The 57671-nt window shown below is 50.9% G+C and carries 57 protein-coding genes and 1 riboswitch (1 of these 58 running past the window's edge); of the genes, 51 read left to right on the forward strand and 6 right to left on the reverse strand.

The window, feature by feature from the left end:
• Positions 1-95 precede the first annotated feature (95 nt).
• From FGS84_RS27430 to FGS84_RS27535, 22 genes are all read left to right on the forward strand, one after another.
• A complete protein-coding gene (locus tag FGS84_RS27430) occupies positions 96-467 on the forward strand; it encodes a hypothetical protein (protein WP_138311372.1) in 372 nt (123 codons plus the stop codon).
• 571 nt (positions 468-1038) lie between these two features.
• Positions 1039-2082 (forward strand): polysaccharide biosynthesis protein, encoded by a 1044-nt coding sequence (locus FGS84_RS27440; protein ID WP_138311373.1) that lies wholly within the window; start codon positions 1039-1041, stop codon positions 2080-2082.
• Positions 2083-2095: 13 nt separating this feature from the next.
• Positions 2096-3292: an NAD-dependent epimerase/dehydratase family protein gene (locus tag FGS84_RS27445; protein WP_138311374.1), complete on the forward strand. Its 1197-nt coding sequence runs from the start codon at positions 2096-2098 to the stop codon at positions 3290-3292.
• Positions 3293-3307: 15 nt separating this feature from the next.
• A complete protein-coding gene (locus FGS84_RS27450; protein ID WP_138311375.1) occupies positions 3308-4507 on the forward strand; it encodes a UDP-N-acetyl glucosamine 2-epimerase in 1200 nt (399 codons plus the stop codon).
• 26 nt (positions 4508-4533) lie between these two features.
• On the forward strand, positions 4534-5064 hold the full coding sequence (locus FGS84_RS27455) for a VanZ family protein (RefSeq protein WP_138311422.1): 531 nt from the start codon (positions 4534-4536) through the stop codon (positions 5062-5064).
• A gap of 475 nt (positions 5065-5539) precedes the next feature.
• Entirely contained in the window at positions 5540-8179 is a 2640-nt protein-coding gene (locus FGS84_RS27460) for a valine--tRNA ligase (protein ID WP_138311376.1), read from the forward strand.
• A gap of 109 nt (positions 8180-8288) precedes the next feature.
• On the forward strand, positions 8289-9512 hold the full coding sequence (locus FGS84_RS27465) for a BTAD domain-containing putative transcriptional regulator (protein ID WP_138311377.1): 1224 nt from the start codon (positions 8289-8291) through the stop codon (positions 9510-9512).
• Between the two features lie 96 nt (positions 9513-9608).
• Complete coding sequence (locus FGS84_RS27470) at positions 9609-10526, forward strand: DMT family transporter (protein WP_138311378.1); 918 nt, start codon at positions 9609-9611, stop codon at positions 10524-10526.
• Between the two features lie 125 nt (positions 10527-10651).
• A complete protein-coding gene (locus FGS84_RS27475) occupies positions 10652-12016 on the forward strand; it encodes a folylpolyglutamate synthase/dihydrofolate synthase family protein (RefSeq protein WP_138311379.1) in 1365 nt (454 codons plus the stop codon).
• Positions 12017-12035: 19 nt separating this feature from the next.
• Positions 12036-12182, forward strand: coding sequence for a hypothetical protein (locus tag FGS84_RS31095; protein ID WP_002567353.1), 147 nt, complete (start codon positions 12036-12038; stop codon positions 12180-12182).
• Positions 12179-13489, forward strand: coding sequence for a tetratricopeptide repeat protein (locus FGS84_RS27480; protein ID WP_138311380.1), 1311 nt, complete (start codon positions 12179-12181; stop codon positions 13487-13489). Before FGS84_RS31095 ends, FGS84_RS27480 begins: the two co-directional genes overlap by 4 nt.
• Positions 13490-13591: 102 nt before the next feature.
• Positions 13592-13933 carry an anti-sigma factor antagonist gene (locus tag FGS84_RS27485; protein WP_002567355.1) on the forward strand — a complete coding sequence of 114 codons (342 nt, stop codon included), beginning with the start codon at positions 13592-13594 and terminating at the stop codon, positions 13931-13933.
• A 5-nt stretch (positions 13934-13938) separates the two neighbouring features.
• Positions 13939-14388, forward strand: coding sequence for an anti-sigma F factor (gene spoIIAB, locus FGS84_RS27490; RefSeq protein ID WP_330640907.1), 450 nt, complete (start codon positions 13939-13941; stop codon positions 14386-14388).
• Between the two features lie 5 nt (positions 14389-14393).
• Positions 14394-15107, forward strand: coding sequence for an RNA polymerase sporulation sigma factor SigF (gene sigF / locus FGS84_RS27495; RefSeq protein WP_207740028.1), 714 nt, complete (start codon positions 14394-14396; stop codon positions 15105-15107).
• An 87-nt stretch (positions 15108-15194) separates the two neighbouring features.
• Positions 15195-15440 carry a hypothetical protein gene (locus tag FGS84_RS27500; protein WP_138311383.1) on the forward strand — a complete coding sequence of 82 codons (246 nt, stop codon included), beginning with the start codon at positions 15195-15197 and terminating at the stop codon, positions 15438-15440.
• Positions 15437-16063, forward strand: coding sequence for a stage V sporulation protein AA (locus FGS84_RS27505; RefSeq protein WP_138311384.1), 627 nt, complete (start codon positions 15437-15439; stop codon positions 16061-16063). Before FGS84_RS27500 ends, FGS84_RS27505 begins: the two co-directional genes overlap by 4 nt.
• Positions 16053-16493, forward strand: a complete 441-nt coding sequence (locus tag FGS84_RS27510) for a stage V sporulation protein AB (protein WP_347563899.1) — start codon at positions 16053-16055, stop codon at positions 16491-16493. The genes FGS84_RS27505 and FGS84_RS27510 overlap by 11 nt, the downstream gene beginning before the upstream one ends.
• Positions 16494-16591: 98 nt before the next feature.
• Entirely contained in the window at positions 16592-17047 is a 456-nt protein-coding gene (locus FGS84_RS27515; RefSeq protein ID WP_138311386.1) for a SpoVA/SpoVAEb family sporulation membrane protein, read from the forward strand.
• Between the two features lie 259 nt (positions 17048-17306).
• A complete protein-coding gene (locus FGS84_RS27520; RefSeq protein ID WP_138311387.1) occupies positions 17307-18005 on the forward strand; it encodes a hypothetical protein in 699 nt (232 codons plus the stop codon).
• Complete coding sequence (locus tag FGS84_RS27525) at positions 17995-18765, forward strand: ABC transporter permease (protein ID WP_138311388.1); 771 nt, start codon at positions 17995-17997, stop codon at positions 18763-18765. Before FGS84_RS27520 ends, FGS84_RS27525 begins: the two co-directional genes overlap by 11 nt.
• Positions 18752-19504, forward strand: a complete 753-nt coding sequence (locus FGS84_RS27530; protein WP_138311389.1) for an ABC transporter ATP-binding protein — start codon at positions 18752-18754, stop codon at positions 19502-19504. Before FGS84_RS27525 ends, FGS84_RS27530 begins: the two co-directional genes overlap by 14 nt.
• Before the next feature lie 24 nt (positions 19505-19528).
• A complete protein-coding gene (locus tag FGS84_RS27535; RefSeq protein ID WP_138311390.1) occupies positions 19529-20539 on the forward strand; it encodes an NrtA/SsuA/CpmA family ABC transporter substrate-binding protein in 1011 nt (336 codons plus the stop codon).
• Positions 20540-20753: 214 nt separating this feature from the next.
• On the opposite strand, the gene spoVAE is transcribed toward FGS84_RS27535, so the two are convergent.
• The 3 genes from spoVAE to FGS84_RS27550 form a co-directional block, all read right to left on the reverse strand.
• Positions 20754-21107 (reverse strand): stage V sporulation protein AE, encoded by a 354-nt coding sequence (gene spoVAE, locus FGS84_RS27540; RefSeq protein ID WP_138311391.1) that lies wholly within the window; start codon positions 21105-21107, stop codon positions 20754-20756.
• 12 nt (positions 21108-21119) lie between these two features.
• Positions 21120-22142: a stage V sporulation protein AD gene (gene spoVAD / locus FGS84_RS27545; protein WP_138311392.1), complete on the reverse strand. Its 1023-nt coding sequence runs from the start codon at positions 22140-22142 to the stop codon at positions 21120-21122.
• A 155-nt stretch (positions 22143-22297) separates the two neighbouring features.
• The gene (locus FGS84_RS27550) at positions 22298-24991 is read right to left on the reverse strand and encodes a transglycosylase domain-containing protein (protein ID WP_138311393.1); all 2694 of its coding nucleotides are present in this window, start codon (positions 24989-24991) and stop codon (positions 22298-22300) included.
• Positions 24992-25202: 211 nt separating this feature from the next.
• Here FGS84_RS27550 and FGS84_RS27555 point away from each other — a divergent pair, with 211 nt between their 5' ends.
• The 16 genes from FGS84_RS27555 (at position 25203) to FGS84_RS27630 (ending at position 40542) form a co-directional block, all read left to right on the forward strand.
• On the forward strand, positions 25203-25853 hold the full coding sequence (locus FGS84_RS27555; protein WP_138311394.1) for a YigZ family protein: 651 nt from the start codon (positions 25203-25205) through the stop codon (positions 25851-25853).
• 71 nt (positions 25854-25924) lie between these two features.
• Positions 25925-27046 carry an aldo/keto reductase gene (locus FGS84_RS27560; protein ID WP_138311423.1) on the forward strand — a complete coding sequence of 374 codons (1122 nt, stop codon included), beginning with the start codon at positions 25925-25927 and terminating at the stop codon, positions 27044-27046.
• Positions 27047-27174: 128 nt separating this feature from the next.
• A complete protein-coding gene (typA, locus tag FGS84_RS27565; protein WP_138311395.1) occupies positions 27175-29007 on the forward strand; it encodes a translational GTPase TypA in 1833 nt (610 codons plus the stop codon).
• 195 nt (positions 29008-29202) lie between these two features.
• Entirely contained in the window at positions 29203-29832 is a 630-nt protein-coding gene (locus tag FGS84_RS27570; protein ID WP_138311396.1) for a single-stranded DNA-binding protein, read from the forward strand.
• A 150-nt stretch (positions 29833-29982) separates the two neighbouring features.
• Entirely contained in the window at positions 29983-30480 is a 498-nt protein-coding gene (locus FGS84_RS27575; RefSeq protein ID WP_138311397.1) for a cob(I)yrinic acid a,c-diamide adenosyltransferase, read from the forward strand.
• Between the two features lie 47 nt (positions 30481-30527).
• Positions 30528-30705: riboswitch (Lysine riboswitch) on the forward strand.
• Positions 30683-30853 (forward strand): hypothetical protein, encoded by a 171-nt coding sequence (locus tag FGS84_RS31695; protein ID WP_243130097.1) that lies wholly within the window; start codon positions 30683-30685, stop codon positions 30851-30853. (Overlaps the previous riboswitch by 23 nt.)
• Position 30854: 1 nt before the next feature.
• Entirely contained in the window at positions 30855-31739 is an 885-nt protein-coding gene (gene dapA, locus FGS84_RS27585) for a 4-hydroxy-tetrahydrodipicolinate synthase (RefSeq protein ID WP_138311399.1), read from the forward strand.
• 32 nt (positions 31740-31771) lie between these two features.
• Positions 31772-32530 carry a 4-hydroxy-tetrahydrodipicolinate reductase gene (gene dapB / locus FGS84_RS27590; protein ID WP_138311400.1) on the forward strand — a complete coding sequence of 253 codons (759 nt, stop codon included), beginning with the start codon at positions 31772-31774 and terminating at the stop codon, positions 32528-32530.
• A gap of 90 nt (positions 32531-32620) precedes the next feature.
• The gene (locus FGS84_RS27595; RefSeq protein WP_138311401.1) at positions 32621-32953 is read left to right on the forward strand and encodes a hypothetical protein; all 333 of its coding nucleotides are present in this window, start codon (positions 32621-32623) and stop codon (positions 32951-32953) included.
• A gap of 198 nt (positions 32954-33151) precedes the next feature.
• Complete coding sequence (locus FGS84_RS27600) at positions 33152-33481, forward strand: hypothetical protein (RefSeq protein ID WP_243130098.1); 330 nt, start codon at positions 33152-33154, stop codon at positions 33479-33481.
• 160 nt (positions 33482-33641) lie between these two features.
• Positions 33642-34349, forward strand: a complete 708-nt coding sequence (gene purC, locus FGS84_RS27605; protein WP_138311403.1) for a phosphoribosylaminoimidazolesuccinocarboxamide synthase — start codon at positions 33642-33644, stop codon at positions 34347-34349.
• 157 nt (positions 34350-34506) lie between these two features.
• Complete coding sequence (gene purF, locus FGS84_RS27610) at positions 34507-35955, forward strand: amidophosphoribosyltransferase (RefSeq protein WP_138311404.1); 1449 nt, start codon at positions 34507-34509, stop codon at positions 35953-35955.
• Between the two features lie 75 nt (positions 35956-36030).
• The gene (gene purB, locus FGS84_RS27615; RefSeq protein ID WP_138311405.1) at positions 36031-37467 is read left to right on the forward strand and encodes an adenylosuccinate lyase; all 1437 of its coding nucleotides are present in this window, start codon (positions 36031-36033) and stop codon (positions 37465-37467) included.
• 83 nt (positions 37468-37550) lie between these two features.
• On the forward strand, positions 37551-37862 hold the full coding sequence (locus tag FGS84_RS27620; RefSeq protein WP_243130099.1) for a DUF11 domain-containing protein: 312 nt from the start codon (positions 37551-37553) through the stop codon (positions 37860-37862).
• Between the two features lie 265 nt (positions 37863-38127).
• Complete coding sequence (locus FGS84_RS27625; protein WP_138311406.1) at positions 38128-39057, forward strand: LysR family transcriptional regulator; 930 nt, start codon at positions 38128-38130, stop codon at positions 39055-39057.
• A 207-nt stretch (positions 39058-39264) separates the two neighbouring features.
• Complete coding sequence (locus FGS84_RS27630; protein ID WP_138311407.1) at positions 39265-40542, forward strand: adenylosuccinate synthase; 1278 nt, start codon at positions 39265-39267, stop codon at positions 40540-40542.
• A gap of 79 nt (positions 40543-40621) precedes the next feature.
• Here the strand turns inward: FGS84_RS27630 and FGS84_RS27635 are convergent, their stop codons facing one another.
• On the reverse strand, positions 40622-41074 hold the full coding sequence (locus FGS84_RS27635; protein ID WP_138311408.1) for a MarR family transcriptional regulator: 453 nt from the start codon (positions 41072-41074) through the stop codon (positions 40622-40624).
• A 381-nt stretch (positions 41075-41455) separates the two neighbouring features.
• Here FGS84_RS27635 and FGS84_RS27640 point away from each other — a divergent pair, with 381 nt between their 5' ends.
• From FGS84_RS27640 to FGS84_RS27655, 4 genes are all read left to right on the forward strand, one after another.
• Complete coding sequence (locus tag FGS84_RS27640; RefSeq protein ID WP_138311409.1) at positions 41456-42631, forward strand: DUF819 family protein; 1176 nt, start codon at positions 41456-41458, stop codon at positions 42629-42631.
• 106 nt (positions 42632-42737) lie between these two features.
• A complete protein-coding gene (locus tag FGS84_RS27645) occupies positions 42738-43895 on the forward strand; it encodes a MalY/PatB family protein (RefSeq protein WP_138311410.1) in 1158 nt (385 codons plus the stop codon).
• Between the two features lie 38 nt (positions 43896-43933).
• Positions 43934-45130 (forward strand): amidohydrolase, encoded by a 1197-nt coding sequence (locus tag FGS84_RS27650; RefSeq protein WP_138311411.1) that lies wholly within the window; start codon positions 43934-43936, stop codon positions 45128-45130.
• Complete coding sequence (locus FGS84_RS27655; protein ID WP_138311412.1) at positions 45127-46341, forward strand: MFS transporter; 1215 nt, start codon at positions 45127-45129, stop codon at positions 46339-46341. Before FGS84_RS27650 ends, FGS84_RS27655 begins: the two co-directional genes overlap by 4 nt.
• A 57-nt stretch (positions 46342-46398) precedes the next feature.
• Here FGS84_RS27655 and FGS84_RS27660 read toward each other — a convergent pair whose 3' ends face one another.
• Both FGS84_RS27660 and FGS84_RS27665 read right to left on the reverse strand, forming a co-directional pair.
• Complete coding sequence (locus FGS84_RS27660; RefSeq protein WP_138311413.1) at positions 46399-46689, reverse strand: hypothetical protein; 291 nt, start codon at positions 46687-46689, stop codon at positions 46399-46401.
• Between the two features lie 22 nt (positions 46690-46711).
• Complete coding sequence (locus FGS84_RS27665; protein ID WP_138311424.1) at positions 46712-48664, reverse strand: ABC-F family ATP-binding cassette domain-containing protein; 1953 nt, start codon at positions 48662-48664, stop codon at positions 46712-46714.
• 164 nt (positions 48665-48828) lie between these two features.
• Here FGS84_RS27665 and FGS84_RS27670 point away from each other — a divergent pair, with 164 nt between their 5' ends.
• From FGS84_RS27670 to FGS84_RS27710, 9 genes are all read left to right on the forward strand, one after another.
• Positions 48829-49491: a redox-sensing transcriptional repressor Rex gene (locus FGS84_RS27670; protein ID WP_138311414.1), complete on the forward strand. Its 663-nt coding sequence runs from the start codon at positions 48829-48831 to the stop codon at positions 49489-49491.
• Between the two features lie 20 nt (positions 49492-49511).
• The gene (gene acpS, locus FGS84_RS27675; RefSeq protein ID WP_138311415.1) at positions 49512-49931 is read left to right on the forward strand and encodes a holo-ACP synthase; all 420 of its coding nucleotides are present in this window, start codon (positions 49512-49514) and stop codon (positions 49929-49931) included.
• The gene (locus FGS84_RS27680) at positions 49891-51438 is read left to right on the forward strand and encodes an NAD(P)H-hydrate dehydratase (RefSeq protein ID WP_138311416.1); all 1548 of its coding nucleotides are present in this window, start codon (positions 49891-49893) and stop codon (positions 51436-51438) included. The genes acpS and FGS84_RS27680 overlap by 41 nt, the downstream gene beginning before the upstream one ends.
• A gap of 56 nt (positions 51439-51494) precedes the next feature.
• Positions 51495-52685 carry an alanine racemase gene (alr, locus tag FGS84_RS27685; protein WP_138311417.1) on the forward strand — a complete coding sequence of 397 codons (1191 nt, stop codon included), beginning with the start codon at positions 51495-51497 and terminating at the stop codon, positions 52683-52685.
• A 148-nt stretch (positions 52686-52833) separates the two neighbouring features.
• A complete protein-coding gene (locus tag FGS84_RS27690; protein WP_138311418.1) occupies positions 52834-53181 on the forward strand; it encodes a type II toxin-antitoxin system PemK/MazF family toxin in 348 nt (115 codons plus the stop codon).
• A gap of 168 nt (positions 53182-53349) precedes the next feature.
• The gene (locus FGS84_RS27695) at positions 53350-54825 is read left to right on the forward strand and encodes a hemolysin family protein (protein WP_138311419.1); all 1476 of its coding nucleotides are present in this window, start codon (positions 53350-53352) and stop codon (positions 54823-54825) included.
• The gene (locus tag FGS84_RS27700; RefSeq protein WP_138311420.1) at positions 54785-56167 is read left to right on the forward strand and encodes an MATE family efflux transporter; all 1383 of its coding nucleotides are present in this window, start codon (positions 54785-54787) and stop codon (positions 56165-56167) included. The genes FGS84_RS27695 and FGS84_RS27700 overlap by 41 nt, the downstream gene beginning before the upstream one ends.
• A gap of 165 nt (positions 56168-56332) precedes the next feature.
• A complete protein-coding gene (locus FGS84_RS27705; protein ID WP_138311421.1) occupies positions 56333-57061 on the forward strand; it encodes a YebC/PmpR family DNA-binding transcriptional regulator in 729 nt (242 codons plus the stop codon).
• Between the two features lie 405 nt (positions 57062-57466).
• Positions 57467-57671: the 5' portion of a DUF3846 domain-containing protein gene (locus FGS84_RS27710; protein WP_002567401.1), read on the forward strand. It continues 167 nt past the right edge of the window; the window shows 205 of its 372 coding nt (coding positions 1-205); its start codon is at positions 57467-57469; its stop codon lies beyond the right edge, outside the window.

The raw sequence follows: 57671 nt of genomic DNA on the forward strand, positions 1-57671 counted from the left end.
TTTACTAAATTAAAAAGAAAAATAATTTACACATCGGAGTGATGTGAAAGATAAAACAAGTATTTTCAAGCATTCCGGGGCAGGTACTGGATTTTATGGTTGGTGTTGTGGCTGGTCTTGTATTTGACGTTTTACCTGTCTATAACCATCGTATTATAGTTCCAGCAGTTGCGTCTATTAGTTTTGTGGTATTTTACAAGCTTTCAAAGTACATGGTCTCTATAGAGGAGCAAGAAATACATAGGATTTGCATTAAAAGGTTACGTGGAGTCCCCACAATGATTATATATGGGCTACACCCATTAATAGGGCTTATTGTTGGAAAGATGTTAGATGTAGTTGGAATCAAAAAATTGCCGTCATATTTTATTATGTTTTTTCTTGTGACTTGCATTACTGTCTGTGGGGCATTCATAATGAAGAAAATCTCGATTATAAATTTTATCTTTAATGGTAATAGAAAGTAAAATGAAACTATAAACTTATTGGTCAAGATATACAAAAATTATTAAGTGTTTATGATAATCAATCGATATTGGTATGCAGACCGCTATACCAAGTAGCTTACTCGGTGACCTGGTTCAAGTAATAAGTTAGCTGTATTTTTAACCGGGTATGTTGCTTAACGGCCTTTTGGCGAAATTTTCCGAGATTAGTCCTTGTTTATAAGGAAACGCACAAAGGTTCGATGAGTATCTCGCCATAGGAAGAAATCGCAGCGTCGAAATGGTTGAGTTTAGCAATATCAATGCCTACATTAATCATGAGGTTGTCTCTCCCTTTCATAAAGTCTGATACCGTGATATCTACCAAAGATTATCATCGTAGATTTAATCGAAATAAGTACTCAGAGTGAACACACCGGCAACATCCAGCAAAAAAACAGTTCAGATAAAATAGCGGCAACACGCTCCTGTTATATAGTCAAACTACAGGATATTTTCAAAAGTCCACTGTATCTGAATGTATTAAACCACAGATTAAAAAAAGAAAGGAAATATGTTGTTTTTGCTTCTATAAACATCATACAAGAAAGAAATGAGTGTATTTACAGGAAAAACATTATTAATTACAGGGGGTACAGGTTCCTTTGGCAATGCAGTATTGAACCGTTTCCTTCAAACAGACATCGGAGAGATTCGAATATTTTCCCGTGACGAGAAAAAACAGGATGATATGCGCCATGAGTTTCAAGCGAAGATGCCGGAAGCAGCAGACAAAATTTCTTTTTATATCGGCGATGTCCGTGATTTGGCTTCTGTAAAAAATGCTATACACGGTGTTGATTACATATTTCATGCTGCTGCATTAAAGCAGGTTCCGTCATGTGAATTCTTTCCGATTGAAGCTGTAAAGACAAATGTTTTTGGAACGGAAAATGTTTTGACAGCAGCCATTGAAGAGGGGGTAGAATCTGTCATCTGTCTTTCCACCGATAAAGCCGCATATCCTGTTAATGCTATGGGAACTTCCAAAGCTATGATGGAAAAAGTTATCGTTGCAAAGAGCCGTACTAGCCAAAAAACCAAAATATGCTGCACGCGTTATGGTAATGTTATGTGCAGCCGTGGATCTGTTATTCCGCTTTGGATAGAGCAAATTCGTAATAGTAACCCCATCACATTAACTGAACCGGCTATGACACGTTTCATCATGTCCCTGGAAGAAGCAGTTGACCTTGTTCTATTTGCATTTGAACATGGAGAAGCGGGTGATATTCTGGTACAGAAAGCTCCGGCATGCACTATTCAAACGCAGGCAGAAGCAATCTGCCAGCTGTTTAACGGCAAGAAAGAAGATATCAAGGTTATCGGTATCCGGCATGGTGAAAAAATGTATGAAACCCTTCTGACCAATGAAGAATGTGCCCATGCTATTGACCTTGGACGCTTTTATCGTGTACCATGTGATAAGAGAGGTTTAAATTATGATAAATTCTTTACAGAGGGAAACAGAGAGAGGGTAAAATTAAACGAGTTCAATTCCAATAATACAAGACTGCTGTCTGTAGAGGAAACCAAAGCAAAGCTAGCCGCTCTTACTTATATTCAGGAAGAACTTGCAAAGGATAAATTGCAGTAAAAGGAGGTGTTGTATGAACTTATTAATAACGGGCGCAAAGGGTATGATGGGAACGGCTCTGGTTGCTAATTTGAAAAATATTAAAGATAAGAAAAACTGTACCCGTCCAGAATTGCATATAAATGAAATTTATGAATATGACATAGAATCAACGATGGAGGAACTGGAAAAGTATTGCCAGAAGGCAGATTGTATTTTTAATCTTGCAGGTGTAAACCGTCCGGAACATCCGGAAGATTTTATGAAAGGCAACTTCGGTTTTGCTTCTGAGCTTTTGGGGCTTTTAAAAAAATATAACAACAAGGCACCAATCATGCTGAGTTCTTCTATCCAGGCTGCTTTAGCCGGAAGATTTAAAGATTCTGAGTATGGCCATTCCAAAAGGGCCGGAGAGGAGCTGTTCTTTTCTTATGCTGAAGAGACGGGAGCCAAAGTAGCGGTGTACCGTTTTCCGAACCTGATGGGTCATAGCCGTCCGAAATATAATTCCGCAGTATCTACTTTTTGTTGGGCAGTCGCAAATGATGAGGAATTTACCGTCAATGACCGCAGCACAGAGTTGGAACTGCTTTACATTGATGATTTTGTGGAAGGAATGCTTGACCTTCTTGAGGGAAAAGAACAGCACTGTGAGTTTGACGGTGTAGACACGGTGCTGAGGGCAGACGGACGCTATTGTTGTGTTCCTGGGACGCATAAGGTCACATTGGGCGAGATTGTAGATTTATTGCAGCAGTTTAAGAAACAGCCAAGGACATTGATGATGCCGAAAATGCCGGAAGGTTCTTTTGCAAAAAAGTTGTATAGTTTATATTTGACATATCTTCCGGTGGAGAAGTTTAAGTATGAGTTAAAAATGAATTGCGATAATCGTGGGAGTTTTACGGAACTGGTACATACTGCTGATTGCGGGCAGGTAAGTATTAATATCAGCCGGCCTGGTGTTACAAAAGGCCAGCACTGGCATAATTCCAAATGGGAACTGTTTATTGTGGCTGCCGGGCACGGATTAATTCGGGAACGGAATATTCATACAGGAGAAACAGTGGAGTTTGAGGTTAGCGGCGATAAGATTGAAGCAGTCCACATGATTCCGGGATGGACGCATAATATTATCAATTTGTCCGATACGGACAATCTGGTAACCGTGATGACCTGTAATGAAATATTTAATCCAGAAAAACCGGACACATTTTATGAACCAGTGTAGAGGGGAAAGAAAACGATGAGTGAGAAATTTGCCGTAAAAACTGATTATTCGGATATTCATTTTAAAGATAATGGAAAGCTAAAACTTCTTATTATTGTAGGCACTCGTCCGGAAATCATCCGTCTTTCCGCGGTAATTGATAAGTGCCGTAAGTATTTTGATGTAATACTGGCCCACACAGGGCAGAATTACGATTATAACCTCAATGGGATTTTTTTCGAGAATCTGAAGATAGAGAGTCCTGAAGTTTATATGGATGCTGTCGGTGATGACCTGGGTGCAACCATCGGAAATATAATCAACGGTTCATATAAGCTGATGAATCAGATTAATCCTGAGGCGCTGCTGATTTTAGGAGATACGAATTCATGTCTGTCAGCCATAGCAGCAAAGCGCCTGCATATCCCAATTTTCCATATGGAGGCAGGGAACCGCTGTAAGGATGAGTGTCTTCCGGAGGAGACCAACCGCCGGATTGTGGACATCATATCCGATGTAAATCTTGCGTATTCCGAACATGCTAGGAAGTATCTCCATGAGTGCGGTTTTCCAAAAGAGCGTGTTTATGTGACCGGTTCCCCTATGTCTGAAGTCCTGCATCAGAATCTTGCTGAAATTGAAAGTTCAGACATTCTTGAAAAGCTTGGACTGAAGCCTTATCAATATATCCTTCTTTCTGCACACCGTGAGGAAAACATTGATACGGAAAAGAATTTTTTGTCTTTATTCACAGCGATAAATGGGTTGGCGGAAAAGTATGATATGCCGATACTATATTCCTGTCATCCCCGTTCAAGAAACCGTATTGACGCTGCGGGGTTCAAATTGGACAAACGCGTGATGCAGCATGAACCCCTTGGATTTCATGACTATAACCATCTGCAGATGAATGCCTTTGCTGTTGTTTCAGACTCAGGTACACTGCCGGAGGAGAGCAGCTTCTTTACAAGTATAGGACACCCGATACCGGCTGTATGCATCCGAACCTCAACAGAGCGTCCTGAAGCTTTAGATAAGGCGTGCTTTGTGTTGGCTGGTATTGATAAAAAATCGTTACTTCAGGCAGTGGATACTGCTGTGCAGATGCATTTGGACTGTGATTATGGTATTCCAGTGCCGGATTATACGGAGGAAAATGTCAGCACAAAAGTGGTTAAAATTATCCAAAGTTACACAGGAGTGGTAAATAAGATGGTTTGGAGAGTTGTGGACTAGATATGAAAATTTCCAAAGGAGGTACCATGTACCGCTTCCGCAAATATTTATACGTTTTTCTATTCCTTCTTTCCATAGCTGTTATCCTGTATGCCACATTGTACCGTGAATCAGGGCAGGGAGACATAAGGCTCCAGCTTTTTTGGACCATTAAACGTGCCTGGAGAGACCATTCCGGCTATTATTGGTACTTGATTTTGGGTAATATCGCTCTGTTTATGCCGTTTGGTTTCTTTTTAACTGCGGTTCTTCGTAAACCGGACTGGAAGAAAACAGCTCTTACGGGCTTTGCCTTTTCGGCTGCAATAGAGGTCACTCAGGTCCTGCTGGATAAAGGCTTAGGAGAGCTGGATGATGTGCTGCACAATACATGGGGGAGCCTGATGGGATATTGTGCTGCAGTGATACTGGGATTTCTGTTTGGACGGAAGAAAAAACGGTATGAAGGAAATGTGAAGGGGGCAAGCCTGTTCTTTGGAATGACGATTTTAACCTTTGCCATATTAATATTGTACAACAGGCCTGACTGGAACTTACATCTGCGCAGGCGGGTATAGAAGGGCTTACACTCTAAAAAACACTTGACAAATCCCACAATAATTATTATGCTTGATAATTATAAATCAAAGCAAACAAAACGGTAATGAGGAAGAGGAGTACATCATAAGAACCATCAGAGAGGGTAGCTCACTGGCTGAAAGGCGGCCCGGGCAGAGTATGGTGGAAGGTAGCTTCTGAACTGGAGCAGTGAAGGATGAAACAGAAGGTTTGGCAGGCGGATATTTATGTGCTGTCACCACCCAAAGATACATTCTGCGTAGCTGTTTCCGACCGGCCTGCGTTAAAGGCCCAATGAGACTGCCGGACATCCGGCAAAACAAAGGTGGTACCGCGGATACTCCGCCCTTTGCCTTCCCTCAACGGGATTGGCAGAGGGCTTTTTATTTTTCCGGCATGCAGGACCCTGATGCCATGGATTGCGCACCACCAGCTCAATCACAAAAACCATCTACCCAAAAAGGAGAACAAACCATGAAGGAACTGGAGAAAACCTACAACCCGGCGGACATCGAAGACCGCCTGTACCAGAAGTGGCTGGACGGAAAGTATTTCCACGCAGAGGTAAACCGCAGCAAGAAACCATTCACCATTGTGATGCCGCCGCCAAACATTACGGGACAGCTGCACATGGGCCATGCCCTGGACAATACCATGCAGGATATTCTGATTCGCTATAAGAGGATGCAGGGCTATGAGGCGCTGTGGCAGCCGGGTACGGACCATGCCGCCATTGCCACCGAGGTCAAGGTGATTGACAAGCTTAAGAAGGAAGGCGTTGACAAGGCAGACCTGGGACGGGACGGTTTCCTTAAGGAGTGCTGGAAGTGGAGAGATGAGTACGGAACCAGAATCGTGAATCAGCTTCATAAGCTGGGCTCCTCCGCTGACTGGGACAGGGAGCGTTTCACCATGGATAAGGGATGCTCTGACGCGGTACTGGAGGTTTTTGTCAAGCTGTATGAAAAAGGCTACATCTATAAGGGCTCCAGAATCATCAACTGGTGTCCTGTTTGCCAGACCTCTATCTCTGATGCAGAGGTGGAGCATGTGGAGCAGAACGGCTTCTTCTGGCACATCAATTACCCTGTGGTGGGAGAGCCTGGACGTTTCGTGGAGATAGCCACCACCAGGCCGGAAACCATGCTGGGAGACACCGCAGTGGCAGTGAACCCGGAGGACGAGCGCTATCAGGACATTGTGGGCAAGATGCTGAAGCTGCCCCTGACAGACCGCGAGATTCCTGTTATTGCAGACCCGTATGTGGACAAGGAATTTGGAACAGGCTGCGTTAAAATCACACCGGCCCATGACCCCAATGACTTTGAGGTGGGCAAGCGCCACAACCTGGAAGAAATCATTATCTTAAATGACGATGCAACGGTAAATGTTCCGGGCCCGTATTTTGGTATGGACCGCTATGAGGCCAGGAAGGCCATTGTGGCTGATTTGGAGGCTCAGGGCCTGCTGGTCAAGGTGGTTCCCCACTCCCACAACGTGGGTACCCATGACCGCTGCAAGACCACGGTAGAGCCCATGGTAAAGCAGCAGTGGTTTGTAAAGATGGAGGAGATGGCAAAGCCGGCCATTGAGGCCCTTAAGAACGGCAGCCTTACCTTTGTTCCTGAGAGCTTTGGAAAGACATATCTCCACTGGCTGGAAGGAATCCGCGACTGGTGTATTTCCAGACAGCTGTGGTGGGGCCACAGGATTCCTGCCTATTACTGCCAGGACTGCGGAGAAATCATTGTATCCAAGGAAACGCCATGCGCCTGCCCCAAGTGCGGCTGCACCTCATTAAATCAGGATGAGGATACCCTGGATACCTGGTTCTCATCCGCCCTCTGGCCCTTCTCCACCCTGGGCTGGCCTGAGAAGACAGAGGACCTGGATTATTTCTATCCCACGGATGTGCTGGTGACCGGATACGACATCATTTTCTTCTGGGTTATCCGTATGGTGTTCTCCGGCCTGGAGCAGACCGGAAGGCTTCCCTTCCACACTGTGCTGATTCACGGCCTGGTAAGGGATTCCGAGGGACGGAAGATGAGCAAGTCCCTGGGCAATGGCATTGACCCCCTGGAAGTCATCGACAAGTACGGCGCTGACGCCCTGCGCATGACCCTGATTACAGGCAATGCACCCGGCAATGACATGCGCTTCTACTGGGAGCGCGTGGAAAACAGCCGCAACTTTGCAAATAAGGTATGGAATGCTTCACGCTTTATTATGATGAACATTGAGAAGGCGGGTGAATCGGGCGACGTGGCGCCGGAACGCCTTACCATGGCTGACAAATGGATTGTGTCCAAGGTAAATACCCTTACAAGGGAAGTGACTGAAAATCTGGACAAATATGAGCTGGGAATCGCCCTTCAGAAGGTTTATGATTTTATTTGGGAAGAATTTTGCGATTGGTATATTGAAATGGTGAAGCCAAGGCTGTACAATGAAGATGACGATACTAAGGCAGCCGCTATCTGGACGCTTAAGCAGGTGCTGATTCAGGCTCTGAAGCTGCTTCATCCGTTCATGCCCTTTATCTCAGAGGAGATTTTCTGCAACCTTCAGGAAGAGGAGGAGACTATCATGGTTTCCCAGTGGCCGGTTTACAGGGATGACTGGAAGTTTGCAGGGGAAGAACAGTCCACGGAAACCATCAAGGAGGCTGTGAGAGCCATCAGAGGCGTGCGTTCAGCCATGAACGTTCCGCCCAGCAAGAAGGCTACTGTTTATGTGGTGTCGGAGGATGAAACACTGCTGCAGATATTTGAGTACAGCAGAAGCTTCTTTGCCTCCCTGGGATACGCAGGCGAGGTAATCCTCCAGAAGGATAAGGAAGGAATTGCCGACGATGCTGTCTCTGCAGTCATTCACAAGGCAGTGATTTATATGCCCTTTGCCGACCTGGTGGACATTGATAAGGAGATAGAGCGTTTAAAGGGCGAAGAGAAACGTCTGGCAGGAGAACTGGCCCGTTCCAGAGGTATGCTGGGCAATGAGAAGTTTGTAAGCAGAGCGCCGGAGGCAAAGATTGCCGAGGAGCGCGCAAAGCTTGAAAAATATGAACAGATGATGGAGCAGGTGAAGATGCGTCTGGCACAGCTTCAGTGATGAACCAGGAGAAGGCTCAGGATAATGGGACAGGCGGCAGAAACTGCCTGTCCGCAGGAAAATGAAAACAGAGCAAGTCAGACACAGGGATAGAGAGGGAGAGCATAGCATGAATCAATCATCAGGAAATAAGCCGGTTATCCATGTCAGGATGTTCGGCGGTTTCACCATTACAATGGATGAAAAGGCCATGAGCGACAGCGATAACCGGTCCAGGAAAGCCTGGAGCCTGCTGAGCTATCTGATTATTAAGCGCAGGGGGGATGTGAGCATCAATGAGCTGTTCCATGCCATCTGGCAGGACGGTGTTCAGGATAATCCCTACGGCGCCCTTAAAACCCTGGTTTTCCGGGTGAGGAAGATGCTGGAGGCAGCCGGCTTCCCGTCCCAGGATTTGATTCTGAGCCAGAAGGGGGCCTATATGTGGAACCCGGCCTGGGAAACGGAAGTGGACACAGACCGGTTTGAAATCCTGTGCCGCAGAATCCTGGACCCGGAAGGGGACGGGGAGAGGGATGGGGAGAACCGGTGGGACGCCTGCCTGGAGGCACTTGGGCTGTACAGGGGCATTTTCCTGCCAAAGTCAGCCGAAGAGAGCTGGGTAGGCCCCATGGCCGCCTATTACCATACATTATATCAGAAGCTGGTCATTCATATGGCGGAAAAACTGATTCAGGATGAGGATTATGTCCAGGTGGAGGAAATCTGCCGGAAGGCCATTGACATTGACCGGTTTGTGGAGGATTTCCACTATTACTGGATATATGCTGCTTATGGCCAGGGTGAACAGGAGACTGCGCTGTCACGGTATAAGGCCACCACGGATATGTTTTACCGGGAACGTCTGATGACGCCTTCAGAGCATTTTAAGGAGTTATACAAGGTTATCAGCAGCAGCGAGCAGGAGGTTGTGACTGACCTGGATGCGATTCAGGAGACCCTGGGCACTGGCGGCGCCGGAGAGGGACATGGTGCGTACCAGTGTGAATACGCTGTGTTCAAGCGCCTGGTTCAGCTGGAGCGCAGGGGTGTGGAGCGCAGCGGTGATTCCGTGTACCTGTGCCTTTTGACCGTGGGAGACAGGAGGGGACGCACCCTTAAGCCGGAAATCCAGGCAAGGGCCATGGAACGCCTGCGGGCGTCCATCCAGAAATCCCTTCGCTCCAGCGACGTATATGCGCGTTACAGTGTCAGCCAGTTTATCCTGCTTCTGTCCTCAGCTACCTTTGAGAACAGTGAGATGGTCATGAACCGGATTTTGTCCGCCTTCAATAAATCCTACGTGCGCAAGGACGTGGCGGTGAACTACAGCCTTGACGTGCTGAAACCCTGAATATCCGGGGCTATTACCGGAATATATGAAATATCACGGCAGTAATACAGCTGTTCGGAACAGCTGCACATTCATTACATACAGCGAGGTCAGACTATGAAGATAAAAAATGCGCTTTTGCTGCTGCTTACAGCCTCCATATGGGGCGTTGCCTTTGTGGCGCAGAGCGTTGGAATGGATTATGTGGGGCCATTTACATTTAACTGCGTCAGATGCCTTATGGGCGGTGTTGTCCTTCTTCCCTGCATATGGTTCTTTGACAGGAAGAATAAGAGGAAGGAACAGGTCCCGGCCATACCCGGGGCCAGGAAGACACTGATTACGGGAGGCATACTCTGCGGCGTGGCCCTTTGCCTGGCCAGCAACTTCCAGCAGTTTGGAATCCAGTACACCACAGTGGGTAAGGCCGGATTTATAACCGCCTGCTACATTGTCATTGTCCCTGTACTGGGGCTTTTATTGGGTAAGAAATGCAGCCCCGTGGTTGCCGGGGCAGTGGTCCTGTCCCTGGCCGGCCTGTACATGCTGTGCATGAACGGGGGAGAATTGTCAGTGAACAAAGGGGACCTTCTCATGCTGGTATGCGCCTTTCTCTTTGCCCTGCATATTATGGTTATCGATTTCTTTTCCCCTGTTGTGGACGGGGTAAAGATGTCCTGCATCCAGTTTTTTGTCAGCGGCATTCTCTCAGGCGCAGCCATGCTGGTCTGTGAGACGCCTGACATGAGCCAGATTATAGCCGCATGGGCGCCCCTTCTCTACGCAGGCATCATGTCCTGCGGCGTGGCCTACACCCTGCAGATTGTGGGACAGAAGGGCATGAACCCCACGGTTGCTTCCCTGATTCTGAGTCTGGAATCCAGTATTTCTGTCCTGGCGGGATGGGTGATTTTAGGGCAGAAGCTGTCTTCCAGGGAGATACTGGGATGCGCCCTTATGTTTGGCGCTATCATACTGGCCCAGATTCCGGTGGGACGCCGCAGGGAGGCATCCCTGAATACAGAGGGCAGCTGACGGGAATTCTGTCGCATCCTGGCGAAGGGCGGCGAGAATATCCGGTTGCCAATTGAATCAAATTAGGTTAAGATTATAAAAGCCTGTCCGGCAGACAGGCTTTTAAGAAAGAATGGACTTTAGTTATGGGACAAGCAGAGGAGTATTTGGACCGCATTCCCATGTGGACCAGGAAAAAGAATTCATTGGAGGATGTCAGGCAGTTTTTGGATTACCTGGGAAACCCCGACCGGGACAGACCTGCGATTCATGTGGCTGGAACCAATGGCAAGGGGTCTGTGTGCGCATTCCTTACATCTATACTGAGGGAAGCCGGTTACAGCACCGGTACCTTTATCTCGCCTCATCTGGTGGAGGTGCGTGAACGTTTCCTGATTAATGGAAGGATGGTGGACCAGGAAAGCTTTGAAGCGGCTTTTGAGACGGTCCTTGAGGCCAGCAAAAAGCTTGCAGGCCAGGGACTCTGCCATCCCACTTTTTTTGAATTCCTGTTTTATATGGCCATGGTCCTGTTCCGGATGCACGATGTGGATGTGATGATTCTGGAAACAGGAATGGGCGGCAGGCTGGATACCACCAATGTGCTGGAACACCCTGCGGCCTGTGTGATTACCTCCATCAGCATGGACCATACCAAGTATCTGGGGGACACCCTGGCCAAGATTGCAGGGGAAAAGGCCGGCATTATCAAAACCGGGGTCCCTCTTATATTTGATAACGGACAGCCGGAGGTATCCACCATACTGGAGGGCTTTGCCTTCCGCAAGGGTGCAGCCCGATATCCGGTGGGCCGGGAGGATTTCCATGTGGAGGAGATAGGCGAAAAGGGCTTGTCCATCAGTGCAAGAATGAAGGACGGCAGATGCCTGGAACTGGAGATTCCCTTTGAAGCGTTTTATCAGGCGGAAAATGCTATGCTGGCCGTCCGCACCCTGGATGTACTGCGCCATCCCGGAGAATGTCCCAGGACAGGCTGCAGGATGCCGGGCCATGGTCCCTGCATCTGCCCGGACGGTATGGAATGGGGAATAACGGACCGGCATATTGCTGCTGGTCTGAAGAATACGTTCTGGCCCGGACGGATGGAACAGGTGCGGCCGGGAATCTATCTGGACGGCGCCCATAATCCTGGAGGGATTGAGGCCTTCATACAGACGGCCTGGGAGATATCAGACAGACAGGGAAAGAAGCCGTGGCTGCTGTTTGCCGCTGTTTCGGACAAGGATTATGAGCGTATGGCGGAACAGCTGTGCAAAGAGATGATTTGGGAAGCAGTCGGCGTGGTCCACATGAACAGCGACAGAGGACTGGCTGCCAAAGAACTGGCCAGGGTATTCCGCACATATACGTCCAGGCCTGTGTACTCATACGGGGACACCGGGAGCGCTGTTAAGGATATGACGGAGAAAAGCCGGGAAGGACTATTGTTCTGTGCCGGTTCCCTGTATCTCATCGGTGAGATTAAGGCAGTGCTGGAGCAGCAGTCCTGACAAGATAGGAGTGAAATACATGATTGATTTTGAAGAGGAGATTGAGCGTTTTAAACCAAGCCTGGATGTGGAAGAGGTGGAGGACGCCATTGTTAAAAGCGATTTGACAGATATGACGGACATCATGATGGAACTGATAAAAGAAAGAGGCGAGCGGGACCTGTGAATACAGACTATGCAAGAAAGAACCAGCAGATAGCCAACAGCTTCTACAACCTGGGCCTGGAAAAGGCCAGGATACGGGATTTGTCCGGCGCGGCCCAGTGCCTGAAGAAAAGCCTGCATTTTAATAAGTATCAGACAGATGCCAGGAATCTGCTGGGATTGATATACTATGAGAACGGGGAAGTGGCCGATGCACTGGTACAGTGGGTCATCAGCCTGAACCTGCAGCCGGAGGATAATCTGGCGGACCATTATCTGGATGAGATTCAGAGAAAGCCGGGGCAGCTGGAGATGGAGAGCCAGAATGTAAAGACATTCAACCAGGCGCTCTGGCATGCACAAAACGGCAGCGATGATTTGGCCATACTCCAGCTGGCCAGGGTGGTGGAGTCCAATCCCCACTTTGTGAAGGCCCATCTCCTTCTGGCCCTGTTATACATGGCCAGGGAGGATTACAATAAGGCCGGCCGTTCCCTGTATAAAATTCTTCAGATTGACAAGAGCAACCAGAAGGCCCTGTACTACATGTCCATTGTAAAGCAGAACACAGGCAGGGCGGATGCAGAGAAGCGCAAGATGGTGAAAGCATTTTCCCATCGTAAGATGGAGGATGACGATGTCATCATCCCTAATACTTATAAGGAAACCACAGGCATTTCCACTGTGTTCCACATCATCATTGGACTGGTTCTCGGCATTATGGCTTTTTATTTCCTCATTCTGCCTGCCAGAACAAGGGACCTTAACAGCATCCACGACAACAACCTGAAATCCTATATGCAGAAGCTCAACAATGCAAATCAGCAGTACGATATCCTGAAGGCGGATTACGATGAGCTGGATGCCCACACAAAGGAGATTCAGGCCCGTCTGGACGAGCTGACCACAGGCAACACCAGCGTCATAGCCCAGTACCAGGGATTGATTTGGATTCTCCAGGACTACAGGAGCGGTGATTTGGTGGCGGCGGCCAAGGCATATGCCGGAGCCAGCTTTGATTTGATTGAGGACGAAAATATTCAGGCCATTGTGGAAAATATCCGTCAGGATATGACGGCAAATATTTACCAGAGCCTGGTGGACAGGGGACTTCAGCTGTGGAATGCAGGCAATAAGACAGAGGCCATGGACTATTTCCAGGCCAGCCTGACCATAAGGCCGGATAATCCGGAAGCCCTGTTCTATGTGGGGCGTCTGTACCAGGATGCCGGCGACACGGATAATGCCAATTCCATGTTTGACAAAGTGGTCAATGAATTCCCGGATTCCGACTATGTGGACCGGGCAAGGAATGCCAGGGGTTATTAATTTAAACGGTTTTTCAGGAAAGATACTACAGAAGATAAGATATAAGTCTTTTGTGGTATCTTTTTTTGTATTTTATAAGCGCTGAGAAAGGAGTATGGAGGGATGGAACAGACAACGTTTACGTATGAGGCCAGGGAGCAGATGCTGGTGATTCACCTTCCGGGGGAGCTGGACCACCATAACTGCAGGAATTTGAAACGGGATACGGACCTGCTTCTGGCAGAGAACTACATCAACAGGATTGTATTTGATTTTACACACACATCATTTATGGATTCATCCGGCATCGGGGTGCTTTTAAACCGTTATAAGCAGATGGCAGCCAGCCGGGGAACCGTGGCCTATTACGGGGCAGGGCCTCAGGTCAGGCGGATACTGGAGATGGGCGGGGTAAGCCGCCTAATCAAGGGCTATGAAGACAGGGAATCAGCAATAAAGGGATGAAAAAGATGGAGGATAAGAAAATGGAGACAAACAGAGAACATATGAGGCTGGAGATGGAGAGCCTTTCCCGGAATGAGGAATTTGCCAGGGTGGTGACAGCCGTGTTCATGAGCAGGCTGGACCCCACCCTGGAGGAGGTGGATGATGTGAAGACAGCTGTATCCGAGGCAGTGACCAATGCAGTCATACATGGCTACAAGGGCGGGCAGGGTACCATATATCTGGACCTGACTGCAGATATGGAGGAACACACCCTGACCGTGGCAGTGAAGGACTGCGGTGTGGGCATAGCGGATGTGAAACAGGCCATGGAGCCCATGTTTACCACGGACCCGGAGGGAGAGCGCTCCGGCATGGGATTTTCCTTTATGGAGGCGTTCATGGACCAGGTAGAGGTGGAGTCTGAACCAAATCATGGCACATTGGTGACAATGAAGAAATTCATCGGCAGGTGACGGCGATGGATGAGACCATGAAATTAATCAATATGGCTCACGAAGGGGATAAAGCGGCAAGGGACCGGCTGGTCATGGACAATGTGGGGCTTATATGGAGCATTGTCAGGCGGTTCTCCGGCCGGGGGTATGAGATGGAGGACCTGTTCCAGATTGGAAGCATCGGACTGATTAAGGCCATCGACAAATTTGACACTGGATTTGATGTGAAATTTTCCACCTATGCAGTGCCCATGATTACAGGGGAAATCAAGCGTTTCCTCAGGGACGACGGCATGATTAAGGTCAGCCGCTCCATCAAGGAACTGGGGGTTAAGGTCAGGGCTGCCAGGGAGGAAATGACGTACAGTCTGGGAAGAGAGCCCACCATTGAGGAAATTGCAGGCAGGCTGGGGACCAGCCGTGAGGAGGTGGCCGCATCCCTGGAGGCTGCTGCGGAGGTGGAGTCGCTGTACCGCCCTGCGGACAGCGGGGATGAGAATTCCACCTATCTCATGGACCGTCTGGCCCAGGACAACAATGACCATGAGGATTTGTTAAACCGAATGGTTTTAAAGGATTTGATGGAGGGACTTGAGGAAGAGCAGAGGGAAATTATACTGCGCAGATATTTTTACAATGAGACCCAGACCCAGATTGCGGGGGAGCTTGGCATTTCCCAGGTACAGGTGTCCCGGCTGGAAAAACGTATATTGAAAGAAATGAGGAAAAAACTGTAAACAAAAGCCGCAAGGTATAAAAAGTTCCATGGAAGTTATACTAGATACCAGAAACCAATTAACATTTTTGAAAAGGATGTGATTCTTATGGGTTTTGGTAAACGAGTATGTGAACTGCTTGCAGTCATAGCCTCCCTTCTCCTGATAGGGGTCCTGATATGGTATCTGTCCTCAGGTTTCGGAGACAGGGGATATGAAAAGGAAGGGACGCTGGTGTGGGAGGAGATGGATGAGCCTTCCATGGAAGAGGAAGTTTGTCCGGCCTTTGTGACTGACCCTGTGTCCATGATGTACGGACAGCAGGAAATCCAAAGGAGCGGAAAAGGTCTATGAACCATACAGTCTATTTAAAACTAAGTCAAATCACGGAGCTGACCCACAAGGACGTTGTCCTGAAGGACGTTGCCCAGGTTTACTGCGACGACCAGAATGTGATGAACAAATGCAATGCCATGAAGGTCATGACCGTGAAGGTGGATGCCAAGCGCCGCTATATAGTAAGCGCCCTGGACGTAATCAACAAGCTGAAACAGCTGGACTCCACCATTGATGTAAACAACGTGGGGGAGGCGGATTTCATCATTGCCTACAAGCCGCCTTCCCCGCCTGCTTACGTCTGGCAGTGGACCAAGACCGTATTTGTCTGCCTGGTGTGTTTTTTCGGCGCCGCATTTGCCATCATGACCTTTAACAATGATGTCAGTGTTACCGATGTGTTCAGCGAGGTGTACAGGCTGGTTATGGGTTATGAATCCGGCGGTTTCACCGTGCTTGAGGTAAGCTATTCCGTGGGTCTGGCTGTGGGCATCATCGGTTTTTTCAATCACTTTGCAGCCATAAAACTGAATACGGACCCCACGCCGTTAGAGGTGGAAATGCGCCTTTATGAGGACAATATCAGTAAGACCCTGATTGCCAATGACGGCAGAAAGGAGTCAAAAATTGATATTACTTAAAAAATGTCTGCTGGCGTTCTTCGGTCTGTGCGCCGGCGGCATCATTGCAGCCGGCGTATATGCGTTCCTGGCCATCATAGGCGTGTTTGTGCGCCTCATGGGAAAGACAGGCACCAGGAAGCATATTTTTCTGTATGAGACAGTTATTATTCTGGGCGGTGTCCTGGGAAATATACTGGATATTTATGAGTTTCCCATTTATATGGGGCCTTATCTGGGCACCCTTTTCATATGTGTATTCGGACTGTCCGTAGGGATTTTCGTGGGCTGTCTGGTCATGTCCCTGGCGGAAACCCTGAAAGCCCTTCCGGTTATCAGCAGGAGGATTCATCTGGCTGTGGGACTGCAGTATATTATATTTGCCCTGGCAGCAGGGAAGATGGCAGGAGCCCTGGTCTATTTCTGGAACCGTATGGCTTCCCTTGGATGACGAGGCCAAAGAGGGCGAGGCCAAAGAGGATGAACCTAAGAGGATGAGCCAAAAAGGTTTAGGGCTGTCCGCAGCCGGATTTTGAGAGGAGTAAACAAATGGAGATTGATAAGAAAAAGTATGAGGAGTACGTGAAACAGGTGACTCCCACCCACAGCCTGGCAAAAAACATGGCAGCGGCCTTCCTGGTAGGCGGAATCATCTGTGTGCTGGGGCAGTTTGCCCTGAATTTCATGATGAACAACATGGGCATGGACCAGGAGACAGCGGCGGCCTGGACTCTGCTGGTATTGATTCTGCTGAGCATCCTGCTGACCGGATTCAATATATATCCAAAGATTGTGAAATTCGGGGGTGCAGGAGCCCTGGTGCCCATTACCGGGTTTGCCAATTCCGTGGTGGCTCCGGCCATAGAGTTCCATGCGGAGGGCGAGGTGTTCGGCGTGGGCTGTAAGATATTTACCATTGCAGGGCCGGTTATTTTGTATGGGGTTTTGACCAGCTGGGTGCTGGGGCTGATTTACTGGGTTGGGATTGCAGCGGGGATTTTTTAAATCTAAAAGAAGGTGTGGAAAGAGCAGAGTAATAAGAGGAGGTATCCGCTTATTATTCTGTTTTTTCGTAATATAAAGTTGGGGCAGCCTTTTTGTGTAAATAGAGAATGAATCATCAGATATAACCCCAGAAAATGGACTGGAAAAAATTCCCTGGTCCATTTTCCATTTTATGGGGACAGACAGTTGACTTTTTACAGGTTCTCTGATATCCTATACGGGTTAGCGTAGGCTAACATTAAACGGAGGAGGGTTCGCATTGAAGTACATATGGATTAACCCAGTGGCAGAGAACATGTATCACAGAGAGGCATTGGCGTGTTTCCTGAAAAAGCACGGATTTGTGCAGGTACGGTGCAATACAGACTGGGGAGCTGTTGTTAAGGGAAAGTACAAGTCCCAGATAGAAGCGGGCAGGGGGACGGTGGCGGATATGCGGTGCCCCATGGCAGGCAGGATGGCGGCGGATTACCGGCAGAGGCGGGGAGCCGGGCAGCGGGGAGACAGCCTTGTGATACCGGATATTGAACCAATCCTGATTCACTGTGCCAGGGAAATCAGCGGGAGAAGGGACCTGGAAGACGGCCTGAAAATCATAACCACGCCCTGCCGGGCGCTGGCGGATGCAGGCAATGCCTTAAAGCTTAAAGACACAAGATTCCTGACCTGGAACGGGCTTTTGCGGGAACTGGGTGAAACCGTGGCAGATGCCTGGGCGGAATGCGCTGCTTATGGGAAGGCGGCTGTACCGGGAGGCGCTACACGATGCCTGAAGTCCAGCCCTATTCCGCCTGGTTTTTTTGAGGATTTGGAGACAGATACAATCAGTTTGACCGGAGAAGAAACCATAAGACTATACCTTGAAAAGGAATCCTGGAAGCAGGTCAGGCTGGTGGAGATGCTCTACTGTGATATGGGATGCCACAATGGTGATGGAGTGATGGCAGATGAAGAATAGGTGGAACAGGTCAATGGCCCCCCTGATTGGAATAGGGGCAATTCTGCTTATATGGTACGGGGTCTGCCGGGCGGATATGTTCAGCGCCTATGTACTGCCGCCTCCCTCCAGGGTGTTCCGGAGTTTTTATAAGATGGCTGTGAACGGTGAGCTGTGGAAGGATATTTTTATCAGCTTTGTCAGAGTCGCAAAGGGATTTTCCATTGCTTTTGTGCTGGCCTTTGGTCTGGGGATGGTACGGATTCTGCTGCCGGGAACCAGCGGATATTATGAGTATGTGGTGCAGTTTTTCAGGAATGTACCGCCTCTGGCCATGATTCCGCTGCTGATTCTGTGGTGCGGGATTGGGGAGACAACCAAGACAGTTATCATTGTCCTGGCATCCTTTTTCCCCATGTATCTGAATATTGTGAAGGGATTTACGGGGTGTGATAAAAAGCTTTTGGAAGTGGGGGAAATGTTCGGATATTCATCAGGAAGGAAGTTCCTGAGGATTGTACTGCCGTACGCTGCATCCGATATACTGGTGGGAATGCGTATCGGCCTTGGATACAGCTGGCGGGCCATCATCGGAGCTGAGATGGTGGCTGCTTCCACGGGCCTGGGACATATGATTCTGTTTGCCCAGCAGATGTCCAGGACAGACAAGGTCATTGTGGGAATTCTGACCATTGGCGCGGTGGGATACGTGACGGACCGTCTGTTCGGTTTTGCAATCAGTAAAATGTTGAAAGGAACCTGTGACAATGGCTGGGATTAAGCTGAAGTACATTTATAAGGAGTATAGGGTGGAGGACAGGCCTGTCCAGGTGCTGAGAGGTATCAGCCTGGATATACCGGAGGACCACATTACAGTTATTCTGGGCAGGAGCGGGTGCGGAAAAACCACCCTTCTGCGGCTTACAGGAGGACTGGAGAAGGCTGACAGCGGGGAGATACAGTATGAGGGCTGCCACAGGACCGCCTATGTATTTCAGGAACCCAGGCTGATGCCCTGGCTCACTGTGTGGGATAATGTGACCTTTGGGCTCAGGAAGAAGGAGCAGGACAGGGATACTATAAGAGATATTATAAATACCGTAGGATTGGAAGGGTTTGAAAAGGCATATCCGTCCCAGCTGTCAGGAGGGATGCAGCAGCGGGCAGCCATAGCCAGGGCGCTGGCATACCGCCCGTCCTTCATTATGATGGACGAGCCCTTTGCAGCCCTGGATTATTTTACCAGGGAACAGATGCAGAAAGAGCTTTTGCGGGTCCGGCAGAAACTGAGGTGCAGCATCCTGTTTGTGACCCACAGTATCGATGAGGCGCTGCTTCTGGGACACAGGATTGTGGTCATTGAAAACGGACTTGTCAAGACCCAGGTGCAGGTACCGGAGACGGCAGGGGACAGGAACCTGATGGATGATATGTTCATCTCCCTGAAGCGGCGTATTATTGAGAGCCTGAACGCAGGGGACTGGGAACTGGAGCTATATAGCAGGAATAGACAGACATAAAAAGACAGAATAAGGAGAAATGAAATGAGAAAATTTATAGCATTAGGGCTGGCCCTGTGCATCGGGGCATCCGCCCTTACCGGATGCGGCAAGGCATCGGCAGGAGCAGCGGAGGCAGATGCCCGGCAGGATGCCCTGGAAGATACACAGTCAGGAGGAAACAAGGCTTCCTCCGGTCTGGACAAGCTGGCGCTCACTTATGTTACCTCGCCGCTCAACGTTCCTACCATCATTGAGCGGGACCAAAATATATTTGCAGATGCATTCAGGGACATGGGTATTTCCCTGGAATATGCGGAAATCAATTCAGGAGCCGACCAGACACAGGCGCTGGCATCCGGGGACGTGCAGATTCTTTATGGGGTGGGAGCAACCTCTGTTATCCTGTCTGCTGCCAACGGGGCGGATATCAAGGTGCTGAACATGTACAGCAGGTCCCCAAAGGCATTCTGCATGTACTCTGCAGATGACAGCCTGACTACCCCGGAGAGTCTTAAGGGAAAGACCATTGGGGGACCGGCAGGGACGAATCTCCATGAGCTTTTAGTATCGTATCTTGCGGCTGGAGGGCTGACCATGGATGATGTGAATTACGTGAATATGTCCATTGCAGATGCCAAGGCGGCCCTGGACGGCGGCAGCGTGGATATAGCCCTGATTGCAGGAGCAGCCGCTTATCAGGCAAAGGAGCAGGGGTATCACATGGTGGCTGATGGGGAGGGACTCATGAAAGCTATGATTGCCGTGGCTGTCAGAGATGATTTTTATAACGAAAATCAGGATGTGATAGACCGCTTTATGGAAGCCCAGAACCGCGCTGCCGCATTTATGAAAGACAATCAGGAGCAGGCCCTTCAGATTGCAGCCAGGGCACTGGATTTGGATGAAGAGGCAGTAAAGGAGATGTATGCCTTCTATGATTTTTCCATGGATGTCACGGATGAGGATAAGGAAGGATTCCAAAAAACAGCTGATTTCATGCTGGAGTCAGGCATGATAGAGGAAGAACTGGATGTGGATGGTTTGTTCTTATAAGCTTGAGCGTAAACGGTATTACGATTTTGGTTGATATAACAAAGGTAACATCCATTCCGGACAATATTCCGGAGGATGCAAAAGAAATGGCCTACAGCAGCAAAAAACAGGGACACGTCTGTCATTTGACGGCGGTGTCCCGTTTTGTTCTGTTCTTCTGTTTCACTGGTTTTCTGCCATTTTTATGGCTGCAGTGTTTTTATTACCATCTTCATCACTTCATCTTCGGCTTAAATATAAGGGATGCCAGGTAGCCAAACACCAGGGCGCCACATATTCCCGCGGAGCTGGCCGTGAGTCCGCCCTTAAAAATACCCAGAATGCCGTCCTCTCCGATACCTTCCTTCACGCCCTTCCAGAGGGTGTTTCCAAAGCCCAGAAGAGGCACGGTTGCGCCTGCTCCCGCCCACTTTGCAAAAGGTTCATAGAGCCCTATGGCACCCAGTATGGCGCCGCTGACCACCAGGGTGACCATGACCCGTCCCGGCATCATCTTGGTCTTTTCCAGCAGAATCTGGACCAGGGCGCAGATAATACCTCCCACGATAAATGCTTTTATATAGTCCATGTCATTTCCTCCTTAACTGTCTATATGTTCAATGACGACCGCATGGGCAATGCCCGGTATGCTCTGTCCTTCATTGAAGCTTACCGAGGACAGAAGGGCTCCGGTGGGAACAAATAAAACCCGTTTCCAGGTGCCGTCCTGTACCTTGGGGAGGATGTAGGAGCACAGGGTAACGGCGGAACAGCCGCATCCGCTACCGCCCGAATGGGTGTCCTGCTGTTCCTTGTCATAAATCTCCATACCGCAGTCCATGTGAAGCTGGCTTAAATCCCTTCCCTTATTCTTCATGAACTCCAGCAGGATGGTCCTTCCCACCTCGCCTAAATCACCGGTAATGATTTTGTCATACCAGGTCTCATTGACCTGGAAGTCCTCCAGGTTCTGTTCAATGGTATGGAATGCAGCCGGGGCCATGGCAGCTCCCATATTCATGGAATCCTTGGCCCCCATGTCCACCATACGCCCGGTTGTGATGCCTGCGATGCGGGCCATTCCGTCTTTCCGGTTGCCTGCCAGAACAACCGCGCCGCAGCCCGTGACAGTCCATGTGGCTGACGGCGGCCTCTGGTTCCCATAAGCTAACGGAAAACGGAACTGCTTTTCCGCCGTGGCAAAATGGCTGGATGCCATGGACATGACCTGGTCCGCATATCCTGCATTGACTGCCATGGCTCCCAGTCCCAATGCCTCTCCCATGGTGGAGCAGGCCCCATAAAGGCCAAAAAGAGGAATCTCCAAATCCACGGTTCCAAAGGACGTTGCTATGAGCTGTCCCAGCAGGTCGCCTGCAAACAGGTAACGCAGCTCACCCTTTCGTATGCCGCCCTTCTCAATGACCAGGTCTGCAGTTTTTTTCTGCATGGTGCTCTCAGCCTGTTCCCAATTATCCATACCAAACATATCGTCCAGTTCCACCTCGTCGAACAGGCTTCCCAGAGGACCTTCCCCCTCTTTTTTTCCAACGACGGAGCCGGCACTTATAATGACCGGGGGATGTTCAAATTCAATACTTGCCTTGCCTTTCATCTGTCCCATTTCATGCACTCTCCTTCCTGTAACAGGATGTAATAGTTACAGTATCCCTCGTTTCCGGAAAAATACTCAAAAATAAATAAACCGGAAAAGCTGGATTATTTGCTTTTCCGGTTCATATAAATTTCATTTTAAATTTCAAGTATCCGGGACCAATCCTAGTAAGGACGGTTCCCCGGCCCAAACCCTTCCGTGGTTTCCGGCGAGGTCTGGTATCCCGGACCGATGGGTGTCACGGTGGGCCCGGTATTTCCAAAATCATCCGTATTGGGCGGTATGATGGTGGATGCGTCGGAGTGGATGGTGCAGTAGCCTGGGATGGCAAATACGGAATCATCCGTTGCGCCTTCCTCGCCCTCCGGCAGGGTCATGCATACCCTGGTGGTCTTTGTGGGGCAGTATGGGGTGGGGCGCATACCTGACTCAGCGCATACGGTAACCTCCACATGCTTGTCACAGACCTCTGTGGGAGCGGTTCCCTTTGCAAAATATTCGGTGTACACAGCATTGCCTCTGGGGTCGTGGTTGCAGACGCCGGAGACAGCCCGTTTACCGGATTTGCGGCAGATTTCCGCAGTCTCAATGCTGTCAGGCACTGCAAAGCCCGGGTCCGGCATGCCTTCGTGGACACGGTTCATGATGTTGCGCCAGATGTCCTTGTGGAAGGTCGTTCCGCCGTTGTTCACGCCGCCGTGCTTTAGCTTCTGGTTGTTGTCGCATCCGCCCCATATGCCTGCGGTGTAATACGGCGTGTAGCCCACGAACCATACGTCGTTGTTGTTGGAGGTGGTGCCGCTCTTGCCGGCAGCCGTCATGCCTGTCAGGGCTGCGCGGGTGCTGGTGGAGTTGATGGACACGCCGGGGCGTGTGAATTTGCGGTTGCTCTTCATGGATTCCGACATTGCGTCCGTTAAGAGGAAGGCGGTGGAATCCTTCAGCACCTGCTTTGTCTCAGGTTCATTGTCTATCAGTACCTTTCCGTTGTGGTCCAGTATCTTTGTAAAGAAGCGGGGCTTTGTGTACACGCCGCCGTTGGCAATGGACGCATAGGCCGTGGTCAGTTCCAGATTGGAAACGCCCTTTGTTATGCCGCCCAGGGCAGTGGCTGCTCCCAGGTCATCCTTTGTGAGGGAGGTGATGCCCATGTTCTCTGCATACTCCACGCCAAGCTGGGGCGTGACTGTCTCCATGAGGCAGCGCACAGCCACAATGTTCATGGAGTAGATGATGCCGTCGCGGATGCTGGAGTAACCGGTAAAGCCATAGCCGGAGTTCCACCAGTTCCTGAAGCTTTTGGTTCCGATGGTATAGGGCGCATCGTAGTAGACCGTGCCCAGAGTGGCGCCGCAGGCGTCCAGGGCCGGTGCAAAGGCTGTGATAACCTTAAATGCAGAACCCGGCTGGCGGTATACGTTGCTGGCCCGGTTCAGGGTCAGACTGGCCTTCTTTTCGCCGCGGCCGCCGCACAGCGCCTTGACTTCCCCTGTGTGCTGGTCCAGAAGCACAAAGGATGCCTGGGGCTGCAGAATCAGGTTCTGGCGCTCGCCGATGATTTCATCGCCGTCCTTTAAAAGCCATGCCTTGTACTGGTCAATGTCGTCCTGGACCGCTTCCTTGGAGGCGTAGAGTCCCTCGAAGGAGGAATCTCCCAGCACGCTCTTGCGGAAGGTGCGCAGGCTGTCTTCTGAATAGTGCTCCGTGGTACCGTCCCCATGGGTAATGGAAAGCCTGTACTCCACCGAATACTTGGCCACGGAATAGTTGTCCGGGTTATTGATTTCCTCGTCCACAATGGCCTGTAGGGCCGGGTCCTGGGTGGTATAAATCTGGAGTCCGCCGGAGTAGAGGAGATTGCTGGCCTGGCTTTCCGTGTAGTCCAGCTTTTCCATCAGGGAATTGATGACCTGCTCTATCAGCTCGTCCGTAAAATAGCTGTAATGGGTATTGGTCCCCTTGGTGGCCGTATCCACGTTCTGTATCCTGTCGTATACATCATCGGCCAGGGCCTCCTCCTGTTGGGCCTTGGTGATATAATCCTGCTCATACATATACTGGAGTACGATTCTGCGGCGTTCCGCATTGTTTTCGCGTCCTGATATGGGGTTGAGTTTGGAAGGGTTCTTGGTGATGGATGCAAGCACGGTGCACTCTGAGAGGGTCAGGTCGGAGACATCCTTATTAAAATAGCGCTTGGCAGCAACCTTTACTCCCAGGGTATTGTTGCCCAGGTTGATGGTGTTGAGATAGTTGGTGATAATCAGCTTCTTGGTATCTTCCTTGCTCATTCCTGAGTTCTTTTCCAGCTGCACGGCAAGGTACTGTTCCTGGAGTTTACGCTCAATCCTGGCTCCCCAGCCGGATTCCATACCGCCGGAGAACACATTGTTCTTGATGAGCTGCTGTGTTATGGTGCTTCCGCCGCCTGCATAATCGTCGCTGACAATTCCCTTTACAGCCCTGGCAATGGAACGGATGTCAATGCCGTTGTGAGTCCAGAAACGGGAATCCTCAATAGCTACAAATGCATTAATCAAATCCTTTGGAAGCTCCTCGTAAGTGGCTTCCTCCCGGTTGGAACCGCTGGTGACCAGGGTATCTGTCAGGTTCCCGGCAGCGTCATATACCGTGGTGGCAAAACGGCTGGGCTGAATATTTAGAATATCAACGGAAGGGGCATTGTCTATAATGCCTTTAACCATACCGAAACCGATGGATGCACCCACTACTGCCAGAAACAAAAACAGGACAAAAAGCGCCTTAAATATATTAAGGAGCAGCCGTGAAGCGTATTTGCCTGATTTAGAGTGGAGAGACTTAAGCCTACGCTCAGCCTCGTACTTTCCATAGTTCATAGATTCTCCTTTTCGTACATAATCTGAATGGAATCCGCCCCCCTGCGGACCCTCATACCTATCCTGTAGATTATACACCAGTTTTGTAAAATTGAAAAGGTTTAAATATGCCCTTGCCATCGCCTGCTATCTATATTATGATAAAAATCAGGTAAAAAATGTCGAAGGGTGGGGATGAGAACCCACAAATAACCGTAAAGGAGCCGTAAAAGTGGTAGAGAGTTACAAAATCCTGTACAAGGGAGGCACAGGGGAGCTGGTGGAGAAGAAGTCCCGCTTCCTGGCGGACCTGCGCCCGGTGTCCTCAGAGGAGGAGGCCCTGGCATTCATAGAGGAAATCAGAAAGAAATACTGGGATGCAAGGCATCACTGCTTTGCCTATATCATCGGGGACAGGGGACAGAACGCCCGGTGCAGCGACGACGGGGAGCCGTCCCAGACAGCCGGGAAACCCATGATGGACGTACTGGCAGGCGAGGAGCTTCACGATGTGTGCGCTGTGGTGACGCGGTATTTCGGAGGCACGCTTCTTGGCACTGGCGGTCTGGTGCGGGCTTATTCCGGCGCGTTAAAGGAAGGACTTAAGAACTGCGTTATTCTGGAGAAAAAACTGGCTGTCCGCCTGGAGGTCACCACGGATTACAACGGGGTGGGAAAGATTCAGTATATTGCTGCCCAGGCAGGAATCGATACCCTGGATACGCAGTACACGGATAAGGCTGTGTTCACCTTCCTGGTACCTATAGCGGAGGAGGGACGTTTCACGGCCCAGATTACGGAGGGAACGGCCGGAAAGGCCATCATACGGAGAGAAGATGAGGTATACTACGGTCTGGGGGACAGCGGACTGGTGGTGTTTTAGGAAAATGGCGCATTTGGATAAACCATGCTTTTAGAATAAGCGTGTTTTGGAAAGAATAGGAGGAATAGATGATGGAAATGAAAAAGCTGGGATTTGGAACCATGAGGCTTCCTTTGCTGAATCAGGAGGACCCTGCATCGGTGGACCTGGAGCAGGTATGCCGGATGGTGGATACCTTTATGGAAAGGGGATTTACCTATTTTGATACGGCTTACATGTACCACAAGTATGAGAGTGAGCGTGTTGTGAAAAAGGCCCTGGTGGATCGCTGGCCCAGGGACAGCTATGTGCTGGCGGATAAGCTGCCCCTCAGCCATCTGAAGGAGGAGGCGGACATGGAGCGCTTTTTCCGGGAGCAGCTGGAAAAGTGCGGCGTTGGCTATTTTGACTACTACCTGCTTCACAACATGTCCAGGACGTATTATGAGACAGCTGAGCGGCTGGGGGCGTTTGATTTCGCACGCAGAAAACAGCAGGAGGGAAAGGCGGTCAGAATCGGATTTTCCTTCCATTCGGATGCTGAGCTTCTGGAGGAGATACTGGAGAAACATCCCGAGATGGAGTTTGTGCAGCTGCAGCTTAATTACATAGACTGGGACAGCCCTGACATACAGTCCCGTCAGTGCTACGAGGTGTGCCGCAGATACGGGAAGGACGTCATTGTCATGGAACCGGTTAAGGGCGGGACCCTGGCGGATGTGCCCCGGGAGGCCGGAGCACTGATGAAGGCCCATGCTCCGGGTATGACCCCTGCATCCTGGGCAGTCCGGTTTGCTGCCAGCAGGGAGGGGGTTATCATGGTGCTGTCGGGCATGTCGGATTACAGCCAGCTCCTGGACAATACGGCTTACATGCAGGATTTCGTTCCCCTGACTGAGGAGGAGGAGCGGATTGTGGCCAGGGCTGCGGACATTATCCAGTCCGCCACAGCCATAGCCTGTACCGCATGCCAGTACTGTGTGGAGGGATGTCCGAAGCAGATTCCCATACCCAGGTATTTTTCCCTTTATAACCAGTACAGTCTTTTTGGTGAGAAGTCCAATTCCAGGGGCTATTACCAGAATTATGCGGCCAGATACGGGACAGCAGGCGACTGCATCGGCTGCCGCAGGTGTGAGGCCATATGTCCCCAGCATCTGCCCATTGCACGGCATATGAAGGAAATAGCAGAGGTGTTTGAGCCGGCTAAATAGGGCGCCGGATAAAGGAAAATCAACGGGAATAAGCGGAAATGGTGCAAAATCCCTTGCAATCTGTACACACCAATGCTATACTATAAAACCGTGGCTGTAGACGTATATAATAAGGAAGAGTAATCACTATGAAGATGAAAAGAGAAGATGTAAGAAATATCGCTATCATTGCCCATGTAGACCATGGTAAAACCACATTAGTAGACCAGCTGCTTAGGCAGAGCGGCGTGTTCCGCGTAAACCAGGAGGTTCAGGAGCGTGTAATGGACTCCAATGACCTGGAGCGTGAGAGAGGAATCACCATCCTGTCCAAGAACACGGCTGTATTTTATAAAGACACAAAAATCAACATCATCGATACCCCCGGACACGCTGACTTCGGCGGCGAGGTAGAGCGTGTGCTCAAGATGGTGGACGGCGTGGTACTGGTAGTGGATGCCTATGAAGGACCCATGCCCCAGACAAAGTTCGTGCTTCAGAAAGCGCTGGATTTGAATCTGTCCGTCATCGTGTGCATCAACAAGATTGACAGGCCCGAGGCCAGGCCGGCGGATGTCATTGACGAGACGCTGGAGCTGATGATGGACCTGGATGCCACGGATGAGCAGCTGGACTGCCCCTTTGTCTATGCATCGGCCAGGGCCGGATTTGCAAAATACAAGATTGAGGACCCGGAAGAGGACATGAGTCCCCTGTTTGAAACCATTATAAACCATATCCCGGCGCCGGAGGGAGATCCGGACGCAGAGACCCAGGTACTCATAAGCACCATTGACTACAATGAGTTCGTAGGCCGGATTGGCATCGGACGTGTGGACAACGGAGGACTTAAGGTGAACCAGGAGTGCGTTCTGGTAAACCACCACGAGCCGGATAAATTCAGGAAAATCAAGATAGGAAAGCTCTATGAGTTTGACGGACTTAAGAGGGTGGAGGTGCAGGAGGCCGGCATTGGTTCCATCGTTGCCATCTCCGGTATTGCAGATATCCATATCGGCGATACCATATGCACCCCTAATAACCCGGAGTCCATTCCCTTCCAGAAGATATCCGAGCCCACCATTGCCATGTACTTCATGGTCAATGACAGCCCGCTGGCAGGCCAGGAGGGCAAGTATATCACATCCCGCCATCTGCGCGACCGTTTATTCAGGGAGCTGAACACAGACGTGAGCCTGAGGGTGGAGGAAACGGATTCCGCGGACTGCTTCAAGGTGTCGGGCCGCGGTGAGCTTCACCTGTCCGTACTGATTGAAAATATGCGCCGTGAGGGCTTTGAGTTTGCTGTCAGCAAGGCAGAGGTGCTCTATAAGTACGATGAGAGGAACCGCAAGCTGGAGCCAATGGAGCTGGCTTATGTGGATGTGCCTGAGGAATACACCGGCGTTGTTATCCAGAAGCTGACCAGCCGCAAGGGCGCCCTTCAGGGTATGAGCCAGGCAGCAGGCGGCTATTCCAGGCTGGAATTTTCCATCCCCTCCAGAGGACTTATCGGTTACCGCGGTGACTTTATGACCGATACAAAGGGAAATGGTATCCTGAACACCATTTTTGACGGCTACTCAGAGTACAAGGGCGATTTGTTCTACCGTCAGACCGGCTCCCTCATTGCCTTTGAGGCAGGCGAGGCCATTACCTACGGCCTTTTCAATGCCCAGGAAAGAGGCACCCTGTTTATCGGACCGGGCGTCAAGGTGTACTCCGGCATGGTGGTTGGACAGAGCCCTAAGGCAGAGGACATTGAAATCAATGTCTGCAAGACAAAGAAGCTGACCAACACCCGTTCCTCCAGTGCTGACGAGGCGCTTAAGCTGACACCGCCTAAAATCATGAGCCTGGAGCAGGCCCTGGACTTCATTGATACGGATGAGCTTCTGGAGGTAACTCCGGAGAGCCTGCGCATCCGCAAGAAGATACTGGACCCAACCCTGCGCAAGAGGGCTTCTTTCAAGAACAAATAGATAAAAATCGACATTTTGTAAGTGAAATGGCGAATCCTGTCGAACGATTCTGGCGGGATTCGCCTTATTTTTTGTTCTATTATGGCATTTCCCCTCATAAACTATCAATGTGCCGTACAAAAGCAAGAGAATAAAAGGATGAAACAAGTAAAACGGCAGAATGAGAAATATTTAGAAGCGAAGAGGAGATGTACTATGTCAGAAAAAATGATTGAAAACAACAGGGTAAGCGTTATCGGAGAAATCGTGTCGGGATTTACCTTCAGCCATGAAGTCTTCGGAGAAGGATTTTATATGGTGGATGTGGCTGTCAACAGGCTCAGCGAGCAGGCGGACATCATTCCCCTGATGATATCCGAGCGCCTTATAGACGTACATAAAGACTATTCAGGCTGTACCGTGGAATCCTTGGGCCAGTTCCGTTCCTACAACCGGCATGAGGGAATCAAGAACCGGCTGATGCTGTCCATCTTTGTAAGGGAAATTCATTTTATTGAGGAATTCACGGATTACACCAAGACCAATCAGATATTCCTGGACGGCTATATCTGCAAGCCGCCTATTTACAGAAAAACTCCTCTTGGCAGGGAAATCGCAGACATACTTCTGGCTGTGAACCGCCCCTACGGCAAGTCGGATTACATACCCTGCATCAGCTGGGGACGCAACGCGCGTTTTGCATCCAGCTTCGAGGTGGGCACCAGGGTAAGAGTGTGGGGCCGCGTGCAGAGCCGCGAGTACACCAAAAAACTCAGCGAGACAGAGTGCGAGAAGCGCATTGCATATGAGGTTTCCATCAGCAAGCTGGAATGTGACGAGGCTTGAACTGACCAGGCTGCAGACGCTGCTATCTAACAAATCCTTTTGAATATCTTTCGAAAAATGTAAGAAATATTTGCAATATTGGCTAAACTATGCTATTATGAGCAAGTCCAATTGTTCTTAAGACAAAGCAAGTAAAGCATGAGGTGCAAGATGATGAAAGAGAGCATGATACAGGTTATCTGCGGACCGGGACGGGGCAAGACCACCAGTGCCATTGGCAGGGGGCTGACTGCGCTGACCAAGGGAAAGTGCGTCTATATGGTGCAGTTCCTTAAAGGCGCCCTGGATGTAGATAACATGGAAATCATACAGCGTCTGGAACCGGAATTTAAGATATTCAGATTTGAGAAAACCCCTGTTTTCTTTGACCGGCTGACGGAGGAAGAGAAGGCAGAGGCAAGAATCTGTATCCTGAACGGCCTGAATTTTGCCAGGAAGGTTCTGGTGACAGGGGAGTGTGATGTGCTTATCCTGGATGAGATTCTGGGAATCCTGGATGAGGGTGTGATATCAGGCGAGGAGCTGTGCGCCATCATAGCCCAGGCCAGGAATGGGCAGATACAGTTAATCCTTACAGGGACCATATATCCGGAGTGCCTGGATGGCCATGTGGATGAGGTCACAAGGATACAGACAAGATATGAGTGATTTCCTGTTGACAGACTGTTGGCAGGGTGATAATATAATACCAACAATCATAGAGTAGAGGTTGCGTTAATCATGAGTAGGTAAGCCGGATGTGGCAGGCACAGGCGATGGCTTAGGGAAAGGGAGAGACGCCGAAGAGGAAGCGTTCCTTGTTTACGCCCCCTCTGGGCATATGGTTAAGAGCCGTATGACTGTCATCCGGGTGGATGGAGAGCTACCAAAGAACGTGGATTTGACACTGGAATCATACGTATATGGAAGGGCTGACATTTACCTCAGCCCTTTTTTGTTTCTTGGGAAAGTACGTCCGGGTTTCATTTTCTATGGGGAAAAGCACACTGTGATTGAATCAAGAGAAAAGGAGAGAATATAGTATGGCACTTTTTGAAGGAGCAGGTGTAGCACTGGTAACCCCGTTTAAGGAAAACGGTGAAGTGAATTACGAAAAACTGGAGGAGATTGTAGAGGAGCAGATTGCAGGCGGCACGGACGCCATCATTGCCTGCGGCACCACAGGCGAAGCCTCCACCATGACCCATGAGGAGCATCTGGATGTAATTGAGTACATCTGCAGGGTGACAAAGAAGCGGATTCCCGTGGTTGCAGGAACCGGCTCCAACTGTACGGAGACAGCAATCTATCTTTCGGCAGAGGCTGAGAAGAGAGGGGCGGACGGACTTCTTCTGGTGTCCCCGTATTACAACAAAGCAACCCAGAAAGGACTTATGGCCCACTTTACAGCGGTTGCAGATGCAGTGAAGATTCCTGTTATCCTCTACAATATTCCTGGCAGGACAGGCGTCACCATTAAGCCTGAGACCATTGCGGCCCTGTGTAAGAACGTGGACAATATTGTGGGCGTAAAAGAGGCCAGCGGCAATTTTTCTGCCATTGCCACCCTTATGAGCCTGTCAGACGGAACGGTGGATTTGTACTCCGGCAATGACGACCAGATTGTTCCCCTTCTCTCGCTGGGAGGAAAGGGTGTTATCTCGGTGCTGTCCAATGTTGCGCCGCGCCAGACCCACGATATCTGCGCGTCCTATTTTGCAGGGGATGTAAAAACCAGCGCCAGCCTTCAGTTAAAGGCCATTCCGCTGATTACAGAGCTGTTCAGCGAGGTGAACCCCATTCCGGTTAAGGCTGCCATGAACATGATGGGCAAGGGCGTGGGCCCGCTGCGCATGCCTTTAACTGAGATGGAGCCCCAGAATCAGGAGAAGCTTAAGGCTGCCATGACAGCTTACGGCATCCTGTAGGGAAGGTTTCGGGAAAGGACGGTATAATACCAATGGTAAAGATGATAATGCACGGCTGCTGCGGGGCCATGGGACACGTAATCTCAGGGCTGGCGGCGGAAGATGAGAGAATCCGCATTGTGGCGGGCATTGACGTCCGGGAGGGGACGGATTTGGGATATCCCGTGTTCCCTTCCCTGGACCAGTGCGATGCAGAGGCGGACGTGATTGTGGATTTCGCGTCCCCAAAGGCAGTGGACGGGCTTCTGGCTTACAGCTGCTCCAGGCAGATTCCGGTGGTTCTCTGCACCACCGGGCTTTCGGAGGAACAGCTTGAGGCAGTGGGAAAGGCCAGTGAAAAGACAGCCATCCTGCGCTCCGCCAATATGTCCCTGGGAGTAAACCTGCTGCTTAAGCTGGTGGGGGAGGCAGCCAGGGTGCTGGCGGGCTCCGGCTTTGACATGGAAATCGTGGAAAAGCACCACAACCAGAAGGTGGATGCGCCCAGCGGCACAGCCCTGGCCCTGGCGGACTCCATGAACCAGGCCATGGACGGGCAGTACGCCTATACCTGTGACAGGAGCACCAGGCGTGAGAAGAGAAACCCTAAGGAAATCGGAATCTCGTCCGTCAGGGGCGGTTCCATTGTGGGCGAACACGATGTGATATTTGCGGGCAGAGACGAGGTGGTGACCTTCAGCCACACAGCTTATTCCAAGGCCATTTTCGCCAAAGGCGCCCTGGAGGCAGCCAAATTCCTGGCCGGAAAGGAACCCGGCATGTATTCCATGACAGACGTGGTGGGTTTATAACAGAAATTTCCAGAATATGCAGGATGTTCCACCATAATCCATTCTCCTAAAGCACATAATATAGGTAGAAAACGAAAGGAGAATGTCATTATGAAAAAAATCAGACCTGCAATATTTGCAATGCTGCTGCTCATCATGGTTATGTCTGTTACGGCCTGTGGAAGCAATAACTCCAATACACAGTCTTCAACAGGCGCCAGCCAGAACTCATCCTCAGCAGCCACTTCCACCAGTACCTCATCCCAGGAAACCACAGGGATGGAGACCTCTTCCATGGAAACGGAAGGGGACGGCATCATTGACGGACTTATGAATGATGTGGAAAAGGGCGCAAATGACGTTAAGAACGGCGTGGATGATATCACAGGCGAATCCAACACAGTCAATGAGAGCGGCACCAACAATACAACAGAGGCCAGATAGCGGATTGCTGTCAGGAGCCTGGATATGGACCCTTTCTATGCCGGGGACGGCTGGAGAGGGTCTATCTGCGTAAAAACCAGAAGATGCCTCTTGAAGAGCGCCCTGTTAAGGATTATAATCAGTTCATGGACAAACGGGGAAGGAGATTGATTGGGGTACATAAGCAGATATGGCCGCAGGAACACGATGCTGAGACAGATGCGAAAGAAGTCAGTGAAATCCTGGAGGGAGCGCTGTCCGTCTGTCAGGCGCAGGAAAGGCCGTGTAAGATTCGCCCTGTTCCTGTTGGCGGCCGGTATTACGGCCTGGGCAGGAACAGGCCGGTTCATTGTCAGGTGGGCCAGAGAGCAGATACCGCACCTGGAACGGATTGAGGAGAGCAGTCCGGTCCGGGCGGCTGACGGGAATGGGCCCGCAGCGGTGAAGCGCGGTCTTACCATCCGTCTGGATGAAAAGAAAATTCATATATTCCAGGTGGAGGAAGGGTATGAGGGCCTTTATGAGGACGGAGGCCAAGGGAGTGATTAGCGGGGCAAAGGACATTCATTAGGAATTTTAATGATTGCCATGCTTGTATTCAAAGACATTGTGTATTATAATTTCTTCTGAAATGGTATTCTTTTATAGCGTCAGCTTATAAATCTATATCGCAACCATACGAATATAAGAAAAGGACAGGTGGATACCCATGGAAAAGAAAGAGATGCTCTACGAAGGAAAGGCTAAGAAGGTTTACACAACGGAGGACCCGGACGTGTTAATCGTGTCCTACAAGGATGATGCAACTGCATTCAACGGTCTGAAAAAGGGAACCATTGTTGGAAAGGGCGCCATCAACAACCGTATGACCAACTTTATTTTCAAGAAGCTGGAGGAGAAGGGGGTACCTACCCACCTGGTAGAAGAATTAAATGACAGGGAGACAGCTGTGAAGAAGGTGGAGATTGTTCCGCTGGAGGTCATCATCCGCAATTACTCCGCAGGCAGCTTTGCCAAGAAGATGGGAATGGAGGAAGGCATCAGGTTCAAATGCCCGACCCTGGAATTCAGCTATAAGAACGATGACCTGGGCGACCCGTTCATCAACAGCTATTACGCCCTGGCCCTGGGACTTGCTACCCAGGAGGAGATTGACGATATCACAGAGTATGCATTTAAGGTGAACGAAGTGCTCCAGGAATACTTTGACGGACTCAACATTGACCTGATTGATTTCAAGATTGAGTTTGGCCGTTATCACGGCAAGGTGATTCTGGCTGATGAGATTTCTCCTGATACCTGCCGTCTCTGGGACAAGGATACCCACGAGAAACTGGATAAGGACAGATTCAGAAGAGACCTGGGCAATGTAGAGGACGCATACGAAGAAGTATTCCGCAGACTGGGTATCCAGTAGGCCGGACCGGGAGGTCTGACGCGGACAAATTAAGATACAACGCCTGGGCATGATTACCCAGGCGTTCCCTTCTTTGAGAAGGGAACAGATGCAGCGCTGTTATTTTTGCAGCGCGGTATGGAACTGGCAGCCTGACACACAGAAAGGACATGACTTCATGAATCAGAACCTGATGGATTTTGATATTGGGGCAGATAAACTGCGTGAGGAGTGCGGGGTTTTCGGGATGTATGATTTTGACGGGAACGATGTGGCCCAGGCCATATATTACGGTCTTTTTGCCCTGCAGCACCGGGGACAGGAAAGCTGCGGTATAGCGGTGAGCGACACAGAGGGACCCAAGGGGAAGGTAGCGGCCCATAAGGGGATGGGCCTTTGCAACGAGGTATTCACGCCGGAGGTACTGGAAGGATTAAGGGGCAATATCGGAGTTGGACATGTGCGGTATTCCACGGCCGGCAGCAGTACAAGGGAAAATGCACAGCCTCTGGTGCTCAACTATGTAAAAGGAACCCTGGGCCTGGCCCATAACGGGAACCTGGTCAATGCGCCGCAGCTGCGCCATGAGCTGGAGTACACCGGGGCCATTTTCCAGACCACCATAGACTCGGAGGTCATTGCCTACCATATTGCCAGGGCCAGGATAAACACCCGCAATGTGGAGAGCGCGGTGGCCGCAGCCATGAAAAAGCTGAGGGGAGCCTATTCCCTGGTAATCATGAGTCCCCGCAAGCTGATTGGAGCAAGGGACCCCTTTGGGTTCAAGCCCCTGTGTATCGGGAAACGGGATAACGCCTACATCCTGGCGTCAGAGACATGCGCCCTGGAAACCATAGGGGCTGAGTTTGTCCGGGATGTGGAGCCGGGAGAAATTGTGACCATCACGGCGGACGGCATTGCATCCAATAAGGAAATGTGCCTGCCGGACCCTTCCGGTGAAGCCAGATGTATCTTTGAGTATATTTATTTTGCCAGACCGGACAGTGTTTTTGACGGTGTCAGCGTTTACAGGGCCAGGGTTCAGGCCGGCCGGTTCCTGGCAATGGATTCCCCGGCGGAGGCGGACCTGGTGGTGGGCGTGCCTGAATCAGGCAACGCGGCGGCCCTGGGCTACGCCATGGAATCCGGGATTCCCTTTGGAACCGCCTTTGTAAAGAATTCCTATGTGGGAAGGACGTTTATCAAGCCAAAGCAGAGCAGCAGGGAGTCTGCCGTGCGTATCAAGCTCAACGTGTTAAAGGAAGCAGTGGCCGGAAAAAGGGTTATCATGATTGACGACTCCATTGTCCGGGGAACCACCAGCGCCCTGATTGTGAAGATGCTGCGGGACGCAGGCGCCAGTGAGGTTCATGTGAGAATCAGCGCTCCGCCCTTTCTGCATCCCTGTTATTTTGGAACCGATATTCCGTCGGAGGACCAGCTCATTGCCCATGGAAGAACGGTGGACCAGGTGAGGGAAATTATCGGGGCGGACAGCCTTTCCTTCCTGAGGCAGGAGCGGCTGCCGCAGATGGCAGCTGAAAAGCCCATCTGCACCGCATGCTTTACAGGGGATTACCCCATGGAGCCGCCCTCCCAGGACATCCGGGGAAGCTATGAGAAATAGGCGGCGGGCATTTAAAAAAATATGGGTATGTGATATGATAGAACACATGAAATCAATGAATACGGAGGATATGACATGAGTGACCACGACAGATATGTAAGCCCTCTTTCCGAGCGCTATGCCAGCAGGGAGATGCAGTATATCTTTTCACCTGATATGAAGTTTTGTACCTGGAGGAAGCTCTGGATTGCGCTGGCTGAGACAGAGAAGGAGCTGGGGCTTTCCATTACGGACGAGCAGATTGAGGAACTGAAGGCCCATGCAGAGAAAATCAACTACGATGTGGCTAAGGCCAGGGAGAAGGAAGTCCGCCATGATGTCATGAGCCATGTCTATGCATACGGCGTGCAGTGCCCTAAGGCAAAAGGCATTATCCATCTGGGCGCCACCTCCTGCTACGTGGGAGACAATACGGATATCATCATTATGACCGAAGCCCTTAAGCTGGTGAGGAAAAAGCTGCTCAACGTACTGGCGGAGCTGTCCAAATTCGCTGAAACATACAAGGACCTTCCAACCCTTGCCTTCACCCACTTCCAGCCGGCCCAGCCCACCACCGTAGGCAAGCGCGCCACCCTGTGGATGATGGAGCTTAAGCTGGACCTGGATGACCTGGATTACCTCATTGGCTCCATGCGTTTGCTGGGGTCCAAGGGAACCACAGGCACCCAGGCCAGTTTCCTGGAGCTTTTTGACGGGGACCATGAGAAATGCCGCCGCCTGGATGCAAGAATTGCAGAAAAAATGGGATTTGACGGCTGTTACCCGGTATCCGGCCAGACCTATTCCCGCAAGGTGGACAGCCGTGTCATAAGCGTGCTGGCAGGCATTGCCCAGAGCGCGCACAAGTTCTCCAATGACATCCGCCTCCTCCAGCATCTGAAGGAAGTGGAGGAGCCATTTGAGAAAAAGCAGATTGGTTCATCCGCCATGGCCTATAAGCGGAACCCCATGCGCAGCGAGCGCATTGCCTCCCTGGCTGACTATGTGATGAGCGACATGATGAACCCCATGCTGGTGGCATCCACCCAGTGGTTTGAGAGAACCCTGGACGACTCTGCAAACAAGAGGCTGTCAGTGCCGGAAGGCTTCCTGGCAGTGGACGGCATCCTGGATTTGTACCTGAACGTGGTGGACGGCCTGGTGGTATATCCCAGGGTCATTGAAAAGCACCTGATGGCCGAGCTTCCCTTCATGGCCACAGAGAACATTATGATGGACGCTGTGAAGGCCGGCGGAGACCGTCAGGAGCTCCATGAGCGGATTCGGGAGCTGTCCATGGAGGCCGGAAAGAACGTGAAGGAAAAAGGGCTGGACAACAACCTTCTGGAGCTGATAGCAGCGGACCCGGCTTTTAATCTTTCCCTGGACGAACTGAAAAAGACCATGGAGCCTTCGCGTTATGTGGGCCGTGCGCCGAAGCAGGTGGAAGAGTTCCTGGAGGAGGTCATTCAACCGGTGCTTGAGGAAAATGCGGCAGTGCTGGGACTGACGGCTGAGATTAATGTCTGATATATATCAGGAGCAATAATAGGAACACTTTGTCCCCGCTTACATATGATGTATTAAAATCATAATAAGCGAGGTGAGGAAACGTGGCCCTTATAAATAAGCTTGATAATACCGCCAGTGTGACATATGCCGGTAATCCTGTCAACAGCAACGCTGTATCAACGGTTTTGCTTCTTGCCCCAACGCTGCTTAAAGCGGTAGACAAGCTTACCGCCAGTATTGGCGATACCTTAACCTATACGATTACAGTAACGAATGTGGGACTGAGCGCTTTGACAAACTTGCCGTTCACAGATACAATTCCGGCGGGCGCTGCATTTGTGACAGGTTCTTTTACCGTTAATGGCGCCGCCGCAACACCAACGGTTACCAGCAATACGCTGCACATATCATGAGCCTGTTATTTTCCTGGTCTGTCTTTTCAGGTATGAAAGCAGCTGTTTTGTAACATGGTCCGGCCGTGATATATTCAGTAATTCGGCACGCGTAGGTTCATATAGTATGTTTGACTGCTCTCCATAGATATTATATTTATGGGGAGCAAATTAATTTGGGAAGCTTGCCGTCATTATTTCAGTTTCACAATCCCTCTGTTTTATGCTATGATATCCATAACAGTTAATTCTGGACATGTTATCTTTCGATAAGGAGAACTTATGGATGAATGTGAACTTTGAGTACTATAAAGTATTTTACCACGTATGCGCCCACGGCAGCCTTACAGCCGCCGCCCAGGAGCTGTGTATCTCCCAGCCGGCTGTGAGCCAGGCCGTGCGGCAGCTGGAAAAGGAGGCCGGTACAAAGCTTTTTTTCCGTACTTCCAAGGGAGTGCAGCTGACCCGGGAAGGGGAGCTTTTGTACCACTATGTGAAGCCTGGGGTGGAGGAGCTTCTGGAAGGCGGGAAGATGCTGGAGCGGATGCTGAATATGGATGTGGGGGAGGTCCGGATTGGCGCCAGCGATATGACGCTGCAGTTTTACCTTCTTCCTTATCTGGAACAGTTTCACCGGGAGTATCCAAAGATTAAGGTGAATGTGACCAATGCGCCCACCCCTGAGACTATTAAAAGCCTGGAAGAGGGAAGAATTGATTTTGGGGTGGTGACCACGCCCTTTACCAGCAGGGGAACGGTTAAGCAGTTTCAGGTAAAGGCCATACGCAATGTCTTTATTGCAGGCAGCAGCTTCCGGGAATTGGATGGGCGGGAGCTGGAGTATAAGGAGCTGGAGGCATTTCCCTGCATAGCGCTGGAAAAAAATACAAGCACCAGAACCTTTATGGACGCCTTTCTGGCACAGCAGGGAACGCTGCTCAAACCGGAATTTGAGCTGGCTATCAGCGACATGATAGTACAGTTCGCCAGACGCAACATGGGAATCGGCTGTGTCATGGAAGGGTTTGCTGAAGCTGCCATAGACAGGGGAGAGGTGTTCCGCCTTAGGTTTAAAAAGGAGATGCCGCCCCGTCATATATGCGTGGTTACAGGGGAGTCCAGCCTGATTTCCATGCCGGGCCGCAGGCTGCTGGACATGATGGCCTGCGGACGGGCGGCAGCTGAGCATGATGGCCTGCGGACGGGCGGCAGCTGAGCATGGGGCAGGCAGCAGATAGTGTACAAGGGTCCTCCTTGGAAATGACATAAGTATTGCTTATGGAAAACATAATAAATAACGTCTTTACTTATGGTATAGGTTGTAGTAAATTAGGTAAGGATAAGATACACAGGAATGCGTGTCCATCCTTTCATGAACTGCAAATGAGCATTGGACGGGAAATACCCGAAGGAGGATTTTAGTATGGTCAGAGCAATTGTAGGTGCTAACTGGGGTGACGAAGGAAAGGGTAAGATTACGGATATGCTTGCCAAGGAGTCTGACATTATCATCCGTTTCCAGGGCGGAAGTAATGCAGGCCATACCATCATCAATGATTACGGCAAGTTTGCCCTTCATCTTCTGCCATCCGGCGTGTTTTACCAGCATACTACCAGCATCATCGGCAATGGAGTAGCCCTTAATATCCCATATCTGGTTCAGGAAATCGAAGCGCTGGTGGAGCGGGGCGTGCCCAAGCCCAGAATCCTGGTTTCAGACAGGGCCCAGATTCTCATGCCGTATCATGTGCTGTTTGACACCTACGAGGAAGCGCGTCTGGCCGGAAAGTCCTTTGGTTCCACCAAATCAGGCATTGCTCCCTTTTATTCGGATAAGTATGCCAAGATTGGTTTCCAGGTCAGCGAGCTCTTTGACCAGGAGCTGCTGAGGGAAAAGGCATACAGGGTATGTGAACTGAAAAACGTGATTCTGGAGCACCTGTACCATAAACCTCTTTTGGACCCCGAGGAAATCATAAAAGAGCTCCTGGGCTACCGGGATATGATTGAGCCGTATGTATGTGATACCTCCGCTTATCTCCATGAGGCCATTAAGGAAGGCAGGAACATCCTGTTAGAGGGGCAGCTGGGCTCCCTTAAGGACCCGGACCACGGTATTTACCCAATGGTCACCTCCTCCTCCACACTGGCTGCCTACGGAGCCATCGGCGCAGGCATTCCTCCTTATGAGATTAAGGATATCACCACGGTGGTCAAGGCGTATTCCAGCGCAGTTGGCGCCGGCGCCTTTGTCAGCGAGATATTTGGAAACGAGGCAGATGAGCTGAGAAACCGGGGAGGCGACGGCGGAGAGTACGGCGCCACCACAGGAAGACCCAGACGTGTGGGCTGGTTCGATGCAGTGGCTACCAGATACGGCTGCCGGATTCAGGGCACCACGGAAGTGGCATTTACTGTGCTGGATGTGCTGGGCTATCTGGATGAAATACCGGTCTGCGTCGGATATGAGATTGACGGACAGGTTACCAGGGAATTCCCCACCACGGCTAAGCTTGAGAAGGCCAGGCCGGTTCTTACCAGACTGCCGGGCTGGAAGTGTGATATCCGCGGCATTAGGAAGTATGAGGACCTTCCGGAGAACTGCCGCAAATACATTGAGTTTGTGGAGAAGGAAATTGAGGCTCCTATCTCAATGGTGTCCAACGGACCGGGAAGAGACGACATCATTATGCGCAAATAAATATGGAACGATTGAAAACAGGACCCTTCGGCAGCTGCCGGCGGGTCCTGTTTTGGTGCTTTATTCTGTAAACAGCCTCCTACATGGGCGGATTCTCAGTCAGCAGCTGGTGGAGAAAGGTGTTGATGACAGCCAGCTCCTCCTCCGTATATCCGCAGAGCAGGGAAGCCACGGTATCAGACCAGTCCTGGTCCAGCTTCTTGTGGAAGGCATAGGCCTTCATGCCCTCCTCGCTGAGGCTCAGGACAATTTCCCTCTGGTTCATGCTGGAGCGGTGCTTTTCCAGCAGGCCCAGCTTCACAAGGCGCGCCACCTGAAGGGATACGGTGGAGATGTTGGAGTCAGTGGACTGGGCAATGAGTTTCAGGTTGCACCTGGGATTGTCGCCAATCAAATTGATGATGGACATCTGGTCCACCCGGAGCATCTTATCGGTACCGTAGGTACGGAAGTCTTTGCCGTATTCGTACATCTGACGGTTATATTTCATGATTAATGATATGGTTTCCTGGATTCGATTCTTTTTTTCCATAATTCCCCCGGTTATTTGATGATAAAACTGTACTCTTATTAGTATAAGGAAAAACAGGAAAGATTTCAACCCAATTTCATTACATATTCATAGGATGGCCTGTGTACATGGGCTGATGGCCATGCAGTTGTCATGTTTCAATGAGAAGAGGAAGGAAAAAAACGCGGCGGAAATCAGGATATATACAACATGACTGATATGCGGATGGGACGGATGGGAGACTGATGTAAATTTGCATAAAAAAATGTTGAAATATAGCGAAACTTATAGTATACTTCTAATTGTAAATAGTTTAATGGTTAAACAGTTTTAATATTAAAGTGTTTTGCCAGGGGAGAGCTGTTTGGCCGTATATCATTATGAATCACAGGAGGGAAGCGTATGTTAGTAACATCAGGATTAAGTTTCGTAGCAGCATTATTGGCAATTAACGCATTTGTGTTCTGGATTGTAAAGAAGTATCCCTTAAAGATTTATAAGTATCTGCCGCCGGTCATCATTGTCTTCCTGATTGTTGTATGCTGCAATACCTTTGGCATTTGGTCTTTCAGCAATAAGGCCATCAGTTCAATGAGAAGCAATATCCTGGAATACATGGTTCCCTTCATGGTATTCTGTATCGCGGTGCAATGTGATTTTAAGAAAATGGTAAAGATAGGCCCCAAGCTGCTGGCTGTATTTCTGTGTACCACCCTGAGCATCTGCGTGGGAATGGTGGTGGTGTATAAGTGTTTTGCAGGTCCTCTGGGACTGCAGCAGATTCCCCAGTCCTTCGGCACGTGGACAGCCAGTTTTACGGGGGGCATTGAAAACCTGTACGCGGTTGCAGGGGCAGTGGGGCTCAGCGATGAGAATCTGGCCAATGTACTGCTGCTGATTAACCTGATATTCCGTCCCTGGATGACCATATTGATTGTCATGGTTCCCTTTGCTGCCAGGTTTAATAAATGGACAGGCGGCAATCCGGAGGAAATCGATGTGATTGCATCCAGACTGGATGAGACTAAGAGGGAGAAACAGATTCCAACCTCCCTGGATTTGTTTATGATTCTGGGAGTGGGCCTTGTGATTGTTGCATTTGGTTTCCACATGGGCGGTTTTTTAGGGGAACTGGTGCCGGCCGTGCCTGCACAGGTGTGGCTGTATCTCCTGGTCACAGCCATTGGCGTCATCATCGGAACCACCACGGAATTCGGCTACATAAACGGTCTGGAGCTGATAGGGGGAACGCTGGCTGTCTTTGCCCTTTCCGTATCATCCTCCAATGTGGACTTAAAGAGCTTTGCCAATGCAGGCATCTTCTTCCTGTCAGGCATTACCGTACTCCTGATTCATGTCGTTATCATGTTCCTGGTGGCAAAGCTTATGAAGGTGGATTTGTGTACCCTGGGAATTGCCAGCATCGCCAACATCGGCGGCGTGTCCTCGGCTCCCGTGGTTGCGGCTGCCTATGGTAAATCCTATCAGTCCATTTCCGTGATTATGGCGGCCATTGGCTCCATGATTGGAACCTTTGTGGGTCTGGGGATGTGCAACCTGCTGATTATGTTGGGGTAGACAGGGGAGGCTTTCTGAGAGTATGATAGGGTACATCAGACAGGATGCACCCAGCGGGCGTGCATCCAATTAATGATAAGTATCTAAGAAAGGTTGGTAAGAAAACATGTACAATTTTGACAAGGCATTTGACAGACACAATACGGAGGTGATTAAGTGGGACCGGCTGGAGAAGGATTTCGGCCGGAAGGACCTGATTCCCTTTGGAATCGCAGATATGGACTTTGAAACCCTGCCGGAAATCACACGGGCCCTGACAGACAGGGCGGAGCATCCCACCTATGGGTACACCTTCCCGTCGGAGGGGTACTATGAAAGCTTCATTGAATGGAACAGGACCCGCAATAACTTTGACATAAAAAAGGAGGAGCTGATTACCATTCCCGGCGTTGTCTGCGCCTGTTCCTTCATCATCTATGCCCTGACGGATAAGGGGGACAGGGTAATGGTGAGCACGCCGGTTTACGACCCCTTTTTCAAGGTGATTGAGCAGCAGGAGAGAACCCTGGTCGCTTCCTCCCTGAAACTTGCAGACGGGCGGTATGAAATGGACTTTGAGGACATGGAGGAGAAGTTTAAGGAGGGCGTAAAGCTTTTCATACTCTGCAGCCCCCATAATCCGGTGGGACGTGTGTGGACCATGGAGGAGCTGACCAGACTCAATGAATTGTGCAGCCGCTACCAGGTCCTGGTGTTTTCGGACGAGATACACTCCGACCTGATTTTCCCGGGTCATAAGCACATACCTTACCAGACGGTGAACCGGGATGCGGCAGGACGCAGCGTAATTGCCATGGCTCCCAGCAAGACCTTTAACATTGCCGGTCTAAAATCATCTATCCTGATTATCAAGAATCCGGAGCTGTACAACCGGGTGAACAAGGCAGTTACTGCGTTTCATGTGGGCGTGGACTTGTTTGGGCTTAAGGCATTTGAGGTGGCCTACCGCCACGGGGCAGCCTATGTGGATGAGCTGAATCAGTATTTATATGAGAATGCGCAGTTTGTGACGGAGTATGTAAAGGAAAACCTTCCTAAGGCAAAGACGTATGTGCAGGACGGAACCTATCTTATGTGGCTGGATTTCACAGCTTACGGATTAAGCCAGGAGGAACTTATGGAAAAGGTGGTGGGAGCCGGTGTGGCGCCGAATGACGGTTCCCATTACGGAAGGGAAGGAAACGGATTTATCCGTATCAATATCGGTACGCAGAGGGCTATGGTAAAGGAAGGCCTTGAAAGGCTGAAAACCATATTTGGCTGATTCTGTGCCGGAAGAACTGAGAGAGGAAGTGTGATAGGATGCAGGAATTACTGAATGAGGCCCAGGACTACAGGAGCAGAATGGTGGAGTGGAGAAGAAAGATACATTCCTGTCCTGAAACCGGATTTTATCTGCCAAAGACATCAGCCATGGTGGCAGGACTGCTGGAGGAGTTTGGATACCAGGTACAGACCGGATTTGCGGAGAGTGCTGTGCTGGGAATCCTGGACACGGGCAGGCCGGGAAATACCATAGCGGTCAGGGCGGACATGGACGCACTGGGAATGCAGGATGAGAAGGATGTGCCTTACCGCTCCGCCAGGGACGGGGTATGCCATGCCTGCGGCCATGATGTACATACAGCCCTTTTGCTGGGACTGGCATCCTATCTTTCAGAGCACAGGGACCAGATTCCGGGCGGGTGCGTCAAGCTGATATTCCAGCCTGCCGAGGAAGGCCCGGCTCCCGGCGGCGCAAAGCTCATCGTGGATTCCGGCGTTCTGGATGGCGTGGACGCCATATTTGGAGCCCACTGCCAGCCTCAGTACCCGGCCGGGGTCATGGGGTGCAGATACGGGAACTTTTTTGCCAGCGGCGATTTTTTTGAGGTAAAGCTGAAGGGAAGGGGATGTCACGCTGCGTCGCCCCATAAGGGAAATGACCTGATACCCATTGCCATGGAGATGATTCAGGCCATTCAGAATATACGTTCCAGGGAGATACCGCCCATGAAGACGGCTGTTATTTCGGTATGCTCCATAAACGCCGGGGTCCTGTCCACTAAAAATGTCCTGCCCTCGGAGCTGACCTTTGGAGGGACCTTCCGGGCCCACGACAGCCAGGTCAGGGACTATATTGCAAAACGGCTGGAGCAGATTGTAAGGGATATCAGCCGGATGAACGGAATCACCTGTGAATTTGAGGATTCCTTTGCATTTCCCTCCTTTGCCAATGACAGGGATGTGACGGATATAATCTGCAAATCCGCGGCAGAAGTGCTGGGCGAAGACAAGGTGATGAAGCGTACGGAGCCTGAGATGGGGTCAGAGGATTTTGCCTGGTATACCAAAAAATTTAAGGGCGCTTTTTTCTTCTTCGGAGTGAAGAATGAGGAGAAGGGCCTGACAGCCAGTCTGCATAATCCCGGATTTGACATTGATGAGGATGCCATGGTTCCGGCCCTGGCTGTCTATATCAGCACACTATACCATCTGTTAGAAAGGCAGGATTCATGAGTACAAAGGATAATACGGCAGGAGAACTGAAAAACAGGTCCATGGTGCTGTGGGCAGTGCTGAGCCTTTCCATGGCCAATGCGCTGGTGGGAACCGGCATATCGCCTGCCCTTGGAGTCATACGCCAGACCTTTCCGGATGCCCCCGGCGTGCTGGTACAGATGATTGTATCCCTGCCGTCACTGATGGTGATTGCAGCAGCCATTCCCTTTACCTGGCTCAGCAGACGGTATTCGGTCCGGAAGCTCTGCGGAACAGGGCTGGTCCTGTTCCTGGCGGGCGGTCTTTTGGGCGGTCTGGCCACCGGTATTTACACACTGGTCCTTACAAGAATCCTCATTGGAGCCGGATATGGGCTGATGATGCCGCTGTCAGTGGGGCTGCTGTCCTATTTTTTTACCAGGGAGGAACAGCACCGCTTAAATGGAGGAATTGTCATATGGTCCAGCGTGTCGTCCATTATCTGTATGGTGCTGGCCGGGTATCTGGCTGCCATTTCCTGGAGAGCCGTGTTCCTGGTGTATCTGTTTGGAATCCCATGTCTGTGGCTGTGCCTGAAGCATATTCCCGATGTGACGGCTGCGGGGAATGAGGCTGCAGGGAATGAGAATGGGGTTCCAGCAGGGGCCGGGCATCATAGCTTTGGAACCCTTGGCGTCATTAAGAAGATATGGGTCTATGGAATTGGCACGTTTGTGGTGTTTGTAGGTTATTTTGCCATACTGAACAACTGCTCCGCCATCATTCTTTCGGAGGGTTTAATCAGCGGGGAAAAAGTGGGAATCATTATGTCATTCCAGACCGTAAGCTCCCTTGTGACAGGGCTTTGTATCGGAAAGCTGAAAAATATCCTGGGAAGATATATGAGTACCTTCATCTGGCTGTGCGCCATTGGCGGACTTCTTTCTCTGTATGCAAAGAACAGCCTGGCACTTACCATACTGGGTCTGGTACTGTTTGGAATAGCCCTTGCTTCGGCCGTGGGCACCTTTAACGCAGAGGCATGTATTGCCTGTGAGAAGGAGGAGTCCCTGGCAGCCGGTTCCGTCATTATGTTTATGAGAAGTCTGGGACAGTTTTCTTCACCGCTGGTATTGGGGTTCATGGCCCGGGCCGCAGGCGTCCTGGATATACGGTTCCCCTATGAGGGCGCGGCCCTGATGTCTGTGGTTATGCTGGGCGTGTTCTGGGTAAAGGGGCTGTCAAGTTAAAACACTCCTCCTGTGGAAGACATATCAATAAAAAGTCTTTCACAGGGGGAGTGTCTTTTATTTGGTTCTCTTGGATTCTCTCAAATCATCCTTTGAATCCATGTCTGTTTTATCCTGCAGGGGATTCCCTCCGGCATGTCCGTCCATATCTTCAAAGGGGTCGGATGGTTTCAGCACCCTGGTCATAAGCCCCATGGCATACATGATAATGGGTATGAAAACCAGGGAGAAGATAACCGCCATGAGATAATTCTTCGGCGCTCCCATGGCAGCCAGCACAATGGCCAGGATAAACAGGCCGGCCAGCCCAATGGCGCCTATGAGGGCAAATATACGTTTCAGTTTCATGTAGCAGCTCCTTTCTGCGGCATCAGGCCTCCTCGGCTAATTCTTCCCAGTGCAGGTACAGCGTTTCCAGCTGTCCGGCTATTTCCTCTTTTTCCTTATTCAGCTCCATAAGCCGCGGCACATCGGTGTAGACCTCTTCCTTGGTGAGCAGGGCGTCAATCTCACTGTCCCTTGTCTCCAGGGCATGGATGGAATCCTCTGTTTTCCTGAGCTCGCTCTGAATCCTGCGTATACGGGCCTGTTCTTCCTTCTGGGCCTTCCACTCCAGCTTCAGGTCATTCTGGGAGCCCTGGGAAGGGCTGCCGGCGGACCGGGAGGTACGGGAGGCGGATGATGAACGGCTGTTCCTGGCCGCAAAGGCCGCTTCCACAGCCTCCTTTTTCTCCAGATAGTAGTCATAGCTGCCGATGTAATTAATCAGGGACTGGCCGGTCAAATCCAGGATTCGGGTGGCTGTGCGGTTGATGAAATACCGGTCGTGGGACACATAGAGGACGGTTCCGGTGTAACGGCACAGGGCGCTTTCCAGGATTTCCTTGGACGTGATGTCCAGATGGTTGGTGGGCTCGTCCAGCAGCAGGAAATTGGCGTCGGACAGCATCAGCTTGGCCAGGGAGACACGGCCCCGCTCGCCGCCGCTCAGGTCGCGGATTAGCTTGAACACATCATCCCCCGTAAAGAGAAAGGAGGCCAGGGTATTGCGAATCTGGGTATTGTTCATGGCGGGATAGGTGTCCTGGATTTCGTCAAACAGGGTCTTATCCATATGAAGGACCTGGTGTTCCTGGTCGTAGTAGCCGATATGGACCTTGGAACCCAGGCGTATTTCGCCGGTATCAGCCGGAAGCAGATGGTTGATGATTTTAAGGAGGGTGGTCTTGCCTGTTCCGTTGTTGCCGATGATGGCCACCCGCTCCCCCCGCTTGATTTCAAAGTCCACATCCGTGAACAGGGTCTGGCTGTCAAAGGATTTGCTCAGGCCGGTGACCGTAAGCACATCCTTGCCGCTTTCCACATCCGGCTCCAGCCGGATGTCCATGGAGTCGTCGATGTCCATGGGCTTTTCCAGCCGGTCAATCTTATCCAGCATCTTTTCACGGCTCTCGGCCCTGCGTATGGATTTCTCACGGTTAAAGGATTTCAGCTTGGCAATTACCGCCTCCTGGTGCTTGATTTCCTGCTGCTGATTTAAGTATGCCCGGATTCTGGCATCCCGAAGCATGGCCTTTTTGTCGCTGTATGCAGTGTAGTTGCCGCTGAATACGGTTCCGGTTCCATTGTCCAGCTCCACGATTTTAGTCACCACCCGGTCCAGGAAATACCGGTCATGGGCAACAATGATTACACTGCCGCTGTAGGTCTTAAGGTAAGTCTCCAGCCAGGCAATGGATTCCATGTCCAGGTGGTTGGTTGGCTCGTCCAGAAGCAGGATATCCGGCCTGGTCAGAAGAAGCTTGCCCAGGGACACGCGGGTCTTCTGCCCGCCGGAAAGGGTATTGATGGGCTTTGTGAATTCTTCCTCGGCAAAGCCCAGTCCCTTTAATACACCGGTGATTTCACTGCGGCAGGCATAGCCGCCTTCCAGCTCAAACTGGTGGGTCAGGCGGCTGTATTCCTCCAGCATGGCTTCCAGGCGTTCGCCGGACGCGCTTTTCATATCCAGTTCCAGGGAGCGGATGCGTTCTTCCATCTGCAGAATGGGGCGTTTGACCTCCAGCAGGGCGTCCTGGATGGTGCTGCCGCTGTCCAGGTCCTGGTGCTGGGCCAGATAGCCCACAGAGGCGCCCTTGCCCAGGGCAACGCACCCCTCGTCAGGGGCCAGCTCCCCGATGACGATTTTCAGGAGGGTGGACTTGCCGGCGCCGTTAATTCCCACGATGGCCGCCTTCTCATGGTCCTCCAGGTGGAAGGAAACCTGCTTTAATATATGTTTCTCCCCAAAAGATTTGCTTATATTGCTGCATGATAAAATCATGGTAAACTCCTTTAAAAACGACATATTTTGCTCTCACAAGTATAATATAAGGGAACGATTTTTTCAAGAACATATGTAAACGTGTTTGACATTTTTTTGACGTGTGTTTATAATAGTACTATTAGAGTTTTGATAGAATTGCACAATGGGAAGGTGGATACATCATGGAACGCAAGGAGATTTCGAAGGCAGTGATTTCTAGGCTGCCCCGCTATTACCGTTATTTAGGTGAATTAATAGAGGAAGGTGTGGAGCGTATATCCTCCAACGAGCTGAGCGCCAGAATGAAGGTGACTGCATCGCAAATCCGTCAGGATTTGAATAATTTCGGCGGATTCGGACAGCAGGGATATGGTTATAATGTAAAGTACCTCTATTCGGAAATCGCTAAGATACTGGGAATTGACAGACAGCATAATGTAATTATCATCGGAGCAGGAAACCTGGGACAGGCCATTGCCAACTACACGAATTTTGAGCGCAGGGGCTTTGTCATCAGGGGAATGTTTGATATTAACCCCAAACTGATTGGACTTGTTATCAGGGGAATTGAGATTCGCTCCGTGGATGATTTGGAGACATTTATCCGGGAGAATGAGATTCAGATTGCAGCGCTGACCATTCCCAAGACAAAGGCGCCGGAGATAGCGGACCGCCTTGTGAATGCGGGAATCAGGGCTATCTGGAACTTTGCCCATACGGATTTGGTGGTGCCGGAGGATGTGGTGGTTGAAAATGTACATCTGTCCGAGAGCCTGATGCGCCTTTCCTACCGGGTCAGCAGTATGTATGACCAGCAGGAGGAGCAGAGAAATTCATTAAAGTAAATGTTTAGGAAGTCAGCGCCATGATACTTGGAGTTGGAACGGATTTAATTGAAATCAGCCGCATGGAAAAAGCCTGTAAAAAGGATTATTTTGTGATGCGCACATTTACAGATATGGAAAGCCGGCAAGCAAAGGGGTCCGCCTCTAAGCTGGCCGGCTCTTTTGCTGTGAAAGAAGCTGTGGCCAAGGCTTTGGGAACGGGATTCCGCACCTTTATGCCCATTGACGTGGAGGTGCTCAGGGACGATTTGGGCAAGCCCTATGTCCGCCTTTACCGGGGGGCCCTTACGCGGTTTAAGGAGATGGGGATGGAACGCCTGGAGGTTTCCATCACCAACACAGGGGAATACGCCATGGCATTTGCAGTGGGAGAGGGAAGGATAAAGGAGGTACAGTCATATGAGGATGCTGGTAACGGGAAAACAGATGAAGGCCATTGACGCATATACCATCCATACCGTGGGAATCCCATCCCTGGTCCTGATGGAACGGGCTGCTCTTGAGGTGGCCCGGGCAGCAGAGCGCCTTTGGGAGAAGGGGGATACGGTGTGGGCTGTATGCGGCACCGGCAACAACGGGGCCGACGGCGTGGCGGCAGCCAGAATGCTTCATTTAAAAGGGTATCCGGTGCGTGTATTCCTGGTGGGGAATCCGGAAAGAGGAACAGAGGAATTCAGAGCACAGCTTTCCATTGCCGCTAATGTGGGCCTTTTCTCTTCGCCCTGGCAGGACGGGGAAAAGGAAACGTGCGGCCTTCTCATTGACGCGGTGTTCGGCGTGGGACTGAGCAGGCCGGTTGAGGGAGAGTACAGGCAGTGCATCGAGATGCTGGAGGCCAGGTCCATACGCCGTACCGTGGCAGTGGATGTTCCTTCGGGCATCCATGGGGATACGGGAATTGTCATGGGCATTGCCCTGAAGGCGGATGTAACCGTTACCTTTGGATGGGAGAAGACCGGGACAGCCCTGTATCCGGGACGGGAATATGCAGGGCAGGTGGAAGTGGCTGATATCGGATTTCCCGTTCAGGCCCTGGAGGCGGTGAAGGCGGCAGAGGGAACGGCGGCAGGGGATTTTGCCGTTACCTACGGGGATGAGGACTTGAAACGGATTCCCAGGCGTCCTGCTTATTCCAACAAGGGAACCTTTGGAAAGGTACTGATTGTGGCGGGCTCCAGGAATATGTGCGGGGCCGCTTACCTGAGCGCCTTATCTGCATACCGGACAGGGGCCGGGCTGGTAAAGCTCCTTACGGTGGAGGAAAACCGGCAGATACTCCAGGAACGCCTGCCGGAGGCCATTATAGCCGCCTACACCCCGGACCAGCTCATGGAGGGCAGGGAGGAATTCCGGAAGATGATAGAAGCCCAGATGGAATGGGCCGACGTGGTGGTCCTGGGACCGGGACTGGGAAACGGACCCTACGTGGAGTATCTGGTGGAGGATATACTGACCAGCGCCTTTGTGCCGGTCATCATTGACGCGGACGGCCTGAATGCCATAGCTGGCCATCCCTATCTGACATCCTATTATACGGAGAACATTATTGTGACCCCGCACCTGGGGGAAATGGCCCGGCTCACGGGGGAGGGCATAGAGCAGATTAAGGAAAACCTGGCAGGCACGGCCCTGGAGTATGCAGGCCGCTACGGCCTTACCTGTGTGCTGAAGGACGCAGCCACGGTCACGGCAGGGCGGGACGGGAATTTGTACATCAACTCCAGCGGCAACAGCGCCATGGCAAAGGCCGGCTCAGGAGACGTGCTCACAGGTATCATAGCAGGACTGATAGCCATTGGCATGGAGGAGGAGGAGGCCGCCTGCCTGGGCGTATACCTGCACGGGCGGGCGGGAGACGCGGCCGCCTCTAAAAGCGGCGCCCACAGCCTGCTGGCATCGGAACTGGCGGATGCGGTCGGCAGTGTGATGGCCGGGTCTATGAATTAAAATACAATCAAGAGGGTCCCCGTGAAAAGGGGGACATGACACAGGAGGCAACAACCATGAATTCTTACAGCAGAGTTTACGCAGCCATTGACCTGGATGCGGTGGAATCCAATATGAGGGCAATGAAGGCCAGCCTTGGGCCAGCCACTTCCATGATTGGTGTGGTAAAGACAGACGGGTACGGACACGGGGCCGTTCCGGTGGCCGGAACCATTGCCCCTTATGTGGAAGGCTATGCGGTGGCGACCATTGACGAGGCAATCAATCTGCGCCGCCACGGCATACAGAAAATGATTCTGGTGCTGGGCGTGACCCATGAGAGCCGCTTTGAAGATTTGGTCCGGTATGATATACGTCCGGCCATGTTCCGGTATGAGGAGGCCAGGAAGCTATCGGAGACAGCTGTAAAGAACGGCGCCAGGGCCAGCATCCATCTGGCCGTGGACACAGGCATGAGCCGGATTGGCATGACGCCGGACGAGGCATCGGCAGAGGAGGCAGTCAGGATATCCGGGCTTGCGGGTATCCGCATTGAGGGAATGTTTACCCATTTTGCCAGGGCTGACGAGGCGGATAAGACGTTTTATGAGGCACAGTACAGGGCATACAGGGATTTTTGCGAAATGCTCCGCAGCCGGGGCCTGGATATACCGGTCCGCCACTGCTCCAACAGCGCCGGCATTGTGGAGGGGCTGGACTCCAACGGACTGGATATGGTGCGGGCCGGGATTTCCATTTACGGTCTGTATCCTTCTGATGAGGTGGCTCAGGACAGGGTAAAGCTGGTTCCGGCCATGGAGCTTAAGAGCTTTATCACATACATAAAGACCATTGAGCCCGGTACGGCCGTGAGCTACGGAGGCACCTTTGTGGCAGACCGTCCCATGCGGGTGGCCACCATTCCGGTGGGATACGGGGACGGTTATCCGCGCAGTCTCTCCAATAAGGGCACGGTGCTGATTAGGGGGAAACGGGCAAAAATCCTTGGAAGAATATGCATGGACCAGTTTATGGCGGATGTAACGGACATTCCGGAGGCAGCGGAAGGGGACCAGGCCACCCTCATTGGAAGGGATGGGGATGAATGCATCACGGTGGAGGAGCTGGCCCGTCTGGGCGGCGGTTTCCACTACGAAATCATCTGCGGAATCGGAAAACGGGTCCCCAGGGTCTATCTGAGGGACGGGAAGGCCATTGGCCAAAAGGATTATTTTAACGATATTTACCAGGGCTTCGGATATATGTAAAAGCCTACCAGGCTCAAAGAGAACGTCTGAATCATATGTTATTAGTGTGGCGTAAAGCAGGCCGGATGCCCCAGTGTATCCGGGCCATGTATACACAGGCCAAAAATGTCAATACTAAGGTTGAATAAATTGACGGAGTGTGAACAATGTGATTATCAGACGCGGAGATATTTATTATGCAGATTTACGGCCGGTGGTTGGCTCGGAGCAGGGGGGAGTGCGCCCTGTGCTGATTATCCAGAATGACGTGGGAAATAAGCACAGTCCCACGGTCATATGCGCGGCCATTACATCCAGGATGAACAAAGCCAAGCTGCCCACCCATGTGGAGCTGCCCACCAGGCGCTGTGCCATGATTAAGGATTCGGTCATTCTCCTGGAACAGCTGCGCACCATTGACAAACAGAGATTAAAGGAGAAAATCTGTCATATTGATGAGGAGCTGCAGCAGAGGGTGGATGAGGCCCTTATGATTAGCCTGGAACTGCGTACATAAGCAGGCGGGGGCACCATGGGCAGGTGTATAAGGCACCATTGACGAAATATGAGAAAAATGATATGATAAGCAGAGTTATGCCGTATTTTAGGGGTATAGCTCTGCTTTTTTTGGCAGTACTCCGCGGCAATGGCGTTTTATGAGTATGAAAGGAGTCTTTTTGTCATTATGGACGATGGTTATCCACCTGTCAGTATCCTCATATTGATAGGATTTATTCTTCTGGAGGCAGTGTTTTACGGTTTTGGTTCGGCAATACAGAATGTGAACGAGGGGAAGCTGGAAGAGGAGGCGGCCGGGGGGAATAAAAAGGCTGCCCGCCTGCTGGAGATGGTGAACCGTCCGGTGAGGTTTGTCCATACCATTCAGGTTACCACCCATCTGATGGGTATGATTATAGGAGCGGCAATCCTGCCTGCCATGATTGGCATGGTGGAGCGCAGGTTCCTTCTGGGAAAAGTGCTGGCCTGGGTGGACCCGGCCCAGGTGATGGAGATGGCAGGCACGCCGTGGTACAGGAACCCATCCTGGTGGCAGTGGGCAGGACTTCTGGCCCTGGTCACCATATTTGTCCTGGTGCTGGTCATCAGTTTCGGCATCATTATACCCAAACGCCTGGCGGCCAAGGAGCCTGAGAAGTGGGGATACCATATGCTTCCGGTGGTGCTTTTCTTTGCTGGGGTATTCCTGCCCCTGACACGCCTGATAACGTTGATTTCAGCCCTGGTGCTAAAGCCCTTTGGGGTGGACCTGGCGGACGACGACGGCAATGTGACGGAGGAGGACATCATGTCCATGGTCAATGAGGGCCATGAACAGGGCGTCCTGGAAGCGGACGAGACGGAGATGATAACCAATATCTTTGAGCTGGGAGACAAGGAAGCAGCGGACATCATGACCCACCGCACCAACATGACTGCCCTGGACGGCAGCATGAGCCTTAAGGAGGCAGTGGATTTCATTCTGAATGAAGGCGTGAATACCAGGTATCCTGTATACGGGGAGGACATAGACGACATCATCGGTATCCTGCACATGCGCGATGCCATGACCTTTTCAGAACAGGAAGAGAACAGGGACAGGCTGGTTATGGACATACCCGGCCTTCTGAGGGAAGCCAATTTCATTCCGGAGACAAGGAACATAGATACCCTTTTCAAGGAGATGCAGTCCCGCAAGATTCATATGGAAATCGTGGTGGATGAGTACGGACAGACAGCCGGCCTCCTTACCATGGAGGATATACTGGAAGAAATTGTGGGCAACATCATGGATGAATACGATGAGGAAGAGGATTTCATACAGGCCATGGAGGATGGCTCCTTTGTGATGAGCGGCCTTACGCCGCTGGAAGACGTGATGGAGACTTTGGATATTGAGCTGCCTGAGGAGGACAGCGATACCTACGATACCCTGAACGGATATCTGGTTTCGCGGCTGGACCGCATCCCTCAGGAGGGGGAGAATCCACAGGTGGAATTCGGAGGCTGGCTCTTTGAGGTGGAGCGGGCCGGCAATAAGATGATAGAGAGCGTCCGGGTATTTCCTGTGCCGGAAGGCGGGAAGACTGCGGACAGCGGGAAAGATTCGGTGGAAGAGAAGTATGATGCAGTTAGTAGAGAGCACGAAGGAGATGTTTCGTGACAGCAGATTTTTAAGGAAGGCGCTTATGATTGCCTGTCCCGTGGCCCTGCAGGGAATGCTCAACACAGTGGTAAACCTGGTGGATACCCTGATGATTGGAACCATGGGGGCCACAGCCATAGCAGCAGTGGGACTGGCCAATAAATTTTTCTTTGTATTTTCGCTGCTTGTATTCGGCATTGTCAGCGGAAGCGGCGTACTGGCGGCCCAGTTCTGGGGAAACGGTGATATTAAAAGCATAAGGAAGGTCCTGGGGCTTTCCATTCTGCTGGCCCTGGCAGGCGCCCTGTTTTTCGTTGTACCGGCCCTTATGTCCCCCCAATCCGTCATGCGCATATTCACTACCAGCCATGACAGCGTGGAGCTGGGGGCAAAGTACCTGAAGATAGCGGTTCTGACCTACCCCTTCCTGGCCATGACCAATGTATATGTGGCCATACTCCGGGCGGTGAACAAGGTTATATTCCCTGTTATAAGCAGCTGTATCGCCATTGTGATTAACATATGCCTGAATTACGTGCTCATATTCGGCAAGTTCGGCGCGCCTGCCATGGGAGTATCCGGCGCTGCCGTGGCTACCCTGATAGCCAGAATTATTGAAATTATGCTGATTCTGGGATATGTGTACGGAAAGAAGCTGCCTGTGGCCTGCGGCATCAGGGAGCTGTTTGGCTGGAGCGGCCTGTTCATCGGCCAGTTTTTCAGGACATCCGCCCCTGTCATTGCCAATGAGTTCATGTGGGGGCTGGGCACAACCATGTACTCCCTGGCATACGGGCGCATGGGGGACGAGGCAGTGGCTGCCATCACCATTGCCACCACCATACAGGACATCCTGGTGGTGCTGTTCCAGGGTCTGAGCGCGGCAACGGCCGTTATCCTGGGCAATGAACTGGGGGCAGGCCATCTCAAGCGGGCGGAGAAGTATGCGGTGCATTTCTTCATCCTCCAGTTCATTGCAACAGTGGGCGTGGCAGTGGTGCTGATTGGAATCCGGTGGCCCATTATCAGTCTTTACAACATCACGCCTGAGGTGGCGCGGGACGTAAGCCTGTGCATTCTGATTTTTGCGGCCTACATGCCGGCGAAGATGTTTAATTACGTCAATGTGGTGGGAGTGTTGAGAAGCGGCGGCGACACAAAGATGTGCCTGTTCCTGGACACCAGCGGCGTGTGGTTCATCGGCGTGCCCCTGGCGTTCCTGGGAGCCCTGGTGTGGAGACTGCCTATCTATACGGTCTATGCACTGGTGATGACGGAGGAGGTCTATAAGGCTGTGCTGGGATATATACGGTACAGGCAGAAGAAGTGGCTCAGGAATCTGGCGGCGGAGGTGCGGTAGCTGTGAACGGATACAGGGCGGGAATCTGAGAATCCGGGCCAAAGAATTTTTCTTGCCATATAAAAAAATTCGTGTTAATATAGAAAAGATGTGTATAAAATACAGCAGAAGGCTGTATTTGAACGTATAAACCATAAAAGAAGAAACAGGAAAGGGTGTTTACCAATGTCAGGACATTCAAAGTTTGCCAACATTAAACATAAGAAAGAGCGCAACGACGCTGCCAAGGGCAAAATCTTCACTGTTATAGGCCGTGAGATTGCTGTTGCCGTAAAAGAGGGCGGGGCAGACCCGGCCAACAACAGTAAGCTGAGAGACGTTATTGCCAAGGCAAAAGCCAACAACATGCCGAATGATACCATTGACCGCGGCATCAAGAAGGCTGCAGGCGATGCCAACTCCGTGAATTACGAGACCCTTACATACGAGGGATACGGCCCTAACGGCGTGGCCATTATCGTAGATACGCTGACCGACAACAAGAACCGCACGGCTGCCAATGTGAGAAGCGCCTTTACCAAGGGCGGCGGCAACGTAGGCACGCCGGGAAGCGTGTCCTATATGTTCGATAAAAAGGGACAGATTATCATCGACAAGGAAGAGTGCGACATGGACCCGGACGAACTGATGATGCTTGCCCTGGATGCAGGCGCAGAGGACTTTGCCGAGGAGGAGGACAGCTACGAGGTTATCACTGCACCGGATGATTTCAGTGCTGTGCGCGAGGCGCTGGAGGCCCGGAACATTCCCATGATGGAGGCGGATGTGACCATGATACCCCAGACATGGGTGGAGCTGACCGATGAGGACGACATCAAGAAGATAAACCGTACACTGGATTTGCTGGATGAGGACGACGATGTTCAGGCCGTGTACCATAACTGGGATGAGTGATCAAAATAGATGACATAACCGCAAAGCCAGTAAAATCAAGGCTTCCGGCGGTTTTTGAGGGCGATTTTCAAAGCCCCAAAAAATCCAATTTTATAGATGACATAGCGTTTTTGGAGTCAAAAAACGATTTTGAGGCAGTGAGATGAAAAAAATCTCACTGCCTTTTTTCATTTCTGAAAATCGACAAAAAAGTGGTTTGCAAAAATATAACCATTTTTTGAAAGAAATTTGAAGTTTGTGAAAAAGAGATAAAGTTTATTTTGAAAGAAACTGTATCTTTGTTGATACAGTTCGAAATATATTTTTTAAAAGAGAGGAGGAATTCAGATATAACAAAAAAATAAATTTATTTTGTGAAAACCAACTAAATTAAGTAACCTTCAAAAAATGAAAAGAGGAATGAAAATGAAGGAAAAAGAAATCAAAGTACTAAGAGTAAAGCCGCATGAACATCCTGAAGTCTATATGCTGAAAAATACATTGGAAGCAATGCAGGAAGCAGTAGGAGGATATATTGACATCGTAGGATTAGATGACAATGTATGCATCCTATTAAATGATGAGGGAAAATTGATAGGCTTGGAAGGTAACAGGAGAATCGGCAGCGATA

Source organism: Clostridium sp. 1001271st1 H5 (assembly GCF_005845215.1).
Classification (GTDB): Bacteria; Bacillota; Clostridia; order Lachnospirales; family Lachnospiraceae; genus Enterocloster.

Bases quoted from the DNA above. Each gene is read 5' to 3' on its own strand.
- FGS84_RS27430 (WP_138311372.1), top strand. From the start codon at position 96: ATGGTTGGTGTTGTGGCTGGTCTTGTATTTGACGTTTTACCTGTCTAT.
- FGS84_RS27440 (WP_138311373.1), top strand. From the start codon at position 1,039: ATGAGTGTATTTACAGGAAAAACATTATTAATTACAGGGGGTACAGGT.
- FGS84_RS27445 (WP_138311374.1), top strand. From the start codon at position 2,096: ATGAACTTATTAATAACGGGCGCAAAGGGTATGATGGGAACGGCTCTG.
- FGS84_RS27450 (WP_138311375.1), top strand. From the start codon at position 3,308: ATGAGTGAGAAATTTGCCGTAAAAACTGATTATTCGGATATTCATTTT.
- FGS84_RS27455 (WP_138311422.1), top strand. From the start codon at position 4,534: ATGTACCGCTTCCGCAAATATTTATACGTTTTTCTATTCCTTCTTTCC.
- FGS84_RS27460 (WP_138311376.1), top strand. From the start codon at position 5,540: ATGAAGGAACTGGAGAAAACCTACAACCCGGCGGACATCGAAGACCGC.
- FGS84_RS27465 (WP_138311377.1), top strand. From the start codon at position 8,289: ATGAATCAATCATCAGGAAATAAGCCGGTTATCCATGTCAGGATGTTC.
- FGS84_RS27470 (WP_138311378.1), top strand. From the start codon at position 9,609: ATGAAGATAAAAAATGCGCTTTTGCTGCTGCTTACAGCCTCCATATGG.
- FGS84_RS27475 (WP_138311379.1), top strand. From the start codon at position 10,652: ATGGGACAAGCAGAGGAGTATTTGGACCGCATTCCCATGTGGACCAGG.
- FGS84_RS31095 (WP_002567353.1), top strand. From the start codon at position 12,036: ATGATTGATTTTGAAGAGGAGATTGAGCGTTTTAAACCAAGCCTGGAT.
- FGS84_RS27485 (WP_002567355.1), top strand. From the start codon at position 13,592: ATGGAACAGACAACGTTTACGTATGAGGCCAGGGAGCAGATGCTGGTG.
- spoIIAB (WP_330640907.1), top strand. From the start codon at position 13,939: ATGGAGGATAAGAAAATGGAGACAAACAGAGAACATATGAGGCTGGAG.
- sigF (WP_207740028.1), top strand. From the start codon at position 14,394: ATGGATGAGACCATGAAATTAATCAATATGGCTCACGAAGGGGATAAA.
- FGS84_RS27500 (WP_138311383.1), top strand. From the start codon at position 15,195: ATGGGTTTTGGTAAACGAGTATGTGAACTGCTTGCAGTCATAGCCTCC.
- FGS84_RS27505 (WP_138311384.1), top strand. From the start codon at position 15,437: ATGAACCATACAGTCTATTTAAAACTAAGTCAAATCACGGAGCTGACC.
- FGS84_RS27515 (WP_138311386.1), top strand. From the start codon at position 16,592: ATGGAGATTGATAAGAAAAAGTATGAGGAGTACGTGAAACAGGTGACT.
- FGS84_RS27525 (WP_138311388.1), top strand. From the start codon at position 17,995: ATGAAGAATAGGTGGAACAGGTCAATGGCCCCCCTGATTGGAATAGGG.
- FGS84_RS27530 (WP_138311389.1), top strand. From the start codon at position 18,752: ATGGCTGGGATTAAGCTGAAGTACATTTATAAGGAGTATAGGGTGGAG.
- FGS84_RS27535 (WP_138311390.1), top strand. From the start codon at position 19,529: ATGAGAAAATTTATAGCATTAGGGCTGGCCCTGTGCATCGGGGCATCC.
- spoVAE (WP_138311391.1), bottom strand. From the start codon at position 21,107: ATGGACTATATAAAAGCATTTATCGTGGGAGGTATTATCTGCGCCCTG.
- spoVAD (WP_138311392.1), bottom strand. From the start codon at position 22,142: ATGGGACAGATGAAAGGCAAGGCAAGTATTGAATTTGAACATCCCCCG.
- FGS84_RS27550 (WP_138311393.1), bottom strand. From the start codon at position 24,991: ATGAACTATGGAAAGTACGAGGCTGAGCGTAGGCTTAAGTCTCTCCAC.
- FGS84_RS27560 (WP_138311423.1), top strand. From the start codon at position 25,925: ATGGAAATGAAAAAGCTGGGATTTGGAACCATGAGGCTTCCTTTGCTG.
- typA (WP_138311395.1), top strand. From the start codon at position 27,175: ATGAAGATGAAAAGAGAAGATGTAAGAAATATCGCTATCATTGCCCAT.
- FGS84_RS27570 (WP_138311396.1), top strand. From the start codon at position 29,203: ATGTCAGAAAAAATGATTGAAAACAACAGGGTAAGCGTTATCGGAGAA.
- FGS84_RS27575 (WP_138311397.1), top strand. From the start codon at position 29,983: ATGATGAAAGAGAGCATGATACAGGTTATCTGCGGACCGGGACGGGGC.
- dapA (WP_138311399.1), top strand. From the start codon at position 30,855: ATGGCACTTTTTGAAGGAGCAGGTGTAGCACTGGTAACCCCGTTTAAG.
- dapB (WP_138311400.1), top strand. From the start codon at position 31,772: ATGGTAAAGATGATAATGCACGGCTGCTGCGGGGCCATGGGACACGTA.
- FGS84_RS27595 (WP_138311401.1), top strand. From the start codon at position 32,621: ATGAAAAAAATCAGACCTGCAATATTTGCAATGCTGCTGCTCATCATG.
- FGS84_RS27600 (WP_243130098.1), top strand. From the start codon at position 33,152: ATGCGAAAGAAGTCAGTGAAATCCTGGAGGGAGCGCTGTCCGTCTGTC.
- purC (WP_138311403.1), top strand. From the start codon at position 33,642: ATGGAAAAGAAAGAGATGCTCTACGAAGGAAAGGCTAAGAAGGTTTAC.
- purF (WP_138311404.1), top strand. From the start codon at position 34,507: ATGAATCAGAACCTGATGGATTTTGATATTGGGGCAGATAAACTGCGT.
- purB (WP_138311405.1), top strand. From the start codon at position 36,031: ATGAGTGACCACGACAGATATGTAAGCCCTCTTTCCGAGCGCTATGCC.
- FGS84_RS27625 (WP_138311406.1), top strand. From the start codon at position 38,128: ATGAATGTGAACTTTGAGTACTATAAAGTATTTTACCACGTATGCGCC.
- FGS84_RS27630 (WP_138311407.1), top strand. From the start codon at position 39,265: ATGGTCAGAGCAATTGTAGGTGCTAACTGGGGTGACGAAGGAAAGGGT.
- FGS84_RS27635 (WP_138311408.1), bottom strand. From the start codon at position 41,074: ATGGAAAAAAAGAATCGAATCCAGGAAACCATATCATTAATCATGAAA.
- FGS84_RS27640 (WP_138311409.1), top strand. From the start codon at position 41,456: ATGTTAGTAACATCAGGATTAAGTTTCGTAGCAGCATTATTGGCAATT.
- FGS84_RS27645 (WP_138311410.1), top strand. From the start codon at position 42,738: ATGTACAATTTTGACAAGGCATTTGACAGACACAATACGGAGGTGATT.
- FGS84_RS27650 (WP_138311411.1), top strand. From the start codon at position 43,934: ATGCAGGAATTACTGAATGAGGCCCAGGACTACAGGAGCAGAATGGTG.
- FGS84_RS27655 (WP_138311412.1), top strand. From the start codon at position 45,127: ATGAGTACAAAGGATAATACGGCAGGAGAACTGAAAAACAGGTCCATG.
- FGS84_RS27660 (WP_138311413.1), bottom strand. From the start codon at position 46,689: ATGAAACTGAAACGTATATTTGCCCTCATAGGCGCCATTGGGCTGGCC.
- FGS84_RS27665 (WP_138311424.1), bottom strand. From the start codon at position 48,664: ATGATTTTATCATGCAGCAATATAAGCAAATCTTTTGGGGAGAAACAT.
- FGS84_RS27670 (WP_138311414.1), top strand. From the start codon at position 48,829: ATGGAACGCAAGGAGATTTCGAAGGCAGTGATTTCTAGGCTGCCCCGC.
- acpS (WP_138311415.1), top strand. From the start codon at position 49,512: ATGATACTTGGAGTTGGAACGGATTTAATTGAAATCAGCCGCATGGAA.
- FGS84_RS27680 (WP_138311416.1), top strand. From the start codon at position 49,891: ATGAGGATGCTGGTAACGGGAAAACAGATGAAGGCCATTGACGCATAT.
- alr (WP_138311417.1), top strand. From the start codon at position 51,495: ATGAATTCTTACAGCAGAGTTTACGCAGCCATTGACCTGGATGCGGTG.
- FGS84_RS27695 (WP_138311419.1), top strand. From the start codon at position 53,350: ATGGACGATGGTTATCCACCTGTCAGTATCCTCATATTGATAGGATTT.
- FGS84_RS27700 (WP_138311420.1), top strand. From the start codon at position 54,785: ATGATGCAGTTAGTAGAGAGCACGAAGGAGATGTTTCGTGACAGCAGA.
- FGS84_RS27705 (WP_138311421.1), top strand. From the start codon at position 56,333: ATGTCAGGACATTCAAAGTTTGCCAACATTAAACATAAGAAAGAGCGC.